The following is a 43,278-nucleotide window of genomic DNA, read 5'->3' as shown; positions in this document are numbered from 1 at the left end:
GCCAAGCGGGCCCCGGCCACCGCCGCCCGGGACGGCGCCAGGACCTCCGACGCCGGCCCCGGCACGGCGCCGATCCCGGCGCAGCTGCCCAAGAACGTCAAGGCCCCGACGGCGCCGGAAGAGGACGTCGTCTCCGTCCTGCGCGGCCCGGCCAAGGCCATTGCGTCGAACATGGTCACCAGCCTGGAAGTGCCGACCGCCACGAGCGTGCGTGCCATCCCGGCAAAGCTGCTCATCGACAACCGCGTGGTCATCAACTCCAACCTGGCCCGCGCCCGCGGCGGCAAGGTCTCCTTCACGCACCTGATCGGCTACGCCGTGATCCGCGCCCTGTCCCAGTTCCCGTCGATGAATGTCTACTACGACGAGATCGACGGCAAGCCGGTGGCTGTCCAGCCGGCACACGTGAACTTCGGCATCGCGATCGACATGCCCAAGCCTGACGGCACCCGCCTGCTCATGGTCCCGAACATCAAGAAGGCGGAGACCCTCAATTTCGCCGAGTTCTGGCACACGTACGAGGACCTGATCAAGCGCGCCCGCAACGGCAAGCTGACGGCGGATGACCACTCCGGCACCACCGTGTCCCTGACCAACCCCGGCGGCATCGGCACCGTCCACTCGGTGCCCCGCCTGTCCAAGGGCCAGGCCGCCATCATCGGCGTCGGCGCACTGGACTACCCGGCCGAGTTCCAGGGTGCCAGCGAGAAGATCATTGCGCAGAACGCGATCAGCAAGGTCCTGACCCTGACCTCCACCTATGACCACCGCGTCATCCAGGGTGCCGGCAGCGGCGAGTTCCTCAAGCTCGTGCACCAGCTCCTGCTGGGCGCCCAGAACTTCTACGACGAGATCTTCGAGGCCCTGCGCATCCCGTACGAGCCCGTGCGCTGGAGCCCGGACCTGCAGGTGGACCCGGCCGACGAGATCAACAAGGTCGCCCGGATCCAGCAGCTGATCCACGCCTACCGCGTGCGCGGCCACCTCATGGCGGACACCGATCCGCTCGAGTACGTCCAGCGCAAGCACCCGGACCTCGACGTCCTGACCTACGGCCTGACCCTGTGGGACCTGGACCGCGAGTGGCCCACCGGCGGCTTCGGCGGCAAGCCGATGCTGAAGTTCCGCGACATCCTCGGCGTCCTCCGCGACGCCTACTGCCGCACCGCCGGCATCGAATACATGCACATCCAGGACCCCGCCGAGCGCAAGTGGTTCCAGGACCAGCTGGAGCACGCGTACTCCAAGCCGAGCCGCGACGAGCAGCTGCGCATCGTTTCCAAGCTCAACGCGGCCGAGGCCTTTGAGACCTTCCTGCAGACCAAATTCGTCGGCCAGAAGCGCTTCTCGCTCGAAGGCGGCGAATCCCTGATTCCGCTGCTCGACGCCATTATCTCCGACGCCGCCGACGACGAACTCGACGAAGTGGCGATCGGCATGGCCCACCGCGGCCGGCTCAACGTGCTCACCAACATCGCGGGCAAGACCTACGCCCAGGTCTTCCGCGAATTCGAAGGCACCCAGGACCCCCGTTCGGTCCAGGGCTCCGGCGACGTGAAGTACCACCTCGGCACCGAGGGCACCTTCACCTCGGACAACGGCAAGGAGACCAAGGTCTACCTCGCCGCGAACCCGTCCCACCTCGAGGCGGTCGACTCCGTCCTCGAAGGCATCGTCCGCGCCAAGCAGGACCGCCTGGACCAGGGCGAGGCCTTCCCCGTGCTGCCGATCATGGTGCACGGCGACGCCGCCTTCGCCGGCCAGGGCGTTGTGGCCGAAACGCTCAACCTCTCCCAGCTGCGCGGTTACCGCACCGGCGGCACCATCCACATCGTGGTCAACAACCAGGTCGGCTTCACCACCGCGCCGTCGTCCTCGCGTTCCTCCACGTACTCCACGGACGTCGCGAAGATGATCCAGGCACCGGTGTTCCACGTGAACGGCGACGACCCGGAAGCCGTGGTCCGCATCGGCCAGCTCGCCTACGAGTTCCGCCAGCGGTTCCACAAGGACGTTGTCATCGACATGGTCTGCTACCGCCGCCGCGGCCACAACGAGGGCGACGACCCCTCGATGACCCAGCCGCTGATGTACAACCTGATCGAAGCCAAGCGCTCCGTCCGCAAGCTGTACACCGAATCGCTGATCGGCCGTGGTGACATCACCGAGGAAGAAGCCGAGCAGCTGCTGCGCGACTACCAGGAACGCCTGGAGCGCGTCTTCGCCGAAACGCACGCGGCCCAGACGTCCCCGATCCCGATCATCACGGCCGATTCCGCCGCGGTGTCCGATCTCGAACGCCCCATGGCCCAGCAGTCCGATTCCGGTGTCAGCGCCCCGGCCTCCACCGCGATCTCCGCGGAGACCCTGGCACGCATCGGCAAGGCCCACACCGAAATCCCGGAGGGCTTCACCGTCCACGCCAAACTCAAGCAGCTGCTCGAGAAGCGTGAAGCGATGTCCCGCGAAGGCGGCATCGACTGGGGCTTCGGCGAACTTGCCGCGTTCGGCTCGCTCACCATGGAAGGCGTCCCCGTCCGGCTCGCCGGCCAGGACTCGCGCCGCGGCACCTTCGTGCAGCGTCACGCCGTCTTCCACGACCGCGCCAACGGCGACGAATGGCTGCCCCTGTCCCATCTCTCGGACAACCAGGCCAAGCTGTGGATCTACGACTCCCTGCTCTCCGAATACGCCGCCATGGGCTTCGAATACGGGTACTCCGTGGAGCGCCCGGACGCCCTGGTGCTCTGGGAAGCACAGTTCGGAGACTTCGTCAACGGTGCGCAGACCATCATCGATGAGTTCATCTCCTCCGCAGAGCAGAAGTGGGGCCAGCGCTCCTCGCTGGTCCTCATGCTGCCGCACGGCTACGAGGGCCAGGGCCCGGACCACTCCTCCGCCCGCATCGAGCGGTTCCTCCAGATGTGCGCCGAGGAGAACATGATCGTGGCCAACCCCACGACGTCGGCCTCGCACTTCCACCTACTGCGCCGCCAGGCCTACAGCAAGCCGCGCAAGCCGTTGATCATCTTCACGCCGAAGCAGCTGCTGCGCCTGAAGGCCGCGGCGTCCTCGGTGGAGGACTTCACCACCGGCTCGTTCCGCCCCGTCATCCCGGAGCACGCCCAGCTGCAGTCCGACGCCGTCGAACGCGTGCTGCTGGTCTCCGGCCGGCTGTACTACGATCTGCTGTCCACCCGACAGAAGACCGAGAACACCACCACGGCGATCGTGCGGGTCGAGCAGCTTTACCCGCTGCCGGTCGCCGAGATCGCTGCCGAGCTGGCCAAATACCCGAACGCCGAAGTGGTCTGGGCGCAGGACGAGCCGGCCAACCAGGGTCCGTGGCCGTTCATTGGCCTGAACCTGCCCGACGCCCTGGACCGCCGGGTCCGCCTCATCTCGCGCCCCGCCTCGGCTTCCACCGCGGCAGGGTCGATGAAGCGCCACGCGGCGGAACAGGACGCCCTGCTCAAGCAGGCATTCGCACGTAAATAGCGTCATTACTGCCCGGCCGGAGACTGAAACACAACACTCCGGCCGGGCAGTTCTGTTTAATGGACTATTAGTGGTCAGCTTGATGGACAGCGTTGAAGTGAAGAGGTAGTCGTGGAAGATCGGAAGCTGCGGATCGCAGCCGTTGGGGACGAGCTGTTGGCCGGGCTCGGTGATCCGCGCGCCTTGGGCTGGTGGGGCCGGGTCCTGGCCCGCACACCGCAGGACGGGATGGCCCTGGAGTGCTACTCCCTGCCATGCCCGGAAGAGGGCACCGAGGGAATCGCCGCGCGCTGGCTCGAGGAGGCCGGCCGCCGCTTCGGCAACAACCACGAAAACCGCCTGGTGATCGGCCTGTCCGGACGCGACATTGAGTTCGGCCTGTCAACGGCCCGCAGCCGCCTGAACCTCGCCAACATCCTGGACTCCGCCTCCCAGAACAAGATCGAGGTTTTTGTCGTGGGGCCGCCGCCCACGCTTGACCCCGCGCAAAACCGCAGGCTCGGCGAACTCAACACCGCGTTCGCCGACGTCACCACGCGCCGCAAGCACCTGTACGTCGACACTTTCTCGCCGCTGCTGAACCACGAGCAGTGGCGCCAGGATCTCGCGGCCAACGGCGGCACGCCCGGCCAGGCCGGGTATGGCCTGATGGCGTGGCTCGTGCTGCACCGCGGCTGGTTCCAGTGGCTCGGCCTGGACGCACCGGAATAGTCCCGCCGGCGGCGGCAGGCCAGCTGCTGGTTCCACCCTTCCGGGATTTTCGCGATATATCTTGACCTGACGGCAGGCGCGATATATCGTGACTTCATAGTCGCGATATATCGTTAGTCCCCAGCCACCTTTCGCTTTCCGGAGGAACCATGTCAGAGAACTCGTGGACCGTGACCGGCCCGCAGACAATCGACGTCGATGACGTCCGCTCCCTCAAGCTCGGCATCGTCCGCGGCCGCTTCGACATCGTCACCCATGACGAGGATGTGGCACGGGTCGAGGTGTCCGAAATCCACGGCGACCCGCTGTCGGTTTCTGTCATCAACGGCCGCCTGGAAGTCCGCCACCAGCTGCACGGGCCGCAGGGCTGGTTCAAGAACCTGATGGACACCGTCAACAACGGCAGCAGCAATTCGGTGGTCATCAGCATCGCCCTGCCGGCCGGCGTCGAGGTGGAGGCCGGGACGGTGAGCGGCGACGGCATGGTCTCCGGGACCAGCGGCCACGCCCGGCTCAACACCGTCTCCGGATCCGTGCTGGCCGACGGCACCTCCGGGGACCTGTCGGTCAAGACCGTCAGCGGCGAGGTGATCGCCCGCAACCACCGCGGCGTCCTGACTGCCAAGAGCGTCTCCGGCGAGGTCACGGCCTCGGGCGAATTCAGCCATATCCGCGCGAACACCGTCAGCGGCGACCTGAACTTCGACCTGCACGGCTTCACCCAGGACTTTGGCGCCAATTCGGTCTCCGGTGACGTCACCATCCGGCTTCCGCACGACGTCGGAGTGGACATCATCGCCAAGTCCGCCAGCGGCGCGGTGGTTATCGACGACCAAAAGTACGCCCACCAGTCCGGCGGCACGGTGCAGACCATTGCGGGGCCGGACACCAAGCTGATGCTGGTCCGGACCAACTCGGTCTCGGGAAAGACGTCGATCTTCCACGGCCAGCCCACCGTGGACACCGAAACGGCCGGCTGATGCCTCCCGTCTTCGCCCACGGGGCGCTGCGGCTGTACCTGCTCGCCCTGCTCGAGTCCGGCCCCAAGCACGGCTATGAGCTCATCAAGGCCCTCAGCGAGCGTTTCGGCGGCACGTACTCCCCCAGCGCCGGCACCATCTACCCGCGCCTGGGCAAGCTCGAGGAGGAAGGGCTGGTGGCCACCCACACGGAGGGCCGCCGCACCAACTACAGCATCACCCCGGCGGGACTCCTGGAACTGAACAGCCGGCGGGACGAACTCGCCGGCGTCGAGAACGACATCTCGGCCTCTGTGCGCCGGCTCGCCGACAACCTTCGCCAGGACATCCGCGTCAACATGCGCGGCCTCCGGGCCGACCTCGCGGCGACGGCGGAGGCGGCGCGGACCTCGGCCCGTGCGGGTTCTGCCAGCGGAACCGGTTCCGCCGGCGCCACTGGTTCTGCCGCCGGCGCTGGCAGCCCGTGGTACTCCCCGGAGGGCGAACGGCGGCTGAAGGAGGCGGAGCTGCTGGTGCAGGCCTTCCGTGACGACATGCGGGTGGAACTGCGGCGCCACGCCGGGAGCAGCCCCGTCACGGCCGTCACGCTCGAAACCGTCAAGACGGTGCTGGACCAGGCCCGGATCTCGATCCGTAATTCGCTCAATGCCTGACCCCCGGGGCCAACCCGGCCGCGGCCCGTCGCACGGCGCCCCCGGTTCGCGGCACGTGCCGTGATGTGGGAGACTTGAGGGCAGCTCTTTTGAGTACCAAGATTAAGGAGGCCAGCTATGAGCAAACGTGCACGTAAACGTCGTGACCGTAAGCGTGGCGGCGCGAACCACGGTAAGCGCCCCAACGCCTAAGCAAAAGCTTGGATTGAATGCTTTGAGCGAAAGACCCCGGAACCTAGCGGTTCCGGGGTCTTTGGCTTATGCAGTGAGGAGAGCCTCAGGCCGTGCCGCGAGCCTCAGGCAGTGAGCGGTGCAGGGCTCAGGCTTCCACAGTCCGGATCGAGTGGATCCGGTCCAGGATGGAGTTCTTGAGGTTTTCCGGAGCCGCTTCGGTGCACGAACGCTTGACCATTACGCGGATGACGCATTCGAGGTCGTACTGCTCCAGGCACTCCGGGCAACTGTCCAGATGGTTCTTGATCTCTGCGATGTCCTCGTGCGTGAGTGCGCCATCCAGATACTCATAGATACGTTGCATCCGGGCGTCGTCGCAATCGCCCAGTCCCTGGCAGTCGCTCATTTCCTGTTCTCCTGTTTCTTGCTGTCGGCCGCGTCGTTTGACTCGGTGGCGGCCCTGAATCCTCGTTCGGCGGCATAGTCCGCAAGCATGTCCCGCAGCATCTTCCGGCCGCGGTGCAGCCGGGACATGACGGTTCCGATGGGGGTGTTCATGATTTCTGAAATTTCCTTGTACGCGAATCCCTCGACGTCCGCGAAGTACACGGCCAGCCGGAACTCCTCAGGAATCGACTGCAGGGCGCGCTTCACATCAGAATCGGGCAGGTGGTCCAGGGCCTCGGCCTCCGCCGACCGCAGGCCGGACGAGGTATGCGACTCGGCGCGGGCAAGCTGCCAGTCCTCGATGGTGTCCGAATTCGACTGCAGCGGCTCGCGCTGGCGCTTCCGGTACAGGTTGATGTAGGTGTTGGTGAGGATGCGGTACAGCCAGGCCTTCAGATTGGTTCCGGGCTTGTACTGGTGGAACGCGGAAAACGCCTTCGTGTACGCCTCCTGGACCAGGTCCTCGGCGTCGGAGGGATTCCGCGCCATCCTCATGGCCGCCGAATATAACTGGTCCACATATTGCATGGCGTCACGCTCAAAGCGCACGCGGCGCTCTTCCGCGGACTCGGTGGAGACGTCCAGGGGCTTTCCGTCCACCTCGGTTTCCAAGGCGGCAGAACTTTTCGTGGGCGTGGCGTCGTTTCCGGCAACCTCGTGCATGGCCGCAACGGCCGGGTCCATGGTGCTCATTGCGTTCAAGTCTACTGTTACCTTCTGCCGGGCACCCGGAACAGCCGGAAGCGCGAGGCCCCACGTTTGTCCCGAACCGGTTTCCAGTTCCGCCCTGTCCAACACCCGCGTCAAATGTCCGCCTTCCTGAGCCTGCTGGGATCTGCCTTTCACAACCACGCGCTGCGGGCAAATATTCCGCAAAAGTGCAAGACTAGAACCGGTTCTCCCGCAGTGAAGCCGCGGTTCGTCCATCCAGGAGGAAATTCATGTCGTTTGTCCGCTTTCTCGCCCGGCCCATGCTCGCCTCCAGTTTCGTGCTCGCCGGCATGGACAAGCTCAAGAACGCGGACGACACCGCCACACAGTTGTCCCCTTTGGTACGCCGCGCGGCCGACTCGCTGCCGTTCCAGCCCAACGAAAAAGTCCTGGCCCGGGTGATCGGCGGAACCCAGGTCGGCGCCGGCGTCTGCTTCGCTCTGGGCAAGTCCGCCCGGCTGGCAGCCACCGTGCTCGCCGTGATTTCGGTCCTTAACACCTACGTCGAATGGCGCAGCGCGGACATCACGTCCAAGGAGGCCCGCAACGCCCGCCGCAAGCAGCTCCTGAAAAACGTCTCCCTCACCGGCGGCGTCCTCCTCGCCGCGGTCGATACCGCCGGCAAGCCCAGCCTGGCCTGGCGGGCCGGACACCTGGCCGCGGACGCCCGGAAGACAACCAACAAACAGCTGAAAAAGGCCGACAAAGTCGTCCGCAAGGCCGTCGACCACACAGCCGGAGCCTAAGACGGTAATGACTGGCACCACCCCCTCCGCAGCGGCCCCTTCCCACTCTGCCGGCCTGGATACTCCCGACACCGGTCCGCACTGGCCTGCGCCCTTCGCGGCACGGCCGGTCGATGCCACCGTCACCGTTCCGGGCTCCAAGTCCCTGACCAACCGGTACCTCGTGCTCGCGGCCCTCGCGGACGGGCCGTCCCGTCTCCGCGCTCCCCTGCACTCCCGGGATTCGGCCCTGATGATTGAGGCCCTGCGGCAGTTGGGAGCCACAGTCACCGAGGTTCCCGGCGACGGCGCCTTCGGCCCCGACCTGGAAATCAGTCCGATCAGCCTGGACGCCGCGGCGATGGACTCCGCGATCGACTGCGGCCTGGCCGGCACCGTCATGCGCTTTGTGCCCCCGGTCGCGGCGCTGCGCCGTGGCGAATCCCGCTTCGACGGCGACCCGCACGCCCGCAAACGCCCGATGGGCACCATCATCGAGGCCCTGACCGGATTGGGTGTCGCGGTGAGCGCGCCCGACGGCGGAACGACGTCGTCGTTGCCTTTCACCGTCCACGGCACGGGCGAAGTGCGCGGCGGACACCTCGTCATCGACGCCAGCGCGTCGTCCCAGTTCGTCTCGGCCCTGCTGCTGGCCGGTGCACGCTTCACCGAGGGACTCCACCTCGAACACGTCGGAAAGCCCGTGCCAAGCCTGGACCACATCAACATGACCGTGGCCGTGCTGCGGGGCGTGGGCGTGGCGGTTGATGACTCCGTGCCGAACCACTGGGTTGTCGCGCCGGGCCCGATCCGCGCCTTCGACCAGCGGATCGAGCAGGACCTCTCCAACGCCGGACCGTTCCTGGCGGCTGCCCTCGCTACCCGCGGCACCGTGCGGATCCCGAACTGGCCCGCGGAAACCACCCAAGTGGGCGACCTCTGGCGCGGCATCCTGACCGCCATGGGCGCGGACGTGAGCGTGGAGCGCGGGACCCTGACCGTCACCGGCGGGCCGCAGATCAAGGGCGGCGACTTCGACGAGACCAGCGAGCTCGCCCCGACTGTTGCGGCGCTCTGTGCACTGGCCGCGGGTCCCTCGCGGCTGACCGGGATCGCCCACCTCCGGGGCCACGAAACGGACCGGCTCGCCGCCCTCGTCGCCGAAATCACCCGCCTCGGCGGCGACGCCGAAGAGACCGCCGACGGTCTCATCATCCGCCCGGCCACGCTGCACGGCGGCGTGGTGCACAGCTACGCGGACCACCGCATGGCCACCGCCGGCGCCATCCTTGGCCTTGCCGTGCCCGGCGTGGAGGTCGAGGACATCGCGACCACGGCCAAGACCATGCCCGACTTCCCGCAGCTCTGGGAAGCGATGCTGGCACAGGGACCCGCCGCAGATGAGGACACCGCCGGTGGCACGCAGCACTGATTCCTGGGACGAGTCCGACGTCCGGATCCGCCCGAACAAGAAGGGCACCCGGCCGCGCACGAAGGACCGGCCCGCCCACGACGACGCCGTCACCGGACGCATCATCACCGTTGACCGCGGCCGCTACACGGCCGTCGTCGATGAAGGGACCCCCGGCGAACGCAAGATCATCGCGGCGCGGGCCCGGGAACTGCGCCGCAATCCTGTGGTGGCCGGCGACTTCGTCTCCCTGGTGGGGGACGTCACCGGCGAGCCGGACACCCTCGCGCGGCTGGTCAAGATCCAGGACCGCAAGACGCTGCTGCGCCGCAGTGCCGATGACACCGATCCGATCGAACGCGCCGTCGTGGCCAACGCCGACCAGCTGGTGGTGGTGGTCGCCGCCGCCAACCCCGAGCCGCGGACCGGTTTCATCGACCGCGCTCTGGTGGCCGCGTACGACGCCGGCATTGAGCCGCTGCTGCTCGTCACCAAGGCAGACGTCAAGGATCCCGCAGAGCTGCTGTCCAATTACCAGCACCTCGACTTCCCCGTCATCATCTCCAAAACGGCGGACTCCGCCGCTTCCGGCATTGACGCCCGCTCCGACGACGGGCTCTCCGCCCGGCTGGACAAGGACGCGGTGTCCCAGCTGCGCGGCTATCTCGATGGCAAGGTCACCGTGATGCTGGGCCATTCCGGCGTCGGCAAGTCCACCATGGTCAACGCCCTGACCGGGGCCGAGCGGGCTACCGGAGGCGTCAACGCGGTGACCGGCCGCGGCCGCCACACTTCCTCCTCCGCGCTGGCACTGAAGGTCAACGACGCCCCGGCCGGCAGCTGGATCATCGACACCCCCGGCATCCGGTCCTTCGGGCTGGCCCACGTGGACCCCGACCGGATCCTGCGTTCCTTCCCGGACCTGGAACCGGGCACCGATGACTGCGAACGCGGCTGCAAACACGACGCCACCGCCGTCAACTGCGGCGTCGACAAGTGGGTTGCGGCCGGGCACGCGGGACCCTCCGGACCCGCCCGGCTCGCGTCCCTACGCCGGCTGCTGGGCACTGACCCGCGGATGGAAGCGCAGGAAACCAAGGAACTGGGCACCGTGTCCTAGCCAGCCGGGTTCGCGGGCGGCGGCGCAGTGCCGCGGCCTCCCGGCGGCCGGGCCGCTTTGACGGTAGTTTGGAACCATGAGCCAATCCGCTTCAAGCTACAACGATGACCTGCGCCTTGCCCATGTACTGGCAGATTCCGTCGATTCCCAGACCATGAGCCGCTTCAAGGCGCTCGACCTTCGGATCGAGACGAAGCCGGACCTCACCCCCGTCACCGATGCCGACAAGTCGGCTGAAGAGGCCATCCGCGGCCAGCTCTCCCGCTCCCGTCCGCGCGATGCGGTCCTGGGCGAAGAATTCGGCAGCTCGGGCCATGGCTCCCGCCGCTGGATCATCGACCCGATCGACGGCACCAAGAACTTTGTCCGCGGCGTGCCCGTCTGGGCCACCCTGATCGCCCTCGTCGACGAGGGCGAGCCGGTGGTCGGCGTCGTCAGCGCGCCGGCACTGGGCAAGCGCTGGTGGGCTGCGAAGGGAGCAGGCGCCTACACGGGCCGCTCGCTCGCCGCCGCCACACGGCTGAAGGTCTCCAACGTATCCAAGCTCGAGGACGCCTCACTGTCCTACTCCAGCCTGGGCGGCTGGAAGCAGCGCGGGAACCTGGACGAGTTCCTGGGCCTCACCGAAGAGGTCTGGCGGACCCGCGCCTACGGCGACTTCTGGTCGTACTGCCTCGTGGCCGAGGGTGCCGTTGACATCGCCTGCGAACCCGAACTGAACCTTTACGACATGGCCGCGCTGGTGCCGATCGTGACCGAGGCCGGCGGCCGCTTCACCTCGCTCGAGGGCGAGGACGGCCCCTTCGGCGGCAACGCCCTGGCCACCAACTCAATCCTCCACTCGGAAGTGCTCAAGCGGCTCAACCCAGGGCTCGACGACCTCCTCTAGGCTCCACCCTCAAGGATTCCCAAGGGCCCCTGTACGACTCTGTCCCCAGCTTCACTGTCAGTCATGGCGCTGTCAGTCATGGCGCGGAGCGGGCATCGAGTGGCAGGAGGGCAGCCATGTCTGGATCGGTTCACCCCGCGGATCCCGAAACCCCCGACCCCGGCGTCGGTCCGGTCCTGCTGGTCCTCATTGCGAAGTACCGGGACCTGGACATAGAGTCCGCCGCCAGGCTCCACGCCGTCTCCCCGGAACTGGGCCAGCATCTGCTCGCCGGCAGTTCCGCCGTGTCCGGAGCCGTCATCGTGTCCACCTGCAGCCGCTTCGAGATTTACTGCGAGGTGGCGTCCGGGGAGCACGTAGCAGCCGCCTGTTCCGAGGCCCTGGGTACGGTCCGCCTCTGCGCGAACCTCCCCGCGGCGCGGCTTGCGTGCCTGTTCGAGCACTTCTCCGGGGCGTCGGCGGCGGAACATCTCTTCTCCGTTGCAGCCGGCCTGGATTCCGTCGTGGTGGGCGAGCGCCACGTCGCGGGCCAGGTCCGGCGCGCCCTCGCTGAAGCACAGGCTACGGGTACTGCGGGCGGGCTTCTGGTCCGGCTGTTTCAGGAGGCGTCCCGCACCGGCAGGGCTGTGGGGGCCCGGATCGCGCTCGGCAGCACCAGCAGGTCCATAGCATCCGTGGCCCTTGATTTGGCCACCGCCGGAGGAGCACAGCCGTCCCTGGCCGATGCGTCCGTGGTCCTCTTTGGCACCGGCTCCTACGCCGCGTGCGTCGCGGAGATCCTCAGGAGCAAACGATGCCCCACCATTTCCGTCTTCTCCCAATCCGGCCGGGCGGAGTCGTKTGTGGCAAGCCGGGGTGGCACGCCGCTGACGGACCGGGAGCTGCCCGCCGCCGTTGCGCGGGCAGAAATCATCATTGGCTGCAGCGGCACGGAGAAGCGCATCGGGGCAGCCCAACTGGCGGATTGGCGGGATGGCACCGTCCATCCCCTCACCGTCATCGACCTCGCTCCCAGCCATGACTTCGACCCCGGTGTGGCGGATCTGCCGGGCGTTGAACTGATCACCCTGGACTCTGTTGGATCCGCCGCTCCCCCGGCGGACGCCGAGGCGCTCCGCCTCGCCCGCGCCATGGTCCGGCAGGCGGCGCACCGCTTCGAAAAACGCGAGGAACTGCGCGCAGCCGACGCCGCAATCGTGGCCCTGCGCCGGCACGTCCACCAGGTCCTCGAAGCTGAAATGGAGCGCGTCCTGCGGCAACACGGCAGCGCCGCCCAGGCTGAGGATGTGAACCTGGCGATGCGCCGAATGGTCCGCCGGCTGCTTCACCTTCCAACAGTCCGCGCGCGGGAACTGGCCGCGGACGGCCGGCAGCACGACTACGCGGCAGCAGTGGAGGCCCTGTTCGGCCTCAGTGTCCAGCCCGCCGGCGCCCGCACCTTGCCTCCCCTGACGCGTGTTGCGGCGGATCCGCGTGCTTCGTAGGCCTGGTCCGTAATAATCCGCTTCACAATCGCCGGCGCCTTTTCCCCGGCTGCGCTGATGTCCTACGCTCGATGCAGGTCACGAGTGCCAGCGCTAAACCCCGGTTTGCTGGCCGGCAACCCTCCTTTCGCGGTGGGGTGCCCCGGGTGACGACCTGGCCGGTCCGGAACGGACCCGGCAAGCGCGGATTCCCACCATGTGGGGTCCTGGTCGAGTGAGGTCCCATGACAACTGCCATTTTCCCCGCAGCCCCCGAATTCCACGCCGGCTCCGACGCAGCGCGCCCTGACGGACGCCGCGCCGTCGCGGCCCGGCCGCTGGCCGCCGTCACCGGGGCCGAAATCCAGGCCCCGCTGATCACAGGCGGCCACGCCCGCTACGCCAACCTCGACTACGGCGCCTCCGCACCGGCCCTGTCCGTCGTCTCGGCCTACCTGAACGAAATCCTGCCGTACTACGCGAGTGTGCACCGCGGCGCCGGCTATGCATCGCAGATCAGCACCTCCGTCTACGAGAACGCCCGGGACATTGTGCGGGACTTCGTCGGCGGCCGTGCGGACGATTCCGTGATCTTCACCCGCAACACCACCGATTCACTGAACCTGCTGGCCGGCTGCCTGCCGCTGCGCGACGGCCGCCCCGCCGGTGAGGTCCTCTATCTCGACATCGAGCACCACGCCAACCTCCTGCCCTGGCAGAACGTCCCGCACCGCAGCGTCGTGGCCGCTCCCACCCTCGCAGCCACGGTGGACCGCCTCCGGGACGAACTCGCCCGCGGCGGCGTCAGCCTGCTCGCCGTCACCGGCGCCTCGAATGTCACCGGGGAGATCCTGCCGATCCGGGCCCTCGCCGCACTGGCGCACGAGTACGGCGCCAGGATCGTCGTCGACGCCGCGCAGCTGGCCCCGCACCGGCGGATTGACATCGCCGCGGACGACGTCGACTACCTCGCCTTCTCGGGGCACAAGCTGTACGCCCCGTTCGGCTCCGGCGTGCTGGTGGGACGGACCGACTGGCTCGACGCCGGCACCCCGCACCTGGCCGGCGGCGGCGCCGTCCGTGACGCCCGGCTCGACTCCGTCAGCTGGACCACCGGGCCGGCCCGGCACGAGGGCGGCTCGCCGAACGTCCTGGGTGCTGCCGCCCTGGCCCGCGCCACCCAGGTCATCGCGGCACTGGACCCGGAGCAGTGGCAGGCCCACGAGGACGCCATCCGGTCCTTCCTGGTCGAGGGTCTCGAAGGCATCGAGGGCGTGACCGTGCACCGGATATTTGCCGATTCCGAAGCGGGCGATCAGACCGGCACCATCGGCGTCGTGAACTTCTCGGTCGAGGGCTACGACGCCGGGCTGGTGGCCGCCTACCTGTCGGCCGAACACGGCATCGGCCTGCGCGACGGCCGCTTCTGCGCCCACCCGCTGCTCAAGCGGCTCGGCCTGCCCGCCGGCTCCCTGCGCGCGAGCTTCGGCCTCGGCTCACGGCTGGAGGACGCCGAGCGCCTGCTGGCCGGCCTGCAGCAACTGCGGCAAACCGGACTCGGCTGGGACTACGTGGTGGATGCCGGCCGCTGGGTACCGGCCCACGACACCCGCACCTACCCGCATTGGGCGCCGAACACCCCCGGCACCGCCGGTGCCGCCCCCTGCAACCTGGACTAGCGGCGTCGAGCTGGCCGTGTGGACTACCAGGCCTGCGGAATTAGGGCCCGGCGCGGGTGCGGTAAATTCGAAAGGTATCTGAACCAACAGGACCTTTCCGAAGGAGATCGCACGTGCCACGCGGCGAACCCAAGCTGCCCAGCGCATCGAAACTGCATAGCGGACCGAAACTGCACAGCGCATCGAAACTGCACACCGGTCCCAAACTGCGCGGTGAACGGCGCCAGGAACTCGGCCAGAGCTTCCAGGACGGCGGGGAGCACTATGAACGTGTCCGCCCCGGTTATCCGCAGGATTCGGCCGACTGGCTGATCCCGGCGGGAGCCAGTGAYGCGGCAGACATTGGCGCCGGCACGGGCAAGTTCACCGCGCTGCTTGTCGCCCGGGGACTGCACACGGTTGCCGTTGACCCCTCCGCCGACATGCTCGGGCAGCTGCGCCGGACCCTGCCGGCTGTCACCGCCGTCGAAGGCCGCGCCGAAGACACCGGACTTGAACCGGAGTCCTTCGACGTGGTCACGGTTGCCCAGGCGTGGCACTGGTGCGACCCCCGTGTGGCCAGTACCGAGATCGCCCGGATCCTGCGGCCGCACGGCGTCCTTGGCCTGGTCTGGAACCAGCTCGACACGGCGGTGCCGTGGGTGCACCGGCTCTCACGCATCATGCATGCCGGGGACGTCCACAAACCGCACTTCCGGCCGCCTGTGGGCCCTGAGTTCACGGGCCTGGAGAGCCATCTGACACGGTGGGAGGATCCGGTCACCACGGAGGACATCCAGGAGCTGACCAAGTCCCGCAGCTACTACCTCGCGGCATCGGAGCCGACCCGGGCAAAAGTCATGGCCAACCTCGACTGGTACCTGCACGAGCATTTGGGGCACGCCCCCGGCGACGTCCTCAAACTCCCCTACCTGACCCAGACGTGGCGGGCGACGCGGACCTGACGCCCCGGATTGCATGCAGGGCCTGCTGGGCTTATTGTTTCGGTATGCCTAATAATTACTTGTAGGCATCCGTAACTTTGATGCCGGCCCCTGCCGGTGCCGATCATCGCGTCAACGCCGACGCACCAACCACAGGAGCAGGCAGTGCTGGACGTCAAGGGACACGAACAACCGCCGCAGGACGCACGCACCTACAAACATCCGGGTGCCCGCAGGGCGCTGATCGGACTGCTGGGGCCGGCATTCGTGGCGTCGATCGCCTACGTGGACCCTGGCAACGTGGCCGCCAACCTGACCGCCGGCGCGCAGTACGGCTACCTGCTGGTGTGGGTCCTGGTGGCCGCCAACATCATGGCCGTACTGGTCCAGTACCAGTCCGCCAAGCTCGGGATCGTCACGGGCAAGAGCCTCCCGGAGATCCTGGGCGAGCGGCTCAAACCGCTCGCCCGCCGCGCCTTCTGGCTGCAGGCCGAAATCGTGGCAGCCGCCACCGACCTCGCCGAAGTGGTGGGCGGAGCAATCGCCCTGAACCTGCTTTTCGGGCTCCCCCTCCCCCTTGGCGCCGTGATTGTGGGCGCGGTGTCGATGCTCCTGCTCGCGGTGCAGGCCCGGGAAAAACAGCGGCCCTTCGAATTCATCATCATGTTCCTGCTCGGCATCATCACCATCGGCTTCCTGGCCGGGCTGTTCATCAGCCCGCCGGATCCGGGGGCCGCCCTGGCCGGCCTCGTGCCCGGCTTCCAGGGCCCGGACACCGTCCTGCTGGCCGCCAGCATGCTCGGCGCTACCGTGATGCCGCACGCCATCTACGTCCACTCGGCGCTGTCCCGCGACCGGCACCGCCCGGACCAACACCTGCATGTCCCCCCGTCGGCCATCGACCACCTGGTCCGGGCCACACGACTCGACGTCGGGGCCGCGCTGGCCATCGCCGGAGTCGTCAACATCGGCATGCTGCTCCTCGCCGCCTCCACCCTCGGGGGCGAGGACGGCACGGACACGATCGAGGGCGCCCACGCCGCCATCACCGCCAACCTGGGCCCCATCGTCGGGGTGGTCTTCGCGGTCGGGCTCCTCGCGTCCGGCCTGGCATCCACCTCCGTGGGCTGCTACGCAGGCGGAACCATCATGCAGGGCCTGCTCAAGATCCGGATCCCCGTCATGGCCCGCCGCGTCGTGACCCTGATTCCGGCCATTGTCCTGCTGGCCGTCGGCTTCGACCCCACGTGGGCGCTCGTCCTGAGCCAGGTGGTCCTCAGCTTCGGGATTCCCTTTGTCCTGGTCCCGCTCGTGGTATTGACCAGCAACAAGGCCCTGATGGGCCAGTTTGCCGACGGCATGGCCCTCCGAATCGCAGCCATCATCAGCGTCGTGCTCGTCGTGGCACTAAATCTGGTCCTGCTGTGGCTCACGTTCTCCGGGAAGAGCTGACGGTAGGCTTAGGTCTGTGAAGACCAGTACGCCCTCCTCCTCGATCGAGGACTACGTCAAGGTCATCTATTCCTTCACCGAGTGGCAGCGGAAGCCCATCACTTCCTCGCAATTGGCCCAGCGCCTAGGCGTCGCCAACTCCTCGGTCTCGGAAATGGTCCGCAAGCTCAAGGACCAAGGCCTCGTAGACCACAAGCCCTACAGCGCCGTCACGCTCACCAGCGACGGCGTCCGGCTCGCCCTGTCCATGGTCCGGCGGCACCGGCTGATCGAGACGTTCCTCGTCCGGGAGCTCGGGTACCGCTGGGACGAGGTCCATGACGAAGCCGAGCTCCTGGAGCATGCCGTCTCCGACACGTTCATTGAACGGATGGCGGCCAAGCTGGGGAACCCTACCCGGGACCCGCACGGCGATCCCATCCCGGCCGCTGACGGCTCCGTCCTGGTGCCGGCCGCCCACCGCCTGAGCGACCTCGACGACGGCCATACCGGCCGGATCACCCGGATCAGCGACGAAAACCCCGAGCTCCTGCGCTACCTCGCGGCCGAGGACATCGTCCTCGACGCCGAAGTGGAAGTGGTGGGCCGCCGGCCCTTCGGCGGCCCCATGGTGGTACGGATCGGTTCAGCCGCGGCACCGCGCGAATTCGATTTGGCCGAGGAAGTCGCCTCCGCACTCTGGGTCCACAGCGATGCCGCGCACTCGGGCTGCAGCGTCCCCGCCCATGACTGAAACGTGCGCTGAGTGAGGAGTGCCCTGGACCAGCGCCACACCGTGCCCCGCCCCGGCGTTCCGGGCTGGAAGGCCTGGTCCGCCGTCGCCGTCGGCGGGCTGATCGGAACGGAACTGCGCTACGGCGCCGGCCTGGTCTTCCCCGAAAGCACCGGCGCGGTCCCCTGGACCACGCTGGCGATCAACGTGGCCGGAAGCTTCATCCTGGCCACCCTGACCACCCTCTGGATCGCCCGGCCACAGACGGCCTTCTGGCTGCGTGCCGGCATCGGTCCGGGCATCCTGGGATCCTTCACCACTTTTTCGGCGCTGGTGATGGCCATTGACCAGCAGATCATTGCCGGCTTCCACTCCACCTGGCTGGCCTACCTCGCGCTCTCGCTCGTCCTGGGCCTCGGGGCCGCCGCTGTCGGCTGGAAAACCGGCAAGGCAATTGCGGACCTTCGCGGAGGCGCCCGATGATGACGGCGCTCCTGGTCGGTGTCTTCGGGGTGGCGGGAGCGCTCCTGCGGTTCGCCGTCGACTCCTGGTTCGCGCACCACCAAGGCTCCCGTCCGCACTGGCCGTGGGCCACGTTTGCGGTCAACGTCGCCGGCTCGTTCATCATCGGCTTATCCGTGGGACTGACCGGCCACCTGGAGCTGGGAGCCGACTGGCACGCAGCCATCGCGACCGGACTCGCCGGCGGGCTGACAACCTTCAGCTCATGGAGCACCGCGACGGTTCGCCTGGTCAGCGAAACGCGTTACCGGGCGGCGGCGCTGAACATAGGCTCCAACCTGCTCGCGGGTCTCGCCGCCGCGGCGCTCGGCATCTACCTCGCCGGCTGAGGACCCTCTGCCGGCTCCCGGTGGCTACGGGCCGCCGTCGTTCCCGTAAAGTTGAAGGATGGTTACCCGACGTGAAGCAGCCCAGATCCTCGACATTCCGCTGGAAATGGCGCACCGTCACGGCATCCCTTCACGACTGTCCGAGGCCGAGCTCGGCGAGCTGCTGGACAATCCCCCTGCATGGCTGGTCCAGTCCAAGGCGAACCGGACCGGCAAGCGGCCCGTCTGGGTCCAGCTCACCTGCGCGGTCTGCGGGTTCTCCGAGGCTGCCCGGCCCAAGAAGTGGTGGCCGGACTTCACGTATGTCTGTTGCGCCCACCACGAAGCCCGCGACATCCCTGTCCTGGGGCCGGGGCTCGTGCGCAGTGTCTACGACGGCGTCGGCAGCCGCTTCGCGGGCATCGTGGACGCCGCCGTCCCCGAGGCGTAGCGTAAAAGGCGGGGCTACTCCGGGCCCCTGCCGTGAGGGAGAGCACCATGCCTGACAAGACGCCGCACCAGAGTACGACGAAGAAGTCGGTCAAGACGATCAAAGAGAAACGGGCGGAGAAAAAGGCGAAGCACATCGTCGACGCCCACACCGATCAGGTGTCGCACATCAAGAAGCGCTGACACAGCGAAAAGGCCGGAAGCCGTTGCTTCCGGCCTTTTTTGCTGTGTTGTGGGCTCACCCGAAACGGATGATGCGGCGGGACTCCCGGTGGCGCTTTAGTGGACTTGAGATCCTCGTCGGGAAAGCCGGGATCCTGCCCCACAGCAAGAGAGAGGCGCGCTGGACGGTGCGCACGAAACAGACCGGAGGAAAGCCAGTGACTACCACACCGGAGACCGAGGCCCACGGGCCGGTCGACTTCGTACTCCTCGAGTTCCCCATTGCAGGATTGACGGGACGGGCCAGCGAAGAACTCGTCAAGCTCGTCGAGCAGGGCGTGGTCCGCCTCTTCGACCTCCTGGTCGTCATGAAGAACGAGGACGGCACGGTGGAGGTGCTCGAACTGACAGACCCCGGCGGTCCAGCGGCCGGATTCGCCTACTTCGACGGCGCACGCTCCGGGTTGCTTGGCGATGACGACATTGCGGAGGCCGCGGCCACGCTTCTGCCAGGCACGGTGGCCGCGCTGATTGTCTACGAGAACACCTGGGCGGCACCGTTCGTCGCCGCCGTTCGAGAAAGCGGAGGCGAGCTCATCGCGAGCACCCGGATCCCCGCACCGGACGTGATGGAAGCGCTCGACGCCCTGGAGGCCGTCGACGCCGCGCCGCCGGTGGCCGACGCGTAACACTGACGCACAAGACGAGACGTGACAGGAGCAGAATAATGGGACTTCTTAGGGGCATGGCGAGGACAGCGGTGGTTGCCGGGACGGCATCGGCGGTCAGCGGCCGCGTCCAGCGCCGGCAGGCCAATAAGTTTGCCGAGAAGGACGCCGCGACCGCGGCCAAGCAGCAGGAGGCCTACGACGCGCAAATGGCCCAGCAGCAGCCACCCCCACAACAGGTCTACCAGCAACCTGTCTACCAGCAGCCGCCGCCGCCTCCACCGGCAGCCGCTCCGGCCCCGGCCGGAGGCATCACCGACGACGCCATCCAGCAGCTCAAGGAGCTCGGCGCGCTGAAGGAACAAGGCATCCTCACCGAGGAAGAGTTCGTTGCCCAAAAGGCGAAGATCCTCGGCACGTAGTTCCGATCACACAGGGTTCCGGTCAAACGGGTAGGGAGGCGCCGGGAGGCGCTTCCCTTTCCTTTGTCACGATCGTTCTAGGTGTACTGCGCCGGGACGACGAATCCTGCCGGGTGAACCGCGATCCTGATCGCCAGGCCATTGCGCGGCTCGGCGGCAACCAGCGAGCCCACCTTGGTGGCGTCGGTCGAATAGAGGCACTGGAACCATTTGATCGGAAAATCGGTCAATCAGCAGGAATTGGATCACCTGGTCCTCCCAGTCCCGCGGCGACGGGTGGAAATGCTTCTGCTTCAAAATTTCCGTCCACGGAATGTCATTGATGCTGGAAAACACGATGCCCTTCCTTCACAAGTGCGTGCCAGCTAAGTAGGGAGAATCCGTCCGCGAGCCGTAAGGGGCCTTCGGATTCTGGCCCGCACCAATCACCGCGGGTACTACGTTGCAGGCCCGCGACCAGGGCGGCCGTGTTAACGCACAAAACTCCCCGCCAACCGAAGTCAGCAGGGAGTTTTGAGTTCTCGATACGGGGTGGAGCACCCTTGTCGGGGCTCCCATGTGGAGATGGGGGGAATTGAAAACCCGTTATGCCACTTTTCTGGACAATCGTTGTAGCTAGGCTCCCTCTACATTCCGCAGTTCTTGCCTAGGTTTTGTCCACGTCGTTCTAGGTTGTGTTGGCGAGGCCAACAAAGATTCCAACCCAAAGAGAGCCCCACATTCGGATCATCCGAGTGTCGGGCTCTTTTGTCGTTTACTCAGCTGCGCGGCCGGCGGCCGGTGCCGCCGGGGCGTGACGCCAGGACGGCGGCGCGCAACACTTCAAGCAGATCCTCGCCCAGGGCCGCGCAAATTGCTTCGACGTCGTTCGCCGTGAACGCGACCTCGTCACGAAGGCGCTTGGACAGGTATCTTTGCGGCGCTCACCAATGCCGCGTCGACTCCAAGCACGGCAGCAACAATATCGGCGAACGGCAATATCCCATTCGCCTACTTGTCCTAAGAGCCGTAGGAAGCCGAGTGCCCCTGAGCCTCGTTGCGGGCTGCCGATAGTTCTCTCCGGTAGTCCGCAACGGTCAGGACACCGTTAGTGTCCAACACATTTTGGATGCGCTCGATCAGCGGCGGCATTTCGTAGTGCTCAACGAGCCAGTCGTATTCCCCATCCAAGTGTTTGCGCTGGTCAGCCACGGTTCCCCCAAAGAATTACGCTCCGCGCCCCATGCGCGGTGACGTGAGTCTACACGCATGTTTTCCGCAGTTTCTGCGCACCGTAACATTCACCTGCCGTCCAGGAGGCGCACATGAAAGTCCCCCATGATTGACGGCATCCCCGCATGGGTGGGCATCTCGTCGCCCATCGCGACGGCGCTCTCCATGTTTTACCTGGTGTTCACGGGGTGTCTCATCCCGAGGGCTTCCCACAACGACGTCGTCAAGGTGCTCCCGGGGCACTGGATCTCATATTGTAGGATGATTTGGCCCCGGCGTGTGGCCGGTGGTCACCTGGGGGAGGTTTTGCGGTTGAAGTTCATTGAGCAGTTAAGGGCACGTGGCGAACATGAAGAGGTACCTCCGCCGCCGTGGTACCTCCACGACAAGCTCAAATGCTACGACTTCTGTGAGGCGGTCGGGCTACCCACGGTACGGGTTCTGAAGAAGTTCGCCCACCCCAGCGACATCACCCTTGACGGGCTGCCGGACGAGTTCGTGCTCAAGCCGGCGTACCACTCTTCCTCCATCGGCGTTATGGTTCTCGCCCGGAAGGACGACGATGTCTTCTTCGACGCCATGACGAAGAAGGATTGGACCTTCGATCAGATCATGGAGCACCAGCTCCTGATCCACGACGATCACCCCAGAACTCAGAAGTTCACCATCGTGGAAGAGAAGATCCAGGACCTTTCCGGGAAGGTAATCCCGGACGACTTCAAGGCGTACGCCTTCCATGGTGACATCGCTTTGATCCTCCAGATTGACCGCAACGGCGGCAGACCATCCCTCGCCTGGTACGACGGCGATTTCATGCCCGTCACGGACGACCGGGTGTGGACCAACGAAAAGTATTTCAACAAGAAGGAACATGATCAGCCTGCCGATTGGGATCGCCTATTGGATCTGGCCCGTCGCGCCTCGCTGGCGACCCCGACTGCCTTCGGCAGCTTTGACATGTACTCCTCCACCCGAGGCCCACTTCTGGGCGAGGTGACGCTGGTGCCGGGAGGGTTCTACTTCGGCAAATACTTTGTCCCGTCTCAGAAGCAGGACATGCTCATGGGCCAAATGTGGGAGAGGGCACTCATCCGCCTGGGCCGCAGCCCGCTGAACCGCTGAGGGACACCGCAGAACAACTGCGGTGTCCCACCGTACTCCTCAAGACCCGCTACCGGGTCTTTTTTTGTGCCTAAATTCGTGTGGCCCGGGGCTGCACCCATGCCCCCAAGGAGGCGCATATGAAAGTCCCCCATGATTGACCGGGCCCTGACCCTCGGCGCTACGCTCTGGCGATCGCTCGGCAGGCTGACGCGCACCGACTGGGCATTCATTCACGCCAAGGTGGCCCTGGGCTTCCTACACATGATCCCTCTCGTGCAGCTCAATTCCGTTCGGGACAACCTCACGCAGGTATTCGTGCCCGTCTGGTTCGCGACGACCTTCGCAGGGTTTTGGGTGAGCGTCGTCGGCCTCGTGATGTCCGCGCAGAAGTATGAGACCCGACGCCGCGGCTTCCGCTGTGAGGTGAGCGGCCTGATCCTCCTGCTGTCCGGGCCCGTCGTGTTCATCCTCATGCAGGCCGGGATCTGGTACACCACCGGCCAGCAGCGCATCGTCACCATCGCCCTCTACTACGTAATCGCCTCATTCATCCTGGCGCGCATGGTCATGGTCAAATCCGCGGCGAAGTCACGCACCGTGATCTTCCGATACCTGGAGGAAGGCGATGACTGAGCCTCCTTCGCCCCTGACCCTCGCGCTCGGCCTGGACAGCATGGCCGACGACCCCGTAGACCCAAACCTTCCACTCCCCCTGCCGCTGCTGCTATCCATCGTGGGGTTGGCCGGCGCGGTCCTGACCGCACTCATCGCCGCCATCGCCAAACGCTGGCGCACCCCCGCCGACGTCCGCGAAGACCGCAAGATCGGCTTCGAAGCAGACCAACGCCTCCTGAAACGCTTCGAAGACATGCTCAAAGAGCGCGACACCAAGATCACCGCGCTGGACACCCGCCTGGAGCAACTCAACGCGAAAGTCGAGGGCTACCAGCGAGAGCGCACCATCCTCATCGACTTCGTGTACGAGCTGGTCCGCATCTTCCAATGAAGGAACCGGCTCCCAGACTTCCTGCCTGCCTAGGAAGGGGTGCCCTTGATGCCAGTGGGACCCTTGTGGTTATACTCAGGGCTTGGGGGCGCCTTAGACGGTGTATGTCGGAAGCGTTCAGCAGCCAAAACTATCTGCCAACCACCGACAGGAGGTGCGGGGAACCGTGCCAGCATTGAAACGATCGATCCTCCGTAAAGCAGCAGCCGCTGCCGCCCTATCCGTCGCCCTGGGAGCCGGAGCGCTCACGGCGGCGGCCCCGGCCAGCGCCGCAACCTGTCCACCGGTATTCAATCGGTGCCCCTCGTCATGTGCCGAAACTACCGCGAGTTGCACAGCCGGCGCGTCCACCGTGTACGTCACCCCGGGAACAATCCTGGGGGCGAACAAGTACGGCTGGCCTAAGGGCACCAAGCTGGAATACCGCTGGTTCTTGAACGGCGAAGTCTTCGCGGGCGGCTGGCATGAAACCACTAGGGTCTGGGGGCCTCCGGGCCCTTACGGCAAAGGCGATAAGTACGTGGTCCGCGTCAAGGGCACATTGAACGGCAAGGTCAGCTACCGGTTCAGCAGGACGTACATCGTCCGCTACTAACGACCACGCACAGAGAACCCCCGCCAGTTCATCACGACTGACGGGGGTTTTCGTGTTCAATCAGTCCCCCGACACGGTTGATAGTCGACCGCGCTTCAAGAAGGTCATTGTCCGCCATCGCCCATACCCAGCGCGTCCGCAGCTGCGGCGTCAGAGGCTTTGGCAAGGGGGCGTAGACACGGAGTGTGGTCTGGGGGTCCTCATGCCCGAGCCGGGCCTGCACGACGTGCACGGGCACGTTGGCGTCGAGCAGGTGCGTGGTGTGCGCGTGCCGGATCTCGCGAATCCACGGTTTGCGCTCCAGCTCCTTGCCGACCAGCTCCCCAATAAGCGGCTGCCACACCTCCTTGTGGAAGCGCGAGTTCTTGATGTAGTCGCCGTCTGGCCAAACGAAGTCGTCGAGCTCGATCTCCTGCAGGCGATCGGCCAGGGCGGCGGAAAGACTCGCGTTGCACGTGACAGTGCGGTTGGCTTTCTTGGTCTTCGGGGGCCCGATCTCTTCGCCCTTGCCCTTGGACTTCCATGCCCGGTTGACGCGCACGGCGGCGCGCCCGTCCCTGATGGTGATGTCCCGCCGGCGGAGCGCTGTGGCCTCGGAGTAGCGGAGGTCCGTGCCGCCCAGGAATCGGATGAACAGCCAGTAGTGCGGGTCGATGCGGTCGGCGAGCATGACGAGATCTTCGGGCGAAAGGTAGACGGCCTCGCGAGCTTCGTTGAGGTCTGCCTCTGCGACTCCCTTAGCTGGGTTGCGGGTCATGGTTTCGGCGTCCATGGCGGTGACGAACGCGGCGGAGAGCAGCGCATGGATGTTCTGCTTGGGTCTTCCGCGAGAGTGGCTGATCGACTGTCTGGTTGGCGCCCTGCTTGACCGTTAGCCCGTCCAGCCAGTCGATCACCGCGGCCTTGTTGACCTTGCCCACGGGCGTGCGGCCCGGGTCGCTGGACGCGATTTGCGCGGCCGCCATGTTCCGGTATTTCGCGATCGTGCCCGGCTGGGGTTTGCGCAACAGGTCGATGTGGCGGACCACGACTTCATAGACGGTCGGCGCGGTCGAGTCTTTCGGACCTTCGCAGTGGCTGCCAGCTTGTAGCTGTTCCCGTTGGCATCAAGGAATGCCTTCAGCTCGAGCGCATTGTCGCGCGCTTCCCCGGGCCCGTAGTCCTTGTCGGAGAATGTGCGCGTCTTGAGGCCTGTCCCTGGATCCCGCCACGTGACTGTGTGCGAGGACCCGCCCTTGGTGAGCTCGCGCGTACGGATGCTAGCCACGGCGCGCCCCCGCTGCTGTTGAGTGCCCGGCACAGAATGTCGAACCCGTCGGCGCCGGGGCCGGGCACTCGTATGCGGACGCCAGGCCGATCCAGACGTAGTCAGCGCAGAGTACGTCGCGCGATTCCGTTCTATGCTGTGTCGCTTCCATGCCTGTCCCCTAGCAAAGTCGTTTCTCGCCAACAAAATCGGGGTTCTCGCCAACAGGCAAAAGAAAACCCCTAGATCACAAGGATCTAGGGGCTAACTTAGGTGGAGATGGGGGGAATTGAACCCCCGTCCGATGTCGTGTTGTCAGGGCTTCTCCGGGCGCAGTTTGCGTTGGAGTTTCTCGGCCCCAGCCATGCTGCAAACAGCTGGCTGATCCGGGCCCAGTCATCTAAGAGTCCCGCTTACCCCGATGACGGAGGTAAACAGCAGTGGCTATCTAAATGACGCCAGGATCCGGGGCAATAGCAACCTCGGGCTGACGGACTGGTCTTACTGCTTAGGCAGCGAGAGCGAAGTCAGTGCGTTTTGATTCGGCACTTATTGGTTTGCAGACAGCGTTTACGAGATAATTCTGCATCCTCGGCCCGCTTCACCTGTCGCGACTTACATCGTCGAAACCGATCATCCCCGTATTTTTTTATCAAACCCGGACCTGACACTTTCGTATCCTTCCCGGACTACCAATCATAACGCACGGCCTCCAGGAAACATTCCCCTGCGGGCCCGTGGCCGCTAGCGGCGGTTGCGTTCGCGCATGACCCGCTGCGCCTCGCGCTTGTCCTGCTGCTCGCGCAGCGTCTGGCGTTTGTCGTATTCCTTCTTGCCGCGGGCGACGCCGATCTCGACTTTTGCGCGACCGTCCACGAAGTACAGCTGCAGCGGCACGATCGTGAACCCGGACTCGCGGATCTTGTGCGAGATCTTCGTCAGCTCCTCGCGGTGCAGCAGCAGCTTCCGACGGCGGCGCGCGGCGTGGTTGGTCCAGCTCCCCTGGTGGTACTCGGGGATRTGGATGCCCTCCATCCACAGCTCGTCGTTGTAGAAGGTGCAGAAGCCGTCCACCATCGAGGCATGGCCTTCGCGCAGGGACTTCACTTCCGTGCCCATCAGCGCAATGCCGGCCTCATAGGTGTCAAGGATGAGGTAGTCGTGCCGGGCCTTGCGGTTGGTGGCCACTACCTTACGGCCACTTTCTTTGGGCACGGTAGTACTCCTAGGTTTGTTTGTGGTTCACTCCGGCCAAATGGTGCGGAGCCTTTCCAGTTTACGGCAGGGCAGACGCCGCAGCCGCGGACCCTCGCCGGGCAGGGCCGTTCTACAGCAGGTTCATCGGGTCCACGGCCCGGCCGTTGAGCCAGGTCTCGAAGTGCGAGTGGCATCCGGTGGAGTTGCCGGTGGTCCCCGAATAGGCGATCAGCTGGCCCCGCTCAACGTGCTGGCCGACCGAAACCGCCACGGACGTGTTGTGGTAATAGATCGTGGTCAGCGAGTTGCCCTGGATGACACCGTGGGAGATCTTGACGTTGTTGCCGCCGCCGTCGTTGGCCCAGCCTGCCGAGAAGACGGTGCCTGCCGCCGCGGCGTAGACGGGCGTGCCGCAAGGGGCGCCGAAGTCAATGCCGGTGTGCATGTAGCCGCCCTGGCCGTAGAAGTCGATGGTGCCCGGCGGCGTCGCACGCCAGCCAAACCCGGAGGTGATCGGGATATTGCCCGGGAACGGGTGCTGCAGGCCAAAGGCCGACGGTGAGCCCTGCGCCGGCGGGACGTAAGGCTGCACGGCCTGGCCCTGCGCACGGGCGGCGGCCGCAGCGGCCTCGGCGATGCGGCGCTGCTCGGCCAGCCAGGCCTCCCGCAGTTTCCGGTCGCGTTCGGCGATTTCGGCGGCGACGGCGTCCTGCTGCGCCTTGACCTGGGCGAGCTGGTTCTGGATGCCCGGTTTGGCGGCCTGGAGCTCGGCGTCGAGCCGCGTGGTGTCGGCGATGAGCTTGTCCACCGCGGCCTTCTTGGCCTGGGCCTCATCCCGGGCGGCCTTCTCCCGTGCCAGCGCGGCGTCGGCCTTGGCCTTGAGGTCGGTGATTTCCGCCTCGACGGCCGCCAGGCGTGCCTGGGCGTTGACGTTGGTGGCGTTCTGCTGGGTCAGCTTGTCCATCGCGGAGTTCTGGCTGCGAAGGGCCTGGTCCGCGAGATCGATCGTGTCGGTGAGGCTGCCGCCCTGGTTCGACCCGAAGAACAGAGACAGGTTGGACGGGACACCGCCGGACTTGTACGCCTGGGTGGCGATCTGGCCGATCAGTTTCCGGGTGTCCGCGATCTTCTGCTTGTCCGATTCGAGCTGCTGGGTGATTTTTGCCTTGTTCTGCTGTGCCAGGTCCACGCGGGCCGCGAGGGCCTCCACTTCCTGGACCGCTCCGGCCACCCTGCCCTGGGCATCCACGAGGGCCTGCTGGGCTCCGGGGAGCTGGCCCTGGTACAGGACCAGGTCCGCCGCAGCTTGTGCGATCTTTCCGTCCACGAACTCCAGGGAGTGCTGGACCCGGGCTGCCTCGTCGCGGAGCGCGGCCTGCTGGTCCTCGAGGCTGTCGGCGAAGGCCACGGGACTGGAGGCCCCCATGGTCCCGGCCAGGACCAGCGCCAGGGTGGCGCTGACCATCCGGCTGCGGCGTCCCACCAGGCGAAGCCGGAGGGACTGCCGGAGTGGGCGGCGGGCCATCGGTGTCATGAGCATTCCCTTTTCGTTGCGCAAAGCTAGACCCGCAAGTACCGGCGGAGGGTCAGCAGGGAGGAAATTCCGGCCAGGACGACGCCCAGGCCAATCAGGGCAGGTGCCAGGATCAGGGTCTGCCCGGGCGAGATGAACGCGGTGTCCGGATACTGCTTGGACATGACCTCGCCGAGGAAGAAGTGGGCCACGGCCCACAGGGTGCCGGAGGCCAGGGCCGCGCCGATCACCGCGGCGATGACGCCTTCGAGGATGAACGGCAGCTGGATGACCATCTTGGACGCGCCCACCAGGCGCATGATGCCTGTTTCGCGGCGGCGGCTGAAGGCGGAGAGCCGGATGGTGGTGGCAATCAGCAAGATGGCGCAAATGATCATGACGCCGGCGATGCTGACGGCCACCAGGGACGCCGCGTTCATGGCCGAGAACAGCCGCTCCAGCAGCTGCCGCTGGTCGATCACGGTCTCCACGCCGGCCTGGGAGGAGAAGGTCTCGCTGATGATCTCGTACTTCTCCGGGTCCTTCATGTTGATCCGGAACGAGGCCGGAAGCTGGTCCGGGGTCACGGAGTCAACGATCGGGGAATTGGAGAACTGTTCCTTGAAGTGCTTGTATGCGTCGTCTTTGGACTCGTACTGGAAGTCGTTGACGTACTGGGCCACCGCGGGCGACTGCAGGAGCTTGCGCAGGTTGTCCTCCTGCTCCGGCGTGGCCGGGCCGGTGGCGCAGCCGGGCGCCGTCGAACCGTCACTGCAGAGGAAGATGGCCACCTGGACTTTGTCGTACCAGTAGCCCTTCATCTGGTTGATCTGCAGCTGCAGCATGCCGGCGGCGCCGACAAAGGTCAGCGACACGAAGGTCACCAGGATCACGGAGATCACCATGGACAGGTTGCGGCGCAGGCCGCTGCCGATCTCGCTCAGGACGAATGCAAGCCTCACGCCTGGGCCTCCCCTGCGGCTCGGACCTCGGCGCGGGCTTCGGCGCGCGATCCGGCGCGTGGCGGCGCGGCGGGCGCAGGTTCATCCCGGCCGCTGGCGTCGCGCAGGCGGCGCGACTGGCCGACCACGGGAATCATGGATGTGTAGAGGGCCTTGGCCTCGTCGCGGATCACGACGCCGTTCTTGAGTTCGACCACCCGTTTGCGCATCTCGTTGACGATGTCGTCGTCGTGCGTGGCCATCACCACGGTGGTGCCGTTCTGGTTGATCTTGTCCAGCACGCCCATGATGCCCATGGAGGTGGTGGGGTCCAGGTTTCCGGTGGGCTCGTCGGCCAGCAGGATGCCGGGACGGTTCACGACGGCGCGGGCGATCGCCACGCGCTGCTGCTCGCCGCCGGAGAGTTCGTGCGGCAGCCGGTTTTCCTTGCCTTCAAGGCCCACGGTTTTGAGGACCTCGGGGACGGTGTCTCGGATGACGCTGCGGCTCTTGCCGATGACCTGCATGGCGAAAGCGACGTTGGCGAAGACGGTCTTCTGCGGCAGCAGTCGGAAGTCCTGGAAGACGACGCCGATTCCGCGGCGCAGCCGGGGCACGCGCCAGCTGGAGATGTTGGCGACGTTCTGGCCGGCGACGTAGACGGCGCCGGAGGAGGCGCGGTCCTCTTTGAGGACCAGGCGCAGGAACGTCGATTTGCCGGAGCCGGAGGCGCCGACGAGGAAGGCGAATTCGCCACGGTCGATCTCAAGGTTGATCGAATCCAGCGCCGGCCGCGCCTTCTGGTCATAGACCTTGGTGACATTTTCGAAACGGATCATGGCCCTAAGTACCCTGCAGGAGGAGGCCGTGGAGGCCCGATTCTGCCGCCGGGGCAAGGGCTTTCGTTTGGGGGAAGTAGAGCTCCGGCCCCTCGACTATACGCACGGGCCCCGGCGGAACCGCCGGAGCGGCGGGGCGTGTCGCGCGATTGTCAGGGACCTCCCAGCAGGGGCGCCAATCGACTCGTGGGCCTACTTCTCGGCGTTGCGGTTATCCGTCCGCCAGCGGATGCCGGCGTCAATGAAATCGTCGATTTCGCCGTCGAACACGGCCGAGGTGTTGCCGACCTCGTGCTCGGTGCGCAGGTCCTTGACCATCTGGTAGGGGTTCAGGACGTAGGAGCGCATCTGGTCGCCCCACGAAGCCTTGACGTCGCCGGCGAACGCCTTCTTCTCGGCGTCCTCCTGTTCCTTCTTCAGCAGCAGCAGCCGGGACTGCAGCACGCGCAGGGCTGCCGCGCGGTTCTGCAGCTGCGATTTCTCGTTCTGCATCGACACCACGGTGCCGGTGGGGATATGGGTCAGGCGCACCGCGGAGTCGGTGGTGTTGACGGACTGGCCGCCGGGGCCGGAGGAGCGGAACACGTCCACGCGGATCTCGTTGTCCGGGATGTCGATGGAGTCCGTCTGCTCGATCAGCGGGATCACTTCGACGGCGGCGAAGGAGGTCTGGCGGCGGCCCTGGTTGTCGAACGGGCTGATCCGGACCAGGCGGTGCGTGCCGGCCTCGACGCTGAGCGTGCCGAAGGCGTAGGGCGCCTTGACTTCGAAGGTGGCGGACTTCAGCCCGGCCTCTTCGGCGTAGGAGGTGTCCATGATGGTGGTCGGGTAGCCGTGGCGTTCGGCCCAGCGCAGGTACATCCGCAGCAGCATTTCGGCAAAGTCCGCCGCGTCCACCCCGCCCGCGCCGGCCCGGATGGTCACCACGGCTTCGCGCTCGTCGAATTCGCCGGAGAGCAGCGTGACGACTTCGAGGTCGGCCAGGGCCTTGCGGACGGATTCAAGCTCCGCGGCGGCCTCGCCCATGGAGTCGGCGTCGTCCTCGTCCTGGCCGAGTTCCACCAGGACCTCGAGATCATCGATCCGGGCCACCAGTTTGTTGAGCCGCTCGAGCTCTGTCTGCTTGTGCGAGAGCTTCGAGGTAATGACCTGCGCCGCGGCGGGGTCGTCCCAGAGGTTGGGTTCACCGGCCCGCTCGCTGAGCTCGGCGATGTCTTCCTTGAGCGCCTCGACGTTCGAGACGTTCTCGATGGACGCATAGGTGGCCCGCAGCGCGCGGATTTCAGCGGGAAAATCAATGTTTGCCATGGTTTTTTAAGCCTACGCTATGTGTCCTAGCCCCCTGACCCGCCCGCGCTGCCCTGTAGCCGGTTGCCCTATCACTTTGGGTTGCCAAAAGGCCGTTTGGCAACCCAAAGTGACAGGGCAACAGGGGGTGATGGGGCAGTTCAGCGGGAGAGGCGGGACCGCGCCGTCGACATCGCCTCGATCCGGATGCCGTCGGGAACCAGGAAGTTCACGACCGGCGGGTGGACGGCTGCGCTGAGCACCACGACGGCGGTGGCGCCGTCCGGGCTGCCCGTGGACGGCGCCACGGTGAGGCCGCTGAAGTGTCCGAACGAGCCGTTGCGGCCCAGATAGTCGACGGCGGCGCTGCGCACCCGGGCCCCGCTCAGGACCGCGGACGGCGTTCCGCCGGCGTTGCCCAGCTGGCCGAGAGTGAAGCTGTCCGCGGCGGCCACCGAGGCCCCGTCCGCGAGGGAGAGCAGCTTCTTGTGTTCGAGGTAGACGCTGGAGGCGGCCATCACGACTGTCGCGACCAGCAAGGCAATCAGGATGAAGCCGATGCTCAGCACGAGCACCTGGCCCTCCTGCCGGCGGATTTCGATCCTCACCGGAACCTGCCCACCAGCTGGGTTGCCGACGCGCTGAGCTCGCTCGCATTCAGATGCAGCGCGTCGCTGAAGGGCACGAAGGGCAGGGGAACCGTCAGGCGGACTGTGACCGTCACCGCCGAGCCGGGAGCCAGGCAGTCAGCAGGCGCGCAGCGGGTGTCGATGCTCGCATTTTCCGCCGGCTGACCGTAGTCGGCGAGCGCCAGGAGCACGGCCTGCTCGGCGGCGGCCCGGCCGGTTGCGGCATCCGGTTGGGCCACGTAGACCTTGGCGGCCTGGTCGGCGGCGCCGACCACCGCGAACGAGCCGCCCTGGATCTGGCCCACGGTGATGATGAAGTACACCAGCGGCACCATCAGCAGCGCGGAGAGGAAGACGAACTCGATCACGGCGTTTCCCTGTTCCGGCGACGTGCCGCGCTCAAGGTCAGGGCTGGATTGCCGCATGGCCCTTCACCTCCAGCAGCGCCCGGGGACCGATGAAGCCGATGACCGGCAATGGCGCCCGGACGGTCACCTCCAGCGTGCGGATGCCCTGGTACGTCGATTCGCTGGTAGCCACATCCCGCGCGAAGTCGGGGTTGAGCGCCGCCGTGATCAGCTGGACGGTCCGGTCCCTGGCGTCCCCGTCGTTGCGGTCGGCCAACGTTCCATATCGGGCGCCCGAGGCGGCCGCATCAATCAGCGTGTTACGGACGTGAATGACCAGAGTGAGCTGGACGATCGCGAGGAAGAGCAAGGTGAGCAACGAGCCGATCAGCACAAAGTCCACCACGGCGGCGCCGCGCTCAGCTCCTCGGCTGCCCTGAAGCTCGATGCCGTGGCGCCCGCTCCCCTCGCCCCGGGCTGCCACTGGCTACTGTCCGACCTTGTCCATGGCCTGGTTGAAGAGTCCCTCGAGTGCCGGGCCGGCGAGGGCCAGCAGGGCGGCCACGAGAACCGCCGACATGAGGGTGATCATCACCCAGCCGGGGACGTCTCCTCGCTGGGGATGATCGGCGCCCTTTTCGGAGTGGTCCTCCTGCCTCAACCGCGACGCAGGAGACCACCAGGTCAACATGCCGAGAGCGCAGGCCACCAGCGCCACCCGAGTTCCGAAGTTCTTCACCGTGTCCTCTTTCCTGGTTATTTGGTTACTTGGTTTTCAGTTTTCTGCAGTCCTGATATTTCGGATCCGATACTTCGTGATGCTTCGCTGGCAGAGCGTGCGCTTCAGCCCAGGCTTGCCCGTCCGGGCGTGCGGGACGTTCTCGTATCCTGTTCCCTCGTCATATGACTTTTCTTGGATCCGGCTTCCTAGAGTCCGAGACTGATCGCGGCCAGGCCAGGGAAGACCGCGAAGATGACCGTCAGCGGGAGGACCCCGAAGACCAGCGGCACCATCATGCCGATTTCCTTTTTGCCGGCGGACTCCATGAGCTCCCTCTTGGCTGTGTCCCGGACATCCTGTGCCTGCGCCCGAAGGACGTCGGCGAGGGGCGTTCCGCGCTCCACCGCGACGATCATTCCGTCAACGAAACGCACCAGCGCCCCCTGGTCGGTCCGGGACGAGAACTCGTGCAGGGCCTCGACGAGTGGTTTGCCGGACCGGGTCTCGGCGAGCACACGAGCAAACTCCTGCGCCAGCTCACCCCTGGCGCTGTGGCAGACCCTGTCCAGCGCGCCGGTGGCACTTTCGCCGGCGCTGACAGCCAGGGCCATGAGTTCGGCGATGCTGGGAAACTCCGCCATCATCCGTGCCTCCCGCCTCTTGATGTGCGCGCCCAACAAGTAATCCCGGAGCAGGAACCCGCCAGCGGCGCTCCCTATTACGGCCACGACCGCCACGAACGGGCTGAAGCGGCCGGCCGAGCCCGCGAGCGCCACGGCACCGACGGCGAGGACAAATCCGGCAGCAGCCCACAGGAGCTGCTCGGCCCGGAAGTCCACCGCCGTCTTGGCGCTGCCGGCGCGCGCCAGCCTGCGGTTCAACGCGGTGGCGCCAAGGTTGATCCGGCCTAGGGATCCTACGCCGTCCCGGATCGCCGGGCGGAGGATCCGTTCCAGCGGCCCAAACGGGGTGACATTCCTTGGCGCGGTCCGCAGGAGCCGGGATTCCAGGTTGTGGGTTCTCAATTGCGGGCCGATGCGTTCGACAAACGTTGTCGGGCGCATGAAGGGAAGCCGGACGAGGAACAGCCAGAGCCCCGCCCCGAGCACGGCCCCGCACACCGTTGCGCCCGCCATCAGCCCCGTCACCGGAGGACCCGCTGTTCTTCCGGCAGCGCACCAATTCGCAGCATGACCGCATAGGACACCAGGGAAACAGCAAGGCCGCCCAGGAGAACTGCCGCCCCGAGCGGGGTGTTGTAGGCCATCACGGCCTCGGGACGGCTGGCCAGCAACACCAGGACAATCCACGGCGCAGCCACGGCCAGGCGCGCGGCATTGACTGTCCAGGATTGCCTTGCCTCCAGCTCACTCCTGGTCCGGGCACTCTCCCGCAGGAACTCGGCGAGCGTGCCCAGCAGGCGCCCGAGGTCCGAGCCGCCCACCTCCCTGGTGAGCCGGAGGGCCTCGACGATCCGATCCGCCACGGGATCGGCCAGCCGGTCCTTGAGCCGGGTGAGCGACGGATCGAATTGGCCTCCCGAACGGTAGTCGGAACCGAAGTCCACAAACACCTGGCGAAGCTCAACGGGGCCTTTGTCGCCCAGCTGGATAAGAGCTTCGGGCAAGGACAGTCCGGCTCTGATGGCTGAGCGGAGGTGATCAACGACGTCGGGCCAGAGCTGGCGCAGGACAGCGGTGCGCTTCCGTGCACGCCACCGGACCATGGCCATCGGCAGCCAGCCGCCAAACAGGCCAAAGCATCCGGAGATCGCCCATGAACCGGTCACTGCGAAGAATGCGAGTGTCGTGATCGCCCCGACGCCAAGGCAGGAGGCGAGCAGCCCCGCCGCACTGACCTTTTCAATGCCCGCCGACCGCAAGAGGTCCTCGAGCCGGCTGGTCCGAGGCTTGCGCCGCGCACTCCCGGGCTTCTCCCACGCGGACCACCAGATCAGCAGGAGGCCTGCCCCGCCCAGCATCCCCAGGAGCGGCGCCATCAGCGCGGCTCCAGCAGCGCCGCGACGTCGTACCCGGAGCGGGCAAACTTTTCCGCGGCCGGCATGGAGTTGGCCTTGGGCAGCAGTTGCCCGTCCGACATCGTGAACACCATGGAAGACTCGATGATCCCGTTTTCCACCCGGCGGCCCAGTGAGAGGATCTCCGTGACCTGCCGGCGGCCGTTGGCGTGCCTGCTGCAATGGACCACCAGGTCGATGCAGGACGCGACCGTGGGTACGACGAACGCGCTGGAGATGTTTTCGCCGGCGAGCAACGGCAGCGTACAAATTTTCGTCACCGCATCATGCGCGGAGTTCGCATGGACGGTGCACATCCCGGGAAGCCCGGAATTCAAAGCAATCAGCATGTCCAGGCTCTCTGCCTCCCTGACTTCACCGACCACCAGCCTGTCCGGCCGCATGCGCAAGGCCTCCTTGACGAGCCGGCGCAGCGGAATCTCCCCCTGACCCTCCAGATTCGGCTGCCGGCACTGGAGACCGACGACGTCGCGGAGCGGCAGCTGCAGCTCGAATATTTCCTCCACTGTGATGACCCGTTCCCGGGTGCCGATGCTGGCGGCGAGGCAGTTGAGCATGGTGGTCTTGCCGGCCTGTGTGGCGCCCGAGACCAGGATGTTGAGCCCGCTGGCGACGGCCGCACCGAGGAACCTGGCCGCCTGGGGCGTCAGCGTCCCCAGCTCCACGAGATGCTCCAGCCGACTGGCTTTGACGACGAACTTGCGGATGTTGATGGCCCAGTGACGCCGGGTGACGTCCGGGATCACCACGTGGAGACGGGAGCCGTCCGGGAGGGAAGCGTCCACGAAGGGTGAGGACATGTCCAGGCGACGACCGGAGCTTTTCAGCATCCGCTCCACAAGGTCCCGGACCTGCTGGTCCGTCAGCGACACGGAGGTCAGTTCCGATTCGCCGTTGCGCGCCACATAGATTTCATTTGGCGCGTTGAGCCAGATTTCCTCGATGCCCGGGTCGTCCAGGAACGGTTGGAGTGCGCCAAAGCCCGCGACGGCGTCGAAGACAAATCTCCGGGCGGACTCCAACGGGCCCAACGGAGGCAGCGGCGCCAGGAGGGCCCGCTCGTCGTAGTCGCTGACCGCCGCCTCGACGAGGCGACGGACTTCTCCGGTCTGCCGCAGGGGGTCGAGGCCCCGCCGGCGGATCAGCTCGCGGACCTCGTCCTCGACAATGCGTACAGCCTCCACGCGGCCCCCCATATGACTTCCGCCCCAGTGCCAGGGCGGTGAAAGTGGCTTAAACCTAGGCGGCACAGACCGGCTGGGCAAGGGATTGATCGCCGTCTGTGGATAACAGCCGCCAATGGCCGCCTAACACCTGCCCCATTGGCCACAACAGGCCCACTGGTCCCAATCGCTCCAGCCAAAGCATCCGATCGCGCGCGCCGCGCTTTTGAGCCGCGCTTTAAAACTGTGCCCCTACCCTGCCTTTGATAGCGGCGCCTCATAGCCCTACGATCGACGGGGGACCGACTGGCCCCAGCGTCCCGGCACCGTGCTCTGCCAAATCCTGACCGGCAGCATTCCGCCGCGGCGTTTCGACGGCGCAGGACGCGTCTTTCATTGTGAAATGGTGCACTGAACCCATGAGTCTTCCCTTGCGCAGAGCGCTGCGGCCCCGCCCGACTGAGCCCGCGGAAACGGAGCCTGCGGACACTAAGCCCGTGCAGACCAGGATCCCCGCTCCGCTCCGGCGTTTCGGCGCGATTTTCCTGATCCTGTCACTCTTCAGCACCCTGTGGAGCCTCGCTTCGCCCCTGATGTCGATTCCCGACGAACCGGCGCACACGGTCAAGGCCGCCGCAGTGGCACGGGGGCAGTTCCTGGGAACGTCGGGCCAGAACCAGGGCGAACAACTGATGGTCGTGGTCCCCAAGTACATCGCCGACACCGGGGCGCTGACCTGTTTCGCGTTCAAGGTAAACGTCACCGCCGATTGCTCCCCCGGGCTGAACGCCGAAGACCGGCAGCCGACGCCGGGCGGCACATCAGCGGGCAACTACAACCCCCTCTACTACCTGGCTGCGGGCCTGCCCTCCCGGATCCTGAGCGGCGAGCCGGCCATCTATGCCATGCGGATCCTCAGCGGCCTGTTGTGCTCCCTGTTCCTGGCCGCAACGATCTTCGCGACAACACAGTTCGCCAACCGGCGCTGGCCTGTGGTGGCGGCGGGGATCGCCGTCACCCCCATGGTTCTCTACCTCAGCGGGTCGATCAACCCGAACGCCCTGGAGATCGTCACGACGTCGGCGGTGTTCGTCAACCTGTGCCTGGTCCTTGAAAATGTGCGGGACCTGTCCAGGGTCCGGTTCAACGTTGTTGTTGTGGGGATCTCCGCCGCCGTCCTAGCCAACACCAGGGCACTGTCACTGCTCTGGCTCGCGCTCGCGGTCATTGCCGCCCTGCTCATGGTCCCCGCGCGGGATCTGCTGCTGTTGCTCAAGGACAAGCTCGTCCTGGCCATGACTGGATTGATCGCGGTCGCAGCAGCCTGCGGCCTCCTCTGGCTCAAGTCGTCCAACACGCTCGCCAGCCTGCTGGGCACACCGAGCGCGGTCACCCCCGAGCAGGCCTTCGCCACCATGCTCGAGCGGACGTTCGACATCGCGGCCTCCTACGTGGCCCAGCTGGGATGGCTGGACACCAACGGCCCCACCGGAGTGTTCTATTGGTGGGCCTGCCTCACCGGCGCACTCATGGTTGCCGCGGTGTCCACCAAAGCTTGGCGGCCGCGGCTGGGATTCATCGTGCTGTTCGCCGCCACCATCATCATCCCGCCCGTACTTCAGGCACAGGTTGTCTCGGAGCTTGGCTACATCTGGCAAGGCAGGTATCTCCTGCCCGTGGTGGTTCCGATGCTGCTGGCCGCCGGGCTGGCCCTGCGCTCCCATCCTTTTCCGGACACGGCCTTCGCAAAGCGGATCGCCGCCTGGACGATCGGGCTCACCGCGGCCGCGCACACGGCGGTGTTCGCCAACGCCCTGCGCAGGTACGGTGTCGGAACGTTCAACGAGGCCAACTGGGGCGACATGTTCGGGGCGACCAAGTGGGAGCCCCCGCTGGGCTGGCTCCCACTGACCATTGCCTATCTGGGAGTGACCGCGCTGGCGGGATTCCTGCTCTACCGCCAGCTGTCCGCTGGCCAGTCCCGGCCCGAAGAACCTGTGACGGCCGGAGCAAGCCTGCGCTAGCGGCGGTTGTGGGCGCCGCCGGCGGGAGTCGCCGAGGCGTCCAGGTCAACCGTGTCGCCGCCGTTCGCCGGTGCGGCTTTGAAGATCCAGTGCTTGTAGAGCAGGAAGTTCCACACTGTAGTCACGATGGTCGCGATCACTTTGCCGAGCGCATAGGACTGGCCGGAAACCGCGATGAGATTGACAATCACGTCGGTGGCCACGACGTTGAACACCACGAGGGCGCCGTACTTGAGGAAGCTGACGTGTGCCCGGGCCCCGGACTGGAAGGTGAAGTTCTTCTGGACGAAGAAGTTGAAGACCAGGCTGGTCAGGAAGGCGATGGGGGTGGCGATCCACAGATCGACGCCGCCCACCTCGTGGAGGAGGGCCAGGAGTCCGAGGTCGATGGCGAAGGAAAGGCCTCCGACCACCAGGAACTTAACCAGGAAGCCGTCGCGCACGGATGTCCTTATGCGGCGAGCAAGGCTCACGGTTCCATCCACATTGTTCGAACATACCGCCTATAAACGCCAACGTGTCCGGGCATCGTATTTAGCGGGGACATCCGGCAAGTCTAGTCCAGTACCGCCCGCCCTGTGGACTGCCCTGCCGCATGATCTGATAACCATCGACACACCGGGACCGGTTAGGGTAAGAGGGAAGGGTTCTGGAGGCATTCCGGAACGGGAAGGGAAATTCTTTGCGCAATCGGTCCACTGGCGGAGCTCTCGCCTGCATTCTGCTGTTGGGAATAGGAGTGACCAGTTGCTCCAGCGGCGCGCCCGTCAGCGAGGTCCGGGGATCCCTCACCGCGATCGGCACGCCCGTGCAGAAGGACCCGATTGGCGCCTGGAGCAATGCCTGGAGCAAGGACCTCACCGCCACGTCGCTGAACTATTCGCCGGACGGATCCAACGTGGGACTGACCGCCCTGGCAACGCGCCAGGCCTACTTCGCGGCCTTGGACGGCCCCCTCACCCCGGACCAGCAGAACCAGACGAAGGACGTCTGCGGCCCCGAGGGCGCCTTTTCCGTCCCCGTTTCCGTGACCTCGATCGGCGTCGCCCTCAACAACCCCAGCCTTCGGAATGTCAGGCTCTCCCGCGAAGTCCTGGCCGGGATCTTCTCCGGCTCCATCAAGCGCTGGGACGCACCCGAAATCGCGGACATCAATCCGGGGACATCCCTCCCGTCCGATGACATCGTTCCCATCACGGCCACGGAACCCAGCATCGAAACCGAGGCGGCCACAAAGTACCTCAGCGCCGACGCAGCGTGGACCTCGGGAGTCTCCGCCACTTGGCCCAAGGCCGAGAACGCCGTCACGGTCAAGAAGCACTCCGACCTCGCAGACAAGGTCGACAAGACTGCCGGCGGCATTGCTTTCATGGACCTCGGTTCGATCGGCAGCCGCTTCGAAACCGCGCTGCTCTCCTTCGGCGGCGGCTACGTCCGCATGTCCAAGGACTCGGCCACGGTGGCCGCCCAGGAAGGCAGCACCCGGAAGCTGCCCACGGGAGTGGAGTTCACGCTGCCCGAGACCAGCGGGCAGGGCTACGCCCTCGGCGTCGTCAGCTACCAGGCGTTCTGCAGCGAGTATTCAAACCACCAACTGAGCACCCTCGTAAAGTCCTGGGGGGACTATGTCCTCAGCCCGGACGGCCAGGTCACCTCAACGTACTTCGCCAACGTCACCTCCCCCAGTGAAGAGGCCGTGCGGGAATCCAAGAGATTGATTGACACGATCGGGGACGCACAGTGATCGACGCAACCGAGGCGGAACGTCCCTCCCCCACAGGCTCCGCGGCGGGCACCCAGCCCGGCCGAAAGGCGCGGCGGTTCGCGCTGTCCCAGACCACCCGCGGCGGAAGGGGCTTCTTCCTCCCCGTTTTTGGGCTGCTCTCGATCCTCATCACCTTGTGGATCCTGGCCACGCCGCTCATGGCCTACCCGGACGAACCCTCGCACACCATCAAGGCGGCCGCAGTGGCCCGGGGCCAGTTCTTCCCGGGTCCGGGCGAATCCTATGGCCACGGCGTCCACGTGCAGGTTCCGTCCTACATCGCCAACGTGCAGTCGCAGATGTGCTTCCCCTTCCAGGTGACGAAACCGGCCGGCTGCGCCCCGGCGATCCCCATGGATGACAACGACCTCACGATCGGCGTGACATCTGCCGGGCTCTACAACCCCTTCTACTACTGGCTTGTCGGGCTGCCCAGCCTCTTCATGTCCGGTGCGCCGGCGATCTTCGCAATGCGGATCGTCAGCGGGCTGCTGTCCGCGGCTTTCTACGCCGCCGGTTTCACCGCGCTGTCCCGCATGCGGCACCCGAAGTGGCCGCTGATCGCCGCCACCATTGCGACGACGCCGATGGTCCTGTTCCTCGCCAGCGGCATCAATCCCAATTCCCTGGAAATCGCGGCCTCCATGGCCGCCTTCTGCGGGCTGGTGTCCGTGCTGGAGAATTCGCGGCACCTCGAGCGGGCCCGCCCGGGCATCCTGACCGTCGGCATCGCGGCCGCGACGCTCGCCAACACCCGCAATGTGTCCCTGTTGTGGCTGCTCTGCGGCGCAATCGTTGCCTGCCTCTTCTTCCGCCGCGCGGACCTCTTCGCCATCTTCAAGAACCGGGTGGTGCTGGCGGTGACGGCGCTGACCACCGTGGGAATCGTCCTGGGCATAGCGTGGAATTTCCTGATGTTCAGGGCGCCGGCCTCCGCCGGCGAAGCCCCGGCCGGGATCTCGAACGTCGCCGGCGAGGTGCGGCCCTACAACGCGTTCCTGACTATGATGGACAAGTCCTTTGACTTTGCCGGCCAGTACATTGGCGTCGCGGGGTGGCTGGATGCTCCCGTTCCGCAGGCTGTGCACATGTTCTGGAACATGTTGCTGTTCGGCCTGATCCTCACGGTGTTGCTGGTCCGGCCCTACCGGCTGCAGGCGGCGTTCTGGGTGGCGGTCGGGTTGCTGGCGGTGGTCCCCGCCGTGGTGCAGGCTGCCCTCATCAACACCGCCGGTTTCATCTGGCAGGGCCGGTACAGCCTGCCGCTGTTCACCATCGCGATCATCTCGGCCGGCCTCGCCATGCGGTTCCGCCCGTTTGGACGGCGCCCGCAGAGCCGGACCATCGCCCGGATCCTGTTGCTGGCCGGCTGCATCGCGCATACCTACGCCTTCGTGAACGTGCTCCGGCGCTACGTTGTGGGGCTGCAGGAGACGGCCAACTGGCAGACGATGTTCACCGTGCCCGGCTGGCAGCCGCCGCTGACGTGGGAGGTCCTCACCTTGGCTTTCGCGGCCGCGGTGCTGTTCTGTGCGTCCAAGCTGTTCAGCTATCTTTTCCCCGGCCATGCGCTGCTTCCGAAGCGGGCCCTGCGGTTCAGGACGAAGCGTTCAGCCAAGCGCTCCGTCGCCGCAACGGAAGCCGGCTGAGCCGAACCGCCCGCCGCAGCGTCGCCGGCAGAGCCGGCTAGGCCGGGACGCCCGGAGCGCCAAGAAGACCCGTTCACGCGAAGTGAACGGGTCTTCTTTGCATTCAGGGGTGATTCAGTTCTGGGTGCCTGCTCAGTGCTGGGAAACCGTTGCGCCCATGTACTGCTTCAGCCGTTCGGAGGACAGCGGCGGAACGAACCCGGCGGCCTTGATCTTGTCCAGCTCGAGGGCGCTGTTCAACGGGCGCGGCGAGACGGCCTTGCCTTTGAAGTACTCCTCCGTGCTGACACCGGTCACGGCGTCCCGCGACTTGCCGGCAAGCTCGTAGACGTCGGCGGCGATGTCCGCCCAGGACTGCGGCTCGCCGTCGTTGCTGAGGTTGTAGACCCCGTAATCGGCGCCCGATTCCAGCAGGTGCGCGATGCCGGCGGCAATGTCTTCGGTGAAGCTCAGCCGCCCGATCTGGTCATCCACCACCGAGGGTTCAATGCCGCGCTCCGCGAGCGAGGCCATGGTGCGGACGAAGTTGTTGCCCTCGCCGATCACCCAGCTGGTGCGCACGATGTAGTGCCGGGGCACCACGCAGACGACGGCGTCGCCCGCGGCTTTGGTCTGGCCGTACACGCCCAGCGGCGCGACGGGTTCCGCTTCGTCGTGCGTGGCGCGCGTGCCATCGAAGACATAGTCCGAGGACACGTGCACCAGCGTGAGGTCGTGCTCGACGGCGGTGCGGGCCAGCCGGGACACCGCCGTGACGTTGACCGCCCAGGCGGCGGCGCGGCCCTCTGCCGACTCGGCGGCATCAACGGCGGTGTAGGCCGCGGCGTTGATGATGGCGGAGTAGTTCTTCCAGTTCCTTCCGGCGAAGGCGTCTTCGCTGCCGAGGTCAAACGCGTCCCGGCCGGCAAACTCAACGGACGCATCGCCGTCGTACTGTTTGCGCAATGCCTTGCCGAGCTGGCCGTTGGCGCCGACCACCAGGACCTTTTTCGGAGGCATCGGGGTGACATCGGCCAGGCGCGGGTGCGCCTTGTCCTTCTCCGAGAGCTCGGCCTGGTCCAGCGGCACCGGCCAGCTGATCGCGGCGGTCTCGTCGGCCAGGTTCAGGAACGTGTACTGGCCCTGGGCGTCGGCGGACCAGTGGTCGTTGACCAGGTAGGTGTAGGCGGTGTTGTCCTCCAGCGTCTGGAAGGCGTTTCCCACCCCGCGGGGAATGAAGATGGCCTGGCTGGGATCAATCTCGGCGGTGAAGACCGCCCCGAACGTCGGGCCTTCGCGCAGGTCCACCCAGGCGCCGAAAATCCGGCCGGTGGCCACGGAGATGAACTTGTCCCACGGCTCGGCGTGGATGCCCCGGGTGGTGCCGGCCGACTCGTTGAACGAGATGTTGTTCTGCACGGGGCGGAAGTCCGGCAGGCCCAGSGCCRCCATCTTTTCSCGCTGCCAGTTCTCCTTGAACCAGCCMCGGTTGTCACCGTGGACCGGRAGGTCGTAGAGGACGACGCCGGGAATCGGGGTTTCGTGTGCTGTGAGCTTCTTCGAGAACTCGATCGACATGATCTACTGGCCCTGTTCCTTGTACTTGGCTTCCGTCGCGGCCTTCTGCGGCCGCCACCAGTCCTCGTTGTTCCGGTACCAGGCGATAGTGTCCTCGATGCCGGCGTCGAAGTTGGAGAACTGCGGCTCCCAGCCGAGTTCGTCGCGGAGCTTGGCGGAGTCGATCGCGTACCGCATGTCGTGACCGGGCCGGTCCACCACGTGGTCGTACGCGTCCGGGGCCTGTCCCATGTGCTTGAGGATCAGCTCGACGACGTCCTTGTTGTTCTTCTCGCCGTCGGCGCCGATCAGGTAGGTCTCCCCGATCCGGCCCTTGGCGATGATCGCCAGGACGGCAGAGGAGTGGTCATTGGCGTGGATCCAGT

General features: G+C 66.2%; 48 protein-coding genes, 1 other RNA gene and 1 riboswitch (1 of these 50 cut by a window edge). Of the genes, 27 read left to right on the top strand and 22 right to left on the bottom strand.

Going from position 1 to position 43,278, the window contains the following annotated elements; genetic code table 11:
* From AC1DEY_RS12505 to AC1DEY_RS12485, 5 genes are all read left to right on the top strand, one after another.
* Positions 1–3,498: multifunctional oxoglutarate decarboxylase/oxoglutarate dehydrogenase thiamine pyrophosphate-binding subunit/dihydrolipoyllysine-residue succinyltransferase subunit (locus tag AC1DEY_RS12505; RefSeq protein WP_476868202.1), on the top strand; the 3,498-nt coding region annotated here is incomplete at its 5' end.
* A gap of 111 nt (positions 3,499–3,609) precedes the next feature.
* A complete protein-coding gene (locus AC1DEY_RS12500; RefSeq protein WP_441407470.1) occupies positions 3,610–4,209 on the top strand; it encodes a GDSL-type esterase/lipase family protein in 600 nt (199 codons plus the stop codon).
* 149 nt (positions 4,210–4,358) lie between these two features.
* On the top strand, positions 4,359–5,189 hold the full coding sequence (locus tag AC1DEY_RS12495) for a DUF4097 family beta strand repeat-containing protein (protein WP_441407469.1): 831 nt from the start codon (positions 4,359–4,361) through the stop codon (positions 5,187–5,189).
* Complete coding sequence (locus AC1DEY_RS12490; protein ID WP_476868201.1) at positions 5,189–5,842, top strand: PadR family transcriptional regulator; 654 nt, start codon at positions 5,189–5,191, stop codon at positions 5,840–5,842. Before AC1DEY_RS12495 ends, AC1DEY_RS12490 begins: the two co-directional genes overlap by 1 nt.
* Before the next feature lie 117 nt (positions 5,843–5,959).
* Positions 5,960–6,034 (top strand): 50S ribosomal protein bL37, encoded by a 75-nt coding sequence (locus tag AC1DEY_RS12485; protein ID WP_104061284.1) that lies wholly within the window; start codon positions 5,960–5,962, stop codon positions 6,032–6,034.
* A gap of 127 nt (positions 6,035–6,161) precedes the next feature.
* Here the strand turns inward: AC1DEY_RS12485 and rsrA are convergent, their stop codons facing one another.
* Both rsrA and AC1DEY_RS12475 read right to left on the bottom strand, forming a co-directional pair.
* The gene (gene rsrA / locus AC1DEY_RS12480; protein ID WP_390203920.1) at positions 6,162–6,422 is read right to left on the bottom strand and encodes a mycothiol system anti-sigma-R factor; all 261 of its coding nucleotides are present in this window, start codon (positions 6,420–6,422) and stop codon (positions 6,162–6,164) included.
* Positions 6,419–7,156: a sigma-70 family RNA polymerase sigma factor gene (locus tag AC1DEY_RS12475; protein WP_441407467.1), complete on the bottom strand. Its 738-nt coding sequence runs from the start codon at positions 7,154–7,156 to the stop codon at positions 6,419–6,421. Before AC1DEY_RS12475 ends, rsrA begins: the two co-directional genes overlap by 4 nt.
* A 248-nt stretch (positions 7,157–7,404) precedes the next feature.
* On the opposite strand from AC1DEY_RS12475, the gene AC1DEY_RS12470 reads away from it, so the two are divergent.
* The 15 genes from AC1DEY_RS12470 to AC1DEY_RS12400 all read left to right on the top strand — a co-directional run bounded on the left by AC1DEY_RS12470 (position 7,405) and on the right by AC1DEY_RS12400 (position 20,080).
* Positions 7,405–7,920 carry a DoxX family protein gene (locus AC1DEY_RS12470; RefSeq protein WP_441407466.1) on the top strand — a complete coding sequence of 172 codons (516 nt, stop codon included), beginning with the start codon at positions 7,405–7,407 and terminating at the stop codon, positions 7,918–7,920.
* Between the two features lie 7 nt (positions 7,921–7,927).
* Positions 7,928–9,331, top strand: a complete 1,404-nt coding sequence (gene aroA, locus AC1DEY_RS12465) for a 3-phosphoshikimate 1-carboxyvinyltransferase (protein WP_476868200.1) — start codon at positions 7,928–7,930, stop codon at positions 9,329–9,331.
* A complete protein-coding gene (rsgA, locus tag AC1DEY_RS12460; protein WP_476868199.1) occupies positions 9,315–10,430 on the top strand; it encodes a ribosome small subunit-dependent GTPase A in 1,116 nt (371 codons plus the stop codon). The genes aroA and rsgA overlap by 17 nt, the downstream gene beginning before the upstream one ends.
* 76 nt (positions 10,431–10,506) lie before the next feature.
* On the top strand, positions 10,507–11,319 hold the full coding sequence (gene hisN, locus AC1DEY_RS12455; protein WP_476868198.1) for a histidinol-phosphatase: 813 nt from the start codon (positions 10,507–10,509) through the stop codon (positions 11,317–11,319).
* Between the two features lie 116 nt (positions 11,320–11,435).
* The gene (locus AC1DEY_RS12450; protein WP_476868197.1) at positions 11,436–12,803 is read left to right on the top strand and encodes a glutamyl-tRNA reductase; all 1,368 of its coding nucleotides are present in this window, start codon (positions 11,436–11,438) and stop codon (positions 12,801–12,803) included.
* A gap of 76 nt (positions 12,804–12,879) precedes the next feature.
* A riboswitch (SAM riboswitch) is annotated at positions 12,880–12,993 on the top strand.
* A 34-nt stretch (positions 12,994–13,027) separates the two neighbouring features.
* Positions 13,028–14,461, top strand: a complete 1,434-nt coding sequence (locus tag AC1DEY_RS12445; protein WP_476868196.1) for an aminotransferase class V-fold PLP-dependent enzyme — start codon at positions 13,028–13,030, stop codon at positions 14,459–14,461.
* Between the two features lie 170 nt (positions 14,462–14,631).
* Positions 14,632–15,405 carry a class I SAM-dependent methyltransferase gene (locus tag AC1DEY_RS12440; RefSeq protein WP_476868204.1) on the top strand — a complete coding sequence of 258 codons (774 nt, stop codon included), beginning with the start codon at positions 14,632–14,634 and terminating at the stop codon, positions 15,403–15,405.
* A gap of 144 nt (positions 15,406–15,549) precedes the next feature.
* The gene (locus tag AC1DEY_RS12435) at positions 15,550–16,836 is read left to right on the top strand and encodes an Nramp family divalent metal transporter (RefSeq protein WP_476868195.1); all 1,287 of its coding nucleotides are present in this window, start codon (positions 15,550–15,552) and stop codon (positions 16,834–16,836) included.
* Positions 16,837–16,852: 16 nt separating this feature from the next.
* Positions 16,853–17,569: a metal-dependent transcriptional regulator gene (locus AC1DEY_RS12430; RefSeq protein ID WP_476868194.1), complete on the top strand. Its 717-nt coding sequence runs from the start codon at positions 16,853–16,855 to the stop codon at positions 17,567–17,569.
* A 12-nt stretch (positions 17,570–17,581) separates the two neighbouring features.
* Entirely contained in the window at positions 17,582–18,031 is a 450-nt protein-coding gene (locus AC1DEY_RS12425) for a fluoride efflux transporter FluC (protein ID WP_476868193.1), read from the top strand.
* Positions 18,031–18,399 carry a fluoride efflux transporter CrcB gene (gene crcB, locus AC1DEY_RS12420; RefSeq protein WP_476868192.1) on the top strand — a complete coding sequence of 123 codons (369 nt, stop codon included), beginning with the start codon at positions 18,031–18,033 and terminating at the stop codon, positions 18,397–18,399. Before AC1DEY_RS12425 ends, crcB begins: the two co-directional genes overlap by 1 nt.
* A 58-nt stretch (positions 18,400–18,457) precedes the next feature.
* Positions 18,458–18,829 carry a hypothetical protein gene (locus AC1DEY_RS12415; protein WP_223979876.1) on the top strand — a complete coding sequence of 124 codons (372 nt, stop codon included), beginning with the start codon at positions 18,458–18,460 and terminating at the stop codon, positions 18,827–18,829.
* Between the two features lie 47 nt (positions 18,830–18,876).
* On the top strand, positions 18,877–19,011 hold the full coding sequence (locus tag AC1DEY_RS12410; protein WP_390203933.1) for a hypothetical protein: 135 nt from the start codon (positions 18,877–18,879) through the stop codon (positions 19,009–19,011).
* Between the two features lie 197 nt (positions 19,012–19,208).
* Positions 19,209–19,679, top strand: coding sequence for a DUF6325 family protein (locus AC1DEY_RS12405; protein ID WP_476868191.1), 471 nt, complete (start codon positions 19,209–19,211; stop codon positions 19,677–19,679).
* 38 nt (positions 19,680–19,717) lie between these two features.
* Complete coding sequence (locus AC1DEY_RS12400; protein WP_476868190.1) at positions 19,718–20,080, top strand: SHOCT domain-containing protein; 363 nt, start codon at positions 19,718–19,720, stop codon at positions 20,078–20,080.
* A 77-nt stretch (positions 20,081–20,157) separates the two neighbouring features.
* Here AC1DEY_RS12400 and AC1DEY_RS12395 read toward each other — a convergent pair whose 3' ends face one another.
* Positions 20,158–20,310 (bottom strand): hypothetical protein, encoded by a 153-nt coding sequence (locus AC1DEY_RS12395; protein ID WP_476868189.1) that lies wholly within the window; start codon positions 20,308–20,310, stop codon positions 20,158–20,160.
* A gap of 769 nt (positions 20,311–21,079) precedes the next feature.
* On the bottom strand, positions 21,080–21,271 hold the full coding sequence (locus AC1DEY_RS12390) for a hypothetical protein (RefSeq protein ID WP_476868188.1): 192 nt from the start codon (positions 21,269–21,271) through the stop codon (positions 21,080–21,082).
* 126 nt (positions 21,272–21,397) lie between these two features.
* On the opposite strand from AC1DEY_RS12390, the gene AC1DEY_RS12385 reads away from it, so the two are divergent.
* From AC1DEY_RS12385 to AC1DEY_RS12370, 4 genes are all read left to right on the top strand, one after another.
* The gene (locus AC1DEY_RS12385; protein WP_476868187.1) at positions 21,398–22,414 is read left to right on the top strand and encodes an ATP-grasp fold amidoligase family protein; all 1,017 of its coding nucleotides are present in this window, start codon (positions 21,398–21,400) and stop codon (positions 22,412–22,414) included.
* Positions 22,415–22,546: 132 nt separating this feature from the next.
* Entirely contained in the window at positions 22,547–23,029 is a 483-nt protein-coding gene (locus AC1DEY_RS12380; RefSeq protein WP_476868186.1) for a hypothetical protein, read from the top strand.
* Complete coding sequence (locus tag AC1DEY_RS12375) at positions 23,022–23,402, top strand: hypothetical protein (protein WP_476868185.1); 381 nt, start codon at positions 23,022–23,024, stop codon at positions 23,400–23,402. Before AC1DEY_RS12380 ends, AC1DEY_RS12375 begins: the two co-directional genes overlap by 8 nt.
* Before the next feature lie 352 nt (positions 23,403–23,754).
* Positions 23,755–23,997: a hypothetical protein gene (locus tag AC1DEY_RS12370; RefSeq protein ID WP_476868184.1), complete on the top strand. Its 243-nt coding sequence runs from the start codon at positions 23,755–23,757 to the stop codon at positions 23,995–23,997.
* A 31-nt stretch (positions 23,998–24,028) separates the two neighbouring features.
* Here AC1DEY_RS12370 and AC1DEY_RS12365 read toward each other — a convergent pair whose 3' ends face one another.
* The 15 genes from AC1DEY_RS12365 to AC1DEY_RS12295 form a co-directional block, all read right to left on the bottom strand.
* A complete protein-coding gene (locus AC1DEY_RS12365) occupies positions 24,029–24,754 on the bottom strand; it encodes a site-specific integrase (protein WP_476868183.1) in 726 nt (241 codons plus the stop codon).
* Positions 24,735–25,025, bottom strand: coding sequence for a hypothetical protein (locus AC1DEY_RS12360; protein ID WP_476868182.1), 291 nt, complete (start codon positions 25,023–25,025; stop codon positions 24,735–24,737). Before AC1DEY_RS12360 ends, AC1DEY_RS12365 begins: the two co-directional genes overlap by 20 nt.
* Positions 25,026–25,514: 489 nt before the next feature.
* Positions 25,515–25,884: a transfer-messenger RNA gene (gene ssrA, locus AC1DEY_RS12355) on the bottom strand.
* Between the two features lie 103 nt (positions 25,885–25,987).
* Positions 25,988–26,458 carry an SsrA-binding protein SmpB gene (smpB, locus tag AC1DEY_RS12350; RefSeq protein ID WP_090581234.1) on the bottom strand — a complete coding sequence of 157 codons (471 nt, stop codon included), beginning with the start codon at positions 26,456–26,458 and terminating at the stop codon, positions 25,988–25,990.
* Positions 26,459–26,570: 112 nt separating this feature from the next.
* Positions 26,571–27,974: a peptidoglycan DD-metalloendopeptidase family protein gene (locus AC1DEY_RS12345; RefSeq protein ID WP_476868181.1), complete on the bottom strand. Its 1,404-nt coding sequence runs from the start codon at positions 27,972–27,974 to the stop codon at positions 26,571–26,573.
* A 26-nt stretch (positions 27,975–28,000) separates the two neighbouring features.
* Positions 28,001–28,915: a permease-like cell division protein FtsX gene (gene ftsX, locus AC1DEY_RS12340; protein WP_390203939.1), complete on the bottom strand. Its 915-nt coding sequence runs from the start codon at positions 28,913–28,915 to the stop codon at positions 28,001–28,003.
* Entirely contained in the window at positions 28,912–29,733 is an 822-nt protein-coding gene (gene ftsE, locus AC1DEY_RS12335; RefSeq protein ID WP_476868180.1) for a cell division ATP-binding protein FtsE, read from the bottom strand. The genes ftsX and ftsE overlap by 4 nt, the downstream gene beginning before the upstream one ends.
* A 192-nt stretch (positions 29,734–29,925) precedes the next feature.
* Positions 29,926–31,041 (bottom strand): peptide chain release factor 2, encoded by a 1,116-nt coding sequence (prfB, locus tag AC1DEY_RS12330; protein WP_018775243.1) that lies wholly within the window; start codon positions 31,039–31,041, stop codon positions 29,926–29,928.
* 140 nt (positions 31,042–31,181) lie between these two features.
* Positions 31,182–31,628 (bottom strand): pilus assembly protein TadG-related protein, encoded by a 447-nt coding sequence (locus AC1DEY_RS12325; protein ID WP_476868179.1) that lies wholly within the window; start codon positions 31,626–31,628, stop codon positions 31,182–31,184.
* Positions 31,625–32,074: a hypothetical protein gene (locus tag AC1DEY_RS12320; RefSeq protein WP_476868178.1), complete on the bottom strand. Its 450-nt coding sequence runs from the start codon at positions 32,072–32,074 to the stop codon at positions 31,625–31,627. The genes AC1DEY_RS12325 and AC1DEY_RS12320 overlap by 4 nt, the downstream gene beginning before the upstream one ends.
* Complete coding sequence (locus AC1DEY_RS12315) at positions 32,055–32,444, bottom strand: TadE family protein (RefSeq protein WP_476868203.1); 390 nt, start codon at positions 32,442–32,444, stop codon at positions 32,055–32,057. The genes AC1DEY_RS12320 and AC1DEY_RS12315 overlap by 20 nt, the downstream gene beginning before the upstream one ends.
* A gap of 39 nt (positions 32,445–32,483) precedes the next feature.
* The gene (locus tag AC1DEY_RS12310) at positions 32,484–32,735 is read right to left on the bottom strand and encodes a hypothetical protein (RefSeq protein WP_476868177.1); all 252 of its coding nucleotides are present in this window, start codon (positions 32,733–32,735) and stop codon (positions 32,484–32,486) included.
* A 188-nt stretch (positions 32,736–32,923) separates the two neighbouring features.
* The gene (locus tag AC1DEY_RS12305; protein WP_476868176.1) at positions 32,924–33,853 is read right to left on the bottom strand and encodes a type II secretion system F family protein; all 930 of its coding nucleotides are present in this window, start codon (positions 33,851–33,853) and stop codon (positions 32,924–32,926) included.
* A gap of 8 nt (positions 33,854–33,861) precedes the next feature.
* The gene (locus tag AC1DEY_RS12300; RefSeq protein ID WP_476868175.1) at positions 33,862–34,716 is read right to left on the bottom strand and encodes a type II secretion system F family protein; all 855 of its coding nucleotides are present in this window, start codon (positions 34,714–34,716) and stop codon (positions 33,862–33,864) included.
* On the bottom strand, positions 34,716–35,939 hold the full coding sequence (locus tag AC1DEY_RS12295; RefSeq protein ID WP_476868174.1) for a CpaF family protein: 1,224 nt from the start codon (positions 35,937–35,939) through the stop codon (positions 34,716–34,718). Before AC1DEY_RS12295 ends, AC1DEY_RS12300 begins: the two co-directional genes overlap by 1 nt.
* 476 nt (positions 35,940–36,415) lie before the next feature.
* Here AC1DEY_RS12295 and AC1DEY_RS12290 point away from each other — a divergent pair, with 476 nt between their 5' ends.
* Positions 36,416–37,942 carry a DUF2142 domain-containing protein gene (locus AC1DEY_RS12290; RefSeq protein ID WP_476868173.1) on the top strand — a complete coding sequence of 509 codons (1,527 nt, stop codon included), beginning with the start codon at positions 36,416–36,418 and terminating at the stop codon, positions 37,940–37,942.
* On the opposite strand, the gene AC1DEY_RS12285 is transcribed toward AC1DEY_RS12290, so the two are convergent.
* Entirely contained in the window at positions 37,939–38,415 is a 477-nt protein-coding gene (locus AC1DEY_RS12285) for a GtrA family protein (RefSeq protein ID WP_476868172.1), read from the bottom strand. The genes AC1DEY_RS12290 and AC1DEY_RS12285 overlap by 4 nt on opposite strands.
* Before the next feature lie 266 nt (positions 38,416–38,681).
* Between AC1DEY_RS12285 and AC1DEY_RS12280 the strand changes: the two genes are divergently transcribed.
* Together AC1DEY_RS12280 and AC1DEY_RS12275 are read left to right on the top strand one after the other, a co-directional pair.
* On the top strand, positions 38,682–39,686 hold the full coding sequence (locus AC1DEY_RS12280; protein WP_476868171.1) for a substrate-binding domain-containing protein: 1,005 nt from the start codon (positions 38,682–38,684) through the stop codon (positions 39,684–39,686).
* Positions 39,683–41,356, top strand: a complete 1,674-nt coding sequence (locus AC1DEY_RS12275; protein ID WP_476868170.1) for a DUF2142 domain-containing protein — start codon at positions 39,683–39,685, stop codon at positions 41,354–41,356. Before AC1DEY_RS12280 ends, AC1DEY_RS12275 begins: the two co-directional genes overlap by 4 nt.
* A 132-nt stretch (positions 41,357–41,488) precedes the next feature.
* Here AC1DEY_RS12275 and AC1DEY_RS12270 read toward each other — a convergent pair whose 3' ends face one another.
* Both AC1DEY_RS12270 and rfbB read right to left on the bottom strand, forming a co-directional pair.
* Positions 41,489–42,913: a sugar nucleotide-binding protein gene (locus AC1DEY_RS12270; RefSeq protein ID WP_476868169.1), complete on the bottom strand. Its 1,425-nt coding sequence runs from the start codon at positions 42,911–42,913 to the stop codon at positions 41,489–41,491.
* Positions 42,914–42,916: 3 nt separating this feature from the next.
* Positions 42,917–43,278 carry the 3' end of a dTDP-glucose 4,6-dehydratase gene (gene rfbB / locus AC1DEY_RS12265; RefSeq protein WP_476868168.1) on the bottom strand. Its footprint extends 637 nt past the window's final position, so the window shows 362 of its 999 coding nt (coding positions 638–999); the start codon falls outside the window, past its right edge; its stop codon occupies positions 42,917–42,919.

Source organism: Arthrobacter sp. 05T47 (assembly GCF_056395825.1).
The sequence above is the reverse complement of the archived record's forward strand: the minus strand, read 5'-3'. Positions and strand labels throughout refer to the sequence as shown.

Coding starts and splice junctions, on each gene's coding strand:
- AC1DEY_RS12495 (WP_441407469.1), top strand. CDS start 4,359: ATGTCAGAGAACTCGTGGACCGTGACCGGCCCGCAGACAATCGACGTC.
- AC1DEY_RS12490 (WP_476868201.1), top strand. CDS start 5,189: ATGCCTCCCGTCTTCGCCCACGGGGCGCTGCGGCTGTACCTGCTCGCC.
- rsrA (WP_390203920.1), bottom strand. CDS start 6,422: ATGAGCGACTGCCAGGGACTGGGCGATTGCGACGACGCCCGGATGCAA.
- AC1DEY_RS12475 (WP_441407467.1), bottom strand. CDS start 7,156: ATGAGCACCATGGACCCGGCCGTTGCGGCCATGCACGAGGTTGCCGGA.
- AC1DEY_RS12470 (WP_441407466.1), top strand. CDS start 7,405: ATGTCGTTTGTCCGCTTTCTCGCCCGGCCCATGCTCGCCTCCAGTTTC.
- aroA (WP_476868200.1), top strand. CDS start 7,928: ATGACTGGCACCACCCCCTCCGCAGCGGCCCCTTCCCACTCTGCCGGC.
- hisN (WP_476868198.1), top strand. CDS start 10,507: ATGAGCCAATCCGCTTCAAGCTACAACGATGACCTGCGCCTTGCCCAT.
- AC1DEY_RS12445 (WP_476868196.1), top strand. CDS start 13,028: ATGACAACTGCCATTTTCCCCGCAGCCCCCGAATTCCACGCCGGCTCC.
- crcB (WP_476868192.1), top strand. CDS start 18,031: ATGACGGCGCTCCTGGTCGGTGTCTTCGGGGTGGCGGGAGCGCTCCTG.
- AC1DEY_RS12415 (WP_223979876.1), top strand. CDS start 18,458: ATGGTTACCCGACGTGAAGCAGCCCAGATCCTCGACATTCCGCTGGAA.
- AC1DEY_RS12410 (WP_390203933.1), top strand. CDS start 18,877: ATGCCTGACAAGACGCCGCACCAGAGTACGACGAAGAAGTCGGTCAAG.
- AC1DEY_RS12400 (WP_476868190.1), top strand. CDS start 19,718: ATGGGACTTCTTAGGGGCATGGCGAGGACAGCGGTGGTTGCCGGGACG.
- AC1DEY_RS12385 (WP_476868187.1), top strand. CDS start 21,398: ATGATTGACGGCATCCCCGCATGGGTGGGCATCTCGTCGCCCATCGCG.
- AC1DEY_RS12380 (WP_476868186.1), top strand. CDS start 22,547: ATGATTGACCGGGCCCTGACCCTCGGCGCTACGCTCTGGCGATCGCTC.
- AC1DEY_RS12375 (WP_476868185.1), top strand. CDS start 23,022: ATGACTGAGCCTCCTTCGCCCCTGACCCTCGCGCTCGGCCTGGACAGC.
- AC1DEY_RS12365 (WP_476868183.1), bottom strand. CDS start 24,754: ATGACCCGCAACCCAGCTAAGGGAGTCGCAGAGGCAGACCTCAACGAA.
- AC1DEY_RS12345 (WP_476868181.1), bottom strand. CDS start 27,974: ATGACACCGATGGCCCGCCGCCCACTCCGGCAGTCCCTCCGGCTTCGC.
- ftsE (WP_476868180.1), bottom strand. CDS start 29,733: ATGATCCGTTTCGAAAATGTCACCAAGGTCTATGACCAGAAGGCGCGG.
- prfB (WP_018775243.1), bottom strand. CDS start 31,041: ATGGCAAACATTGATTTTCCCGCTGAAATCCGCGCGCTGCGGGCCACC.
- AC1DEY_RS12320 (WP_476868178.1), bottom strand. CDS start 32,074: ATGCGGCAATCCAGCCCTGACCTTGAGCGCGGCACGTCGCCGGAACAG.
- AC1DEY_RS12305 (WP_476868176.1), bottom strand. CDS start 33,853: ATGGCGGGCGCAACGGTGTGCGGGGCCGTGCTCGGGGCGGGGCTCTGG.
- AC1DEY_RS12300 (WP_476868175.1), bottom strand. CDS start 34,716: ATGGCGCCGCTCCTGGGGATGCTGGGCGGGGCAGGCCTCCTGCTGATC.